The 57,671-nt window shown below is 47.4% G+C and carries 47 protein-coding genes, 2 tRNA genes and 1 pseudogene (1 of these 50 running past the window's edge); 35 read left to right on the plus strand and 15 right to left on the minus strand.

Features of this window, described 5'->3' with window-relative positions; all coding sequences use genetic code 11:
* Window positions 1-146 precede the first annotated feature (146 nt).
* On the plus strand, window positions 147-1,139 hold the full coding sequence (locus ACTQ16_RS05835) for a GDSL-type esterase/lipase family protein (protein WP_441936596.1): 993 nt from the start codon (window positions 147-149) through the stop codon (window positions 1,137-1,139).
* 794 nt (window positions 1,140-1,933) lie between these two features.
* Here the strand turns inward: ACTQ16_RS05835 and ACTQ16_RS05840 are convergent.
* The 5 genes from ACTQ16_RS05840 to ACTQ16_RS05860 all read right to left on the minus strand — a co-directional run bounded on the left by ACTQ16_RS05840 (window position 1,934) and on the right by ACTQ16_RS05860 (window position 7,613).
* A complete protein-coding gene (locus ACTQ16_RS05840; protein WP_218416366.1) occupies window positions 1,934-2,494 on the minus strand; it encodes an NADH peroxidase in 561 nt (186 codons plus the stop codon).
* 38 nt (window positions 2,495-2,532) lie between these two features.
* A complete protein-coding gene (locus tag ACTQ16_RS05845) occupies window positions 2,533-2,955 on the minus strand; it encodes a Fur family transcriptional regulator (RefSeq protein ID WP_295347311.1) in 423 nt (140 codons plus the stop codon).
* Between the two features lie 145 nt (window positions 2,956-3,100).
* Window positions 3,101-4,195, minus strand: a complete 1,095-nt coding sequence (locus ACTQ16_RS05850) for an aminoglycoside phosphotransferase family protein (RefSeq protein WP_294967509.1) — start codon at window positions 4,193-4,195, stop codon at window positions 3,101-3,103.
* 115 nt (window positions 4,196-4,310) lie between these two features.
* On the minus strand, window positions 4,311-4,910 hold the full coding sequence (locus tag ACTQ16_RS05855; RefSeq protein WP_294967511.1) for a LolA-like putative outer membrane lipoprotein chaperone: 600 nt from the start codon (window positions 4,908-4,910) through the stop codon (window positions 4,311-4,313).
* Between the two features lie 96 nt (window positions 4,911-5,006).
* A complete protein-coding gene (locus ACTQ16_RS05860; RefSeq protein ID WP_441936598.1) occupies window positions 5,007-7,613 on the minus strand; it encodes a DNA translocase FtsK 4TM domain-containing protein in 2,607 nt (868 codons plus the stop codon).
* A 112-nt stretch (window positions 7,614-7,725) separates the two neighbouring features.
* On the opposite strand from ACTQ16_RS05860, the gene ACTQ16_RS05865 reads away from it, so the two are divergent.
* The 13 genes from ACTQ16_RS05865 to ACTQ16_RS05925 all read left to right on the plus strand — a co-directional run bounded on the left by ACTQ16_RS05865 (window position 7,726) and on the right by ACTQ16_RS05925 (window position 23,811).
* Complete coding sequence (locus tag ACTQ16_RS05865; RefSeq protein WP_264949997.1) at window positions 7,726-8,337, plus strand: 3'-5' exonuclease; 612 nt, start codon at window positions 7,726-7,728, stop codon at window positions 8,335-8,337.
* A 213-nt stretch (window positions 8,338-8,550) separates the two neighbouring features.
* Entirely contained in the window at window positions 8,551-9,732 is a 1,182-nt protein-coding gene (locus ACTQ16_RS05870; RefSeq protein WP_441936600.1) for a class I SAM-dependent rRNA methyltransferase, read from the plus strand.
* Window positions 9,733-9,745: 13 nt separating this feature from the next.
* Complete coding sequence (locus ACTQ16_RS05875; protein WP_441936601.1) at window positions 9,746-10,666, plus strand: ABC transporter substrate-binding protein; 921 nt, start codon at window positions 9,746-9,748, stop codon at window positions 10,664-10,666.
* An 18-nt stretch (window positions 10,667-10,684) separates the two neighbouring features.
* Window positions 10,685-13,138 (plus strand): hypothetical protein, encoded by a 2,454-nt coding sequence (locus ACTQ16_RS05880; protein ID WP_441936603.1) that lies wholly within the window; start codon window positions 10,685-10,687, stop codon window positions 13,136-13,138.
* A complete protein-coding gene (gene dnaB / locus ACTQ16_RS05885) occupies window positions 13,128-14,639 on the plus strand; it encodes a replicative DNA helicase (protein ID WP_294967520.1) in 1,512 nt (503 codons plus the stop codon). The genes ACTQ16_RS05880 and dnaB overlap by 11 nt, the downstream gene beginning before the upstream one ends.
* A 393-nt stretch (window positions 14,640-15,032) precedes the next feature.
* Window positions 15,033-16,535, plus strand: coding sequence for a 2-isopropylmalate synthase (locus ACTQ16_RS05890; RefSeq protein ID WP_294967522.1), 1,503 nt, complete (start codon window positions 15,033-15,035; stop codon window positions 16,533-16,535).
* Between the two features lie 36 nt (window positions 16,536-16,571).
* Window positions 16,572-17,966 (plus strand): 3-isopropylmalate dehydratase large subunit, encoded by a 1,395-nt coding sequence (gene leuC / locus ACTQ16_RS05895; RefSeq protein WP_441936604.1) that lies wholly within the window; start codon window positions 16,572-16,574, stop codon window positions 17,964-17,966.
* A 50-nt stretch (window positions 17,967-18,016) separates the two neighbouring features.
* Window positions 18,017-18,607, plus strand: a complete 591-nt coding sequence (gene leuD, locus ACTQ16_RS05900) for a 3-isopropylmalate dehydratase small subunit (protein ID WP_441936605.1) — start codon at window positions 18,017-18,019, stop codon at window positions 18,605-18,607.
* A gap of 2 nt (window positions 18,608-18,609) precedes the next feature.
* Window positions 18,610-20,208, plus strand: coding sequence for an alpha-isopropylmalate synthase regulatory domain-containing protein (locus tag ACTQ16_RS05905; protein ID WP_441936606.1), 1,599 nt, complete (start codon window positions 18,610-18,612; stop codon window positions 20,206-20,208).
* 23 nt (window positions 20,209-20,231) lie between these two features.
* On the plus strand, window positions 20,232-21,293 hold the full coding sequence (gene leuB, locus ACTQ16_RS05910) for a 3-isopropylmalate dehydrogenase (RefSeq protein WP_294967530.1): 1,062 nt from the start codon (window positions 20,232-20,234) through the stop codon (window positions 21,291-21,293).
* Window positions 21,294-21,503: 210 nt separating this feature from the next.
* Window positions 21,504-22,205 carry a hypothetical protein gene (locus ACTQ16_RS05915; protein ID WP_441936607.1) on the plus strand — a complete coding sequence of 234 codons (702 nt, stop codon included), beginning with the start codon at window positions 21,504-21,506 and terminating at the stop codon, window positions 22,203-22,205.
* Window positions 22,206-22,262: 57 nt separating this feature from the next.
* On the plus strand, window positions 22,263-23,078 hold the full coding sequence (locus ACTQ16_RS05920; protein WP_294967532.1) for a metallophosphoesterase family protein: 816 nt from the start codon (window positions 22,263-22,265) through the stop codon (window positions 23,076-23,078).
* Between the two features lie 40 nt (window positions 23,079-23,118).
* Complete coding sequence (locus ACTQ16_RS05925) at window positions 23,119-23,811, plus strand: hypothetical protein (RefSeq protein WP_441936609.1); 693 nt, start codon at window positions 23,119-23,121, stop codon at window positions 23,809-23,811.
* 65 nt (window positions 23,812-23,876) lie between these two features.
* Here ACTQ16_RS05925 and ACTQ16_RS05930 read toward each other — a convergent pair whose 3' ends face one another.
* The 4 genes from ACTQ16_RS05930 to ACTQ16_RS05945 form a co-directional block, all read right to left on the minus strand.
* A complete protein-coding gene (locus ACTQ16_RS05930) occupies window positions 23,877-25,367 on the minus strand; it encodes an aminotransferase class I/II-fold pyridoxal phosphate-dependent enzyme (protein WP_441936610.1) in 1,491 nt (496 codons plus the stop codon).
* Window positions 25,368-25,804: 437 nt separating this feature from the next.
* Window positions 25,805-25,875, minus strand: a tRNA-Cys gene (locus ACTQ16_RS05935).
* Window positions 25,876-26,204: 329 nt separating this feature from the next.
* A complete protein-coding gene (locus ACTQ16_RS05940) occupies window positions 26,205-26,426 on the minus strand; it encodes a hypothetical protein (protein WP_441936611.1) in 222 nt (73 codons plus the stop codon).
* Window positions 26,427-26,500: 74 nt separating this feature from the next.
* The gene (locus tag ACTQ16_RS05945; RefSeq protein ID WP_295346725.1) at window positions 26,501-27,310 is read right to left on the minus strand and encodes a hypothetical protein; all 810 of its coding nucleotides are present in this window, start codon (window positions 27,308-27,310) and stop codon (window positions 26,501-26,503) included.
* A 124-nt stretch (window positions 27,311-27,434) separates the two neighbouring features.
* On the opposite strand from ACTQ16_RS05945, the gene ACTQ16_RS05950 reads away from it, so the two are divergent.
* The 3 genes from ACTQ16_RS05950 to ACTQ16_RS05960 all read left to right on the plus strand — a co-directional run bounded on the left by ACTQ16_RS05950 (window position 27,435) and on the right by ACTQ16_RS05960 (window position 30,985).
* Entirely contained in the window at window positions 27,435-28,709 is a 1,275-nt protein-coding gene (locus tag ACTQ16_RS05950; RefSeq protein ID WP_441936613.1) for a replication-associated recombination protein A, read from the plus strand.
* Window positions 28,710-28,800: 91 nt separating this feature from the next.
* The gene (locus ACTQ16_RS05955; protein WP_294967538.1) at window positions 28,801-29,451 is read left to right on the plus strand and encodes a trimeric intracellular cation channel family protein; all 651 of its coding nucleotides are present in this window, start codon (window positions 28,801-28,803) and stop codon (window positions 29,449-29,451) included.
* Window positions 29,452-29,476: 25 nt separating this feature from the next.
* The gene (locus tag ACTQ16_RS05960) at window positions 29,477-30,985 is read left to right on the plus strand and encodes a glycoside hydrolase family 10 protein (RefSeq protein WP_441936614.1); all 1,509 of its coding nucleotides are present in this window, start codon (window positions 29,477-29,479) and stop codon (window positions 30,983-30,985) included.
* Window positions 30,986-31,075: 90 nt separating this feature from the next.
* Here ACTQ16_RS05960 and ACTQ16_RS05965 read toward each other — a convergent pair whose 3' ends face one another.
* From ACTQ16_RS05965 to mltG, 3 genes are all read right to left on the minus strand, one after another.
* Window positions 31,076-32,440, minus strand: a complete 1,365-nt coding sequence (locus ACTQ16_RS05965) for a PFL family protein (RefSeq protein WP_295416409.1) — start codon at window positions 32,438-32,440, stop codon at window positions 31,076-31,078.
* A 44-nt stretch (window positions 32,441-32,484) separates the two neighbouring features.
* Complete coding sequence (locus ACTQ16_RS05970; protein WP_153124755.1) at window positions 32,485-32,757, minus strand: ACT domain-containing protein; 273 nt, start codon at window positions 32,755-32,757, stop codon at window positions 32,485-32,487.
* A 161-nt stretch (window positions 32,758-32,918) separates the two neighbouring features.
* On the minus strand, window positions 32,919-33,965 hold the full coding sequence (gene mltG / locus ACTQ16_RS05975) for an endolytic transglycosylase MltG (protein WP_441932018.1): 1,047 nt from the start codon (window positions 33,963-33,965) through the stop codon (window positions 32,919-32,921).
* Between the two features lie 686 nt (window positions 33,966-34,651).
* Between mltG and ACTQ16_RS05980 the strand changes: the two are divergent.
* Both ACTQ16_RS05980 and ACTQ16_RS05985 read left to right on the plus strand, forming a co-directional pair.
* Window positions 34,652-34,906 (plus strand): annotated as a pseudogene (locus tag ACTQ16_RS05980) (carbohydrate-binding module family 20 domain-containing protein); the annotation flags it as partial.
* A 66-nt stretch (window positions 34,907-34,972) separates the two neighbouring features.
* Window positions 34,973-35,644, plus strand: coding sequence for an HAD family hydrolase (locus tag ACTQ16_RS05985; RefSeq protein WP_264951783.1), 672 nt, complete (start codon window positions 34,973-34,975; stop codon window positions 35,642-35,644).
* A 37-nt stretch (window positions 35,645-35,681) separates the two neighbouring features.
* Here ACTQ16_RS05985 and ACTQ16_RS05990 read toward each other — a convergent pair whose 3' ends face one another.
* A complete protein-coding gene (locus tag ACTQ16_RS05990; protein WP_294967546.1) occupies window positions 35,682-36,389 on the minus strand; it encodes a LytR/AlgR family response regulator transcription factor in 708 nt (235 codons plus the stop codon).
* A gap of 278 nt (window positions 36,390-36,667) precedes the next feature.
* Here ACTQ16_RS05990 and ACTQ16_RS05995 point away from each other — a divergent pair, with 278 nt between their 5' ends.
* The 10 genes from ACTQ16_RS05995 to ACTQ16_RS06040 all read left to right on the plus strand — a co-directional run bounded on the left by ACTQ16_RS05995 (window position 36,668) and on the right by ACTQ16_RS06040 (window position 48,901).
* Window positions 36,668-37,771 (plus strand): phosphatidylinositol-4-phosphate 5-kinase, encoded by a 1,104-nt coding sequence (locus tag ACTQ16_RS05995; protein WP_294967630.1) that lies wholly within the window; start codon window positions 36,668-36,670, stop codon window positions 37,769-37,771.
* 181 nt (window positions 37,772-37,952) lie between these two features.
* Window positions 37,953-38,396, plus strand: a complete 444-nt coding sequence (locus ACTQ16_RS06000) for a YhcH/YjgK/YiaL family protein (RefSeq protein ID WP_217759815.1) — start codon at window positions 37,953-37,955, stop codon at window positions 38,394-38,396.
* 56 nt (window positions 38,397-38,452) lie between these two features.
* Entirely contained in the window at window positions 38,453-40,555 is a 2,103-nt protein-coding gene (locus ACTQ16_RS06005; RefSeq protein WP_294967549.1) for an alpha amylase C-terminal domain-containing protein, read from the plus strand.
* Window positions 40,556-40,569: 14 nt separating this feature from the next.
* Window positions 40,570-41,679: a DUF6057 family protein gene (locus tag ACTQ16_RS06010; RefSeq protein ID WP_441936617.1), complete on the plus strand. Its 1,110-nt coding sequence runs from the start codon at window positions 40,570-40,572 to the stop codon at window positions 41,677-41,679.
* A 113-nt stretch (window positions 41,680-41,792) separates the two neighbouring features.
* A complete protein-coding gene (locus ACTQ16_RS06015) occupies window positions 41,793-43,013 on the plus strand; it encodes a tetratricopeptide repeat protein (RefSeq protein ID WP_441932022.1) in 1,221 nt (406 codons plus the stop codon).
* Between the two features lie 32 nt (window positions 43,014-43,045).
* Window positions 43,046-44,365, plus strand: a complete 1,320-nt coding sequence (locus tag ACTQ16_RS06020) for a DEAD/DEAH box helicase (RefSeq protein WP_441936618.1) — start codon at window positions 43,046-43,048, stop codon at window positions 44,363-44,365.
* A 344-nt stretch (window positions 44,366-44,709) separates the two neighbouring features.
* Window positions 44,710-45,780, plus strand: a complete 1,071-nt coding sequence (serC, locus tag ACTQ16_RS06025) for a 3-phosphoserine/phosphohydroxythreonine transaminase (RefSeq protein ID WP_294967554.1) — start codon at window positions 44,710-44,712, stop codon at window positions 45,778-45,780.
* A 137-nt stretch (window positions 45,781-45,917) separates the two neighbouring features.
* On the plus strand, window positions 45,918-46,835 hold the full coding sequence (locus ACTQ16_RS06030; RefSeq protein ID WP_294967556.1) for an NAD(P)-dependent oxidoreductase: 918 nt from the start codon (window positions 45,918-45,920) through the stop codon (window positions 46,833-46,835).
* Between the two features lie 144 nt (window positions 46,836-46,979).
* On the plus strand, window positions 46,980-48,314 hold the full coding sequence (locus ACTQ16_RS06035) for a DUF1015 domain-containing protein (protein WP_441936619.1): 1,335 nt from the start codon (window positions 46,980-46,982) through the stop codon (window positions 48,312-48,314).
* Complete coding sequence (locus ACTQ16_RS06040; protein WP_441936620.1) at window positions 48,314-48,901, plus strand: IMPACT family protein; 588 nt, start codon at window positions 48,314-48,316, stop codon at window positions 48,899-48,901. The genes ACTQ16_RS06035 and ACTQ16_RS06040 overlap by 1 nt, the downstream gene beginning before the upstream one ends.
* 374 nt (window positions 48,902-49,275) lie before the next feature.
* Here ACTQ16_RS06040 and uvrB read toward each other — a convergent pair whose 3' ends face one another.
* Window positions 49,276-51,396, minus strand: coding sequence for an excinuclease ABC subunit UvrB (uvrB, locus tag ACTQ16_RS06045; protein WP_441936622.1), 2,121 nt, complete (start codon window positions 51,394-51,396; stop codon window positions 49,276-49,278).
* A gap of 136 nt (window positions 51,397-51,532) precedes the next feature.
* On the opposite strand from uvrB, the gene ACTQ16_RS06050 reads away from it, so the two are divergent.
* The 5 genes from ACTQ16_RS06050 (at window position 51,533) to ACTQ16_RS06070 (ending at window position 55,618) form a co-directional block, all read left to right on the plus strand.
* On the plus strand, window positions 51,533-52,393 hold the full coding sequence (locus tag ACTQ16_RS06050) for an outer membrane protein assembly factor BamD (RefSeq protein ID WP_441936624.1): 861 nt from the start codon (window positions 51,533-51,535) through the stop codon (window positions 52,391-52,393).
* Window positions 52,394-52,452: 59 nt separating this feature from the next.
* Window positions 52,453-52,803: a DNA-directed RNA polymerase subunit omega gene (locus tag ACTQ16_RS06055; RefSeq protein ID WP_294967565.1), complete on the plus strand. Its 351-nt coding sequence runs from the start codon at window positions 52,453-52,455 to the stop codon at window positions 52,801-52,803.
* Window positions 52,804-52,821: 18 nt separating this feature from the next.
* Window positions 52,822-53,292, plus strand: coding sequence for a DUF4293 domain-containing protein (locus ACTQ16_RS06060; protein WP_441936625.1), 471 nt, complete (start codon window positions 52,822-52,824; stop codon window positions 53,290-53,292).
* A gap of 159 nt (window positions 53,293-53,451) precedes the next feature.
* A complete protein-coding gene (locus ACTQ16_RS06065) occupies window positions 53,452-53,988 on the plus strand; it encodes a 30S ribosomal protein S16 (protein ID WP_441936626.1) in 537 nt (178 codons plus the stop codon).
* A gap of 136 nt (window positions 53,989-54,124) precedes the next feature.
* Complete coding sequence (locus ACTQ16_RS06070; RefSeq protein WP_441936628.1) at window positions 54,125-55,618, plus strand: oligosaccharide flippase family protein; 1,494 nt, start codon at window positions 54,125-54,127, stop codon at window positions 55,616-55,618.
* A gap of 622 nt (window positions 55,619-56,240) precedes the next feature.
* Here ACTQ16_RS06070 and ACTQ16_RS06075 read toward each other — a convergent pair.
* Window positions 56,241-56,315, minus strand: a tRNA-Arg gene (locus ACTQ16_RS06075).
* Window positions 56,316-56,698: 383 nt separating this feature from the next.
* Between ACTQ16_RS06075 and ACTQ16_RS06080 the strand changes: the two genes are divergently transcribed.
* On the plus strand, window positions 56,699-57,671 hold the 5' portion of the coding sequence (locus ACTQ16_RS06080) for a Gfo/Idh/MocA family protein (RefSeq protein ID WP_441936629.1). The gene runs 671 nt beyond the window's last position; the window shows 973 of its 1,644 coding nt (coding positions 1-973); it begins with the start codon at window positions 56,699-56,701; the stop codon falls past the right edge of the window.

Here is a 57,671-nt window from a genome sequence, read left to right on the forward strand (position 1 = left end):
TTTTTGCAACACTAAGATAAGTGAAAATTCTGACATGGCAAAATCCTGGGCAACTTTTTGTTGCTCAGGAACTTATAAATAAAGTTAAATTATAGTGTTGCGGAATTAAGGATTCTGTAATGACAAATTCTTAAACTACAAAAACAATGAAGAAAATAAAGGCTATTTTATGTGTCTTCCTGTTGGCTTTGTTGATGACATCCAGCACGAAGACCACCACCATCTTTGTGATTGGTGATTCTACCGCAGCCGAGAAGGGCAATTACAAGACGAGTCCTGAGCGTGGCTGGGGTATGGTTTTGCAGGGTTGTTTCGATGACAGGATCATCGTAGACAATCATGCCGTCAACGGTCGCTCTTCCCTGAGCTTCCTCAACGAGGGCCGCTGGCAGAAGGTATTGGACAAGATCAAGCCGGGCGATTATGTCTTCATCCAGTTCGGACATAACGACGAAAAGCCGAAGCCAGACCGTCATACCGATCCGGGTTCCACCTTTGATGCCAATCTCGCCAAGTACGTGAACGAGACCCGTTCCAAGGGCGGCATTCCGGTACTTTTCAATGCCGTAGTACGCCGTTGCTATTATTCTGAGGAACTGAAGAATGATGATGATGAGAAACTGCGCAACAAGAAGTATGACGGCAAGGAGCTCATCAACAGCGATACCCTGATAGATACGCATGGCGCCTATGTGGTAGCGCCTCGTCATGTGGCAAAGGCATTGAATGTTCCTTTCGTTGATGCTACCAAGGTTACCCACGACATCGAGACCAGCATGGGCATCGAGGGCAGCCGCAAGCTTCACATGTGGTTCTTGCCAGGCGTGAACCCGCAGGTTCCCGCTGGCAAGAAAGACAATACACATTATAATATCTATGGAGCTCGCATCGTAGCCAACGCTTTGGCTGATGAAATAGGCAAGCAGGTTCCGGCACTCAAGAAACACGTCCGTCATTTCGACCATGTGGTATCCCAGGAGGGTAGAGGTGATTTCTTTACGCTTCAGGAAGCGGTAGATGCCATTCCGGCAGGCAAGAAGACTACCATCCTCATTCTGGGTGGTGACTGGAAAAAGCCAGTCCGCATGGATGGAAAGAAGATTAAGTTCGTAAAGTATTTCGGTGCAACCATCAGATAATGGATTCCTGCGCCAGCCATGCCTTGACGTCGAAGCAAGGTATCAATATCAATGAGGCCAATACCCATGATTTCGAGACCATGTTTAACAGACTGTGCACATCCCGACCAAAAACGACCGATATGTGGAGTCTTCTTGCCAGCTTTGCTGATGTAGCTGGGATCAATGGCAATAGCCCATCTTCCCTGTTTACCGAAGAAGCGTTTGGCAAGTGAGACATTAAGTTTGAGCCAGTCAATGCTTTTCGACTTTTTTAAGCCGAATGCGTTGCGATAGGTTTGCTCAACATGCGAGCCATACCTCCTCATTTGGGTGAAATTTATCTTTCTTGGTATTACCATGAACAAAATTATCACCTCGATGAGTATTTTCTCGAAACTTTTTGTTAACTTTGCATCCGAATCTTCAACTGCATCTTTAAAGATATCCATATATTGGTCAAGTCCTGTATTCATATAATTTTGCGTTTGTCTTGATTTGCAAAGTTACTGAAAATCAGCGACTTGACCAACTTTTTATAGTTAAGTTTTCATATGCATTTCTTAATATAAGTTATTGATTTACAGACGATTAAATATTAATTTAACGCAGTATTGACTTTTTAAAGTAGATTCAGTAATGGGATAATAAAATCTGTGTAAATCTGTAAAATCAGTGGGACTTAAAAAAACAATCAGTGGGACTTAAAAAAAATAATCCGTGAGAAAAAAATAATCTGTGGGGTGATGAAAAAAAGCCCAGAGCAGAAAGAATCTGCCCTGGGCAATATTTCCCATGAAAAACGGGAGGTGCTTTTACTTGAAATATCTCTTGTAGAGACCAGCGAAGCCAGCGCAGTGGCGAGCCTCGTCCTTAGCCATTTCGTGAACTGTATCGTGGATGGCATCAGAACCCTGCTCCTTAGCGAGCTTGGCAATGCGGAACTTATCCTCGCATGCACCCTTCTCAGCAGCGATACGAGCCTCGAGATTGCTCTTTGTATCACCCAGAACCTCACCCAGCAACTCAGCAAAACGAGATGCGTGGTCAGCCTCCTCGAAAGCATAACGCTTGTAAGCCTCTGCAATCTCTGGATAACCCTCACGGTCAGCCTGGCGAGCCATGGCAAGATACATACCCACCTCGCCGCACTCACCTGCGAAGTGATCCTTCAAACCCTTGATGACCTCCTCATTGACGCCATCCTTATATGCCTGACCGAGAACGTGAACTGTAGCGAATGTCAAATCCTCATCCACTGCATCCTCCATCTCCTTGAACTTGCTGGCTGGAGCCTTGCAGATAGGGCACTTCTCTGGTGCCTCTGTTCCCTCGTAGATGTAACCGCAAACGGTGCAAATAAACTTCTTCTTCATAATGTTAATGTTTTAAATGTTATTGTATATAATATGAGTTAATTCAACTTCTTGGCACATTCAGCGCAGATGCCCTTATAGTAGAGCTGCTCTTCCTGTACGATGTTGCCATTGATCACCTTGTCGCTTTTCAGTGATGGTGCCTCCTCGTCGAAGAGGTCGATGATCTTACCACATTGCTTGCAGAAGAAATGGACATGACTGTCGGTATTGCCATCATAGCATACACGATGGTCGTCGATAGTAATCATCTGGGCAGCATGCTTCTCACTCAACATTCTTAGTGTATTATAAACTGTGGTACGACTCAACGTTGGAAGCTCCTCGCAAAGAGCCTGGAACACATCGTCGATTGTTGGGTGGGTAGGATGCTTAATCAGGTAATCCATGATGGCTAGTCTCTGTACCGAAGGACGAACGCCACTCTCCACCAACCTAGTGTAAGCTTCTTTCTTCTTCATGCTTTTTATTTATTACTGTTGTTGATTTTTCTGAGTGCAAAGGTAATATATTTATTTTTAATAACAAAATAATTCTGTAAAAAATCCAAATAATTTTAGGACTTTTTACAGAATTAATTGAATTTTCACTTTTCCGGGGTCGATTTTACTGTTTTTCCTGGAGTTTTTCGATGAAAGCCTTCATTTCAGCCTCATGTTCCTTTGCCTTGAGGAAGAGGTGCCACTGGTTCTGGGCTCTAACCAGGTTGTGCTCAGGATATTTGCACTTCCAGTAGTGGTCGCCGTTGAGGTAATCCCAGAGGAAGCGCACTGCCTGCATGTATGGGAAGAGCTCGGCTGCATGAGGCAGGAGGGAAATCTCAAGAGGGGAGAGGAAGGCTGATGCTGACTCCACGTAGCCACGGGTGAAGGATTCGAAGATGTCCATGCGGAAATCTATCTTCCCGAACTCAGGAGAATCCTCGGCGATGGTATTGGCTGCCGTACGGAGGAAATCTCCATAATCGCTCACGAAGAGGGATGGCATTACTGTATCGAGGTCGATGACGCACAATACGCGGCCCTCCTCATCAAACATCATGTTGTTCACCTTTGTATCGCAGTGGCAGACGTGCTTTTGCAGCTTTCCTTCACGGAAGAGGCGCAGGCAGAGACACATCTCGTCCATATAGCTCTCTATCTCTGCGATGAAATCCTTCACGCCCGCTGCGCGTCCGGCACGGTCTTCCTTTACAGCCTGGCGCAGCTGGTCGCGGCGCAGTTCCATGTTGTGGAAATCAGGGATGGTTTCGCCGAGGCGGTCGGTGATGTCGGTGAGCTGTGCCTCGAACTCGCCGAAGGTCTTGCCGGCGTAGTAGGAACTTTCCGGGTTGACAGCTTCCTGGGTGATGGCACGAGGGATGAAGACGGAGATGCGCCAGTACTGCTGGTCCTGGTCCTTGACATAGGTCTTGCCGTCGTGTGCCTTGACGAAGGTGAGTACCTTGCGGTCGATATCGTCAGCGCCCTTTGCTTCGAGCTGCTGCCGGATGTGGGTGGTCACTTCCTCGATGTTGCGCTGCAGGAGGTCAACATCGGTGAAGATGGCGTTGTTGATGCGCTGCAGAACGTAGTCGGGTGCATCTTCTTCCTGGGTTGTCACCTTGTAGGTGTCATTGATGAGTCCGTTACCGAGGGGTTTCACTTCACTTACAGTTCCCTTGATGTCGAACTGCTTGAGGATTGTCGAAAGATCTTTCATGTTAGTTTGGAGTTTAATTATTTATTTTAAAGCTTTTGCTCTTACAGGGCGTCGTTTCTGATTGAATTTTAAACCCAGGGCGCTGCCCTGGGCTAGGAGCTTCTGCCCTTTCAAATTATCTTAAATCGATGACCTCTGCATTAGGGAATTCCTTGCTGTTGAAGGTGAAGGCACTGTTGGCGATGTTCTTCGCCTTGAAGCCATAGATATTGATGGTGCTCCAGGTAGAGCCCTGGCGCATCTTCACCTGCGAAGGCACGTGGGTCTTCTTGTTGATGGTGATGTACATCTCTGCCACGGTGCGCTTCTGGTTGTTGGCTACGAGGTGAACCTGGTAGTTGCCGCCCACGGTCTTGAGGGTGCTCTTGTAGCCTGTCTTGTAGATATTGATGAAGGTATATGGATTCATCGACATCTGCTGTGCCTGGGTAGGGTTGGTGACGTTCACCTCGTTGGTCTTCTTCATGTACGACCACTGTGTCTTTCCGTTATACCATACGATAGCCTGCGGCGTGCGGGCGTTGAACTTATTGCCCTTGATGGCAATAGAACCGCTGGTGGAACCATATTTAGGGCTTGACAACTTGAAGCTGGCGCTGGCGCCCTTCTTGTTGCCCACGATGGCAGCTGTCTTGTTGAGTACCTGCTGGGCGGTCTGTGCCATAGTGCCCAGGCTCATCATCGCTACGAAAGCGATAGCTAGAAATTTTTTCATATCCTTACTGTTTATGATGTATGTTAATTGTATATGAAGCCGTAAAAGCGACCTTCAGATGATTAGACGCTTCTACGGCTTCAAGGTTTAATGATTTTATGAGTTTCTGAGCTGGAGCAGGAGGTTGTTGAGCTGATTCTCATCCTGTATCAGCACTTCACGCGGCTTGCTTCCCTGGGCTGCACCTACGATGCCGGCTTCCTCCATCTGGTCCATCAGGCGTCCGGCACGGTTGTAGCCGATGCTGAATCGGCGCTGGATCATGCTGGTAGAACCCTGCTGGGAGAGGACGATGGCATGGGCTGCCTCCTCGAAGAACGGATCCAGATTCTTGGTGTCCACTGTGCCGCCGGAAGGACCACCCTCGTTGTTGGCTGGCTCTGGCAGTTCCATCGGCTCAATAGGACCAGGCTGCTCCTGGATAAACTCGTTGATGCGCTCAATCTCAGGCGTATCAACAAAGGCACACTGCACACGTACCGGCTCCTGACCGTTGAGATAAAGCATATCACCACGACCTATCAGCTGGTTGGCTCCGGTGCGGTCGAGAATGGTCTTCGAGTCGATGGCAGACGTCACCTTGAAGGCTACGCGGCCAGGGAAGTTTGCCTTGATGTTACCGGTGATGATGCTGGTGGTAGGGCGCTGAGTGGCGATGATCATGTGGATGCCCACGGCACGTGCCAGCTGGGCGATGCGGGCGATAGGAAGCTCCACTTCCTTGCCGGCGGTCATGATCAGGTCACCAAACTCATCTATGATGACTACGATGTATGGCATGTACTCATGTCCATCGGTCAGTCGCAGCTTATGGTTGATATACTTCTGGTTGTATTCCTTGATGTTTCGGGCTCCCGCCTTCTTCAGCAGGTCGTAGCGGCTATCCATCAGGACACAGAGACTGTTGAGGGTGCGTACTACCTTGGTTACATCGGTGATGATCGGCTCGTCCTCGTCAGCCAGTGCCGCCATGAACTTGTTGGTGATGCGCGAGTAAACGCTGAACTCCACCTTCTTAGGGTCGATGAGCACCAGCTTGAGCTCGTTAGGGTGCTTCTTATATAATAAGGAGGTGATGATGGCATTCAGACCCACAGACTTACCCTGGCCCGTAGCACCGGCAACGAGCAGGTGAGGAATCTTGGCAAGGTCTACCATGAACACTTCGTTTGTAATCGTCTTACCCAGCGCGATAGGCAGCTCCATCTTGGTTTCCTGGAACTTCTTGGAGTTCAGTGTGCTCTCCATGCTCACAATCTTAGGGTTGGCGTTAGGCACCTCGATACCGATGGTACCCTTGCCAGGGATAGGAGCAATGATACGGATGCCGAGCGCCGCAAGACTCAGGGCGATATCATCTTCCAGGTTCTTGATCTTGGAGATGCGGACGCCCTCGGCAGGCTGAATCTCATAGAGGGTGATGGTAGGACCCACGGTGGCACGGATGGTCTTGATCTGTACGCCGAAGTTGCCGAGCACCTCGATGATTCTGTTCTTGTTGGCGCGCTGTTCCTCCTCGTCGATGGAAACGCCGTCGTCCTCATATTTCTTCAGGAGATTGAGGGTAGGGTATTTGTATCTTGTAAACGGTTCCTTCGGATTGATAGGCGTATTGAGCACCTCGGCACTGCTGACTGTATTTCCCGATGCCTTTTCGTCAGAGGCAGCCACGGAGATATCCATGTTGAGCGCCTCGCTGGCAGCAGCCTTCGTCTCCTCATCTTCCTGTTTGGCTCTTGCCGCACGCAGCTGACGCTGCTGTTCCAGGAAAGAAAGTGGTTTTCCGGCAGTCTCTGCATCGGTCTGCTCTTCAGTAGCATTCTCCTGACTGTCGGCAGCATCAGCCGTTTCAGCGGTCTGAGCCTGCCCGTTCTCCTGGCTTGCAGGCTCTGAGAAGGTCTTGTCAGGGGCTACGTCCAGGTCGATGACGGTAGGTTGCTCATCGTCCTTGTATTCTTCCTGTTCCTCAGGCTGTTCCTCGGCCTGCCCCTTGGCAGCATGCGCATAGGCCTCGTCGATGGCGTTGTTTTCTGCCTTGTTGTCGTGGTTGGTAATCTCGAACTTCACCTTATTAGATATATATCCGATAGGGTTGAGCGCCTTTCTGATGATGGTGATGGTCTCAGACGTGAGATAGGTGAGGAAGGCGATAGCCACGAAGAGGAGGATGGCGGTAAGTCCCGGAGGCCCCACTACGTTTTCCAGATTCTGTACCACGAAGAGTCCATGCTTTCCGCCGGGATTGAAGATGAGTCCACCCATGATAGGAGTGAGGAACTTGGCGAAAGTGACAGACGACCATATCATGACAATCATCAGGCAGAAGAACCATTTCCAGAGGTTCACCTTGTATGCATTCATGAGCTGCAAGCCAGCCATGATGATGTAGCAAGGCAGGAGGAATGCCGGGAAACCGAAGTTCACGGCTATGAGCCAGTAGGAGATGATGGCACCCAGGGAGCCGCAGTAGTTCTGGAACTGCTGCTCGTTGTTGGTCCATTCGCCTGCTTTCAGATTCTCCAGTATACTCTGGTCGGCATATCCCGTGTTGAGGAATGAAACCATAGCGATGATGGTGACAATAGCAATACCAATCAGCGCCAGCCCTAGGAAAAAGTCGGTGATAGTATTGTTAAAAATATATTGCAAACCTATAGCTTCGCCAAAAGATTTAGCTTTGCGTTCTGTTCTTTTTTTAGCCATTTTTTTTGTCTTTGAATATTTTATCTGCAAAATTAGCGAAAATAAATGAAAAAACCTCTCTTTTCTCAGGTTTTTTTTTTAATTTTGCAAATTGTAAAGAATAAAATGAGTAATGAGGATTATTTTCACTAAATTCGATAAGAAATCAATAAACAGTTTGCCGAGGATTCTCTTCCCAGGTAAAATCGTACTGATTGACAAGGCTGAAGACACAGAAGAAGCCGTAAATTTCCTCCTGAGCCAGCCCATTCTAGGTGTAGATACGGAGACCCGTCCTTCGTTCAGCAAGGGCAGGGGATTCCAGGTTTCGCTGCTCCAGGTGAGCACCCGTGATACCTGCTATCTCTTCCGTCTGCATCTGACGGGCATTACGCCTGCCATCATCCGGTTCCTGGAAGACAAGACGGTGCCCAAGGTGGGATTGTCATGGCATGACGACCTGCTGCAGCTGCATAAGAGGGCTGAGTTCAAGCCGGGATATTTTATAGAACTGCAGGACGAGGCGAAGAAGTTTGGACTGCAGGACATGAGTCTGCAGAAGCTTTATGCCAACCTCTTCCATCAGAAAATCAGCAAGGCACAGCGGTTGAGCAACTGGGAGGCTAGCGAGTTGAAGGACTCGCAGATGGCGTATGCTGCCACGGATGCCTGGTGCTGCATCAATCTCTATGAAGAACTGCTCCGACTGAAGCAGGAGGGAGATTATGAGCTCGACGAACTGTAGAATTCGGAAATAAATAACTCAACTTTCACATATCAGGAAGTTAAAGGAGTTAAGGAAGTTAAGGAGTTAAGACGTATGTCTTGCAGCTTAAAACCTACGCCAAAAAGACTACTGTCTTAACTCCTCAGCGACCGTAGGGAGCGATAACTCCTTTAACTTCTTTAACTCCTGAACTTGCGAAACTTGAATTGTAACTAATCAATATATATAAATATGTATAAGAGCATATATTTGAAGAAAGGTAAAGAGGAATCGCTCAAAAGATTTCATCCATGGATTTTCTCCGGTGCCATCCAGGCGATGGATGAAGGCATCGAGGAAGGAGAAATCGTTAGAGTGATTACACGTGGGGGTGATTTCATTGCCGTAGGCCATTATCAGATCGGTTCTATCGCCGTGCGCGTTCTTTCCTTCAAGGATGTAGAAATCAATGAGGAATTCTGGTGCTCACGCCTGGAGTCGGCATATAAGATGCGAGTGGCTGTGGGTATCGCCGAGAATCCTGAGAACAATACTTACCGTCTGGTGCATGGAGAAGGAGATAACCTGTCAGGACTCGTCATCGACTGCTACGGACCTACTGCCGTGATGCAGGCTCACAGCGTGGGCATGCACGTATGCCGTATGGAAATAGCCAAGGCACTGAAGAAGGTGATGGGAGACGAACTGCAGAACATCTACTACAAGAGCGAGACAACCCTGCCATACAAGGCTGACCTCAGACAGGAGAACGGATTCATCCTGGGAGGTGATGCCGACGACGTGGCGGTAGAGAACGGACTGAAGTTCCATATCGACTGGCTGCGCGGTCAGAAGACCGGTTTCTTCGTAGACCAGCGCGAGAACCGTTCGCTGCTGGAGCATTATGCCAAGGGCAAGAGCGTGCTCAACATGTTCTGCTATACCGGCGGATTCTCTGTCTATGCCATGCGTGGTGATGCCAAGGCAGTCCATTCCGTAGACAGTAGTGCCAAGGCCATCGAACTGACCAATGAGAACATCGCCCTGAACTTTCCTGGCGATGGGCGTCATCAGGCTATCTGCGAGGATGCATTCAAGTATCTCGATGACCACGACCAGCAGTATGACCTCATCATCCTGGATCCACCAGCTTTTGCCAAGCACCGTGCAGCCCTGCATAATGCCCTGAAGGGATATACCCGTCTGAACGTGAAGGGACTGCAGCGCATCAAGAAGGGCGGTATCCTGTTTACATTCAGCTGCTCGCAGGTGGTGACGAAGGACAATTTCCGCAATGCCGTCTTTACGGCAGCAGCCCAGGCTGGCAGAAAGGTGCGCATCCTGCACCAGCTGCATCAGCCTGCCGACCATCCTATCAATATCTATCACCCGGAGGGTGAGTATCTGAAGGGACTGGTACTTTATGTGGAGTAAAAAACAGAAGGTTATGAAGAGATTATTATGGATCACGTTGGTGAGTGGCTTTATTTTTGGAATGTGCAGTTGCAGCGATTCCCAGCAGGAACGCCAGCGGCTGAGCAAGCAGGAACGTGCCCGTATGGACAGTATCGACCGGGCTGCGCTCAAGGTGGGCGTGATGCCCACCCTGGACTGCCTTCCCGTATATCTAGCTTATGAAGACAGCCTCTTCTGCAAGCAGGGAGTGGATGTTCATCTGCGCTATTATACGGCACAGATGGACTGTGATACAGCCCTGATGAATGGCAGGGTAGAGGGTTCCATCACCGACCTGATCCGAGGAGCCCGAATGGTAAGGAAGGGCATTCCGCTCACTTATCCTATCGCCACAGATACCTACTGGCAGCTGATTACGAACAAAAAAGCCCGTATTGCCGACCTGAAGCAGTTGAGCGATAAGATGATAGCCATGACACGCTATTCGGCTACCGACTATCTTGCCGACCTGGCAGTAGACAGCGGCAAGCCGAAATATGACGTGTATCGTGTGCAGATAAACGATGTGAATCTTCGTCTCCAGATGCTTCTCAACAACGAGATGGATGCCATGCTCCTGCCGGAGCCTCAGGCAACCAGAGCCCGTATGGACAAGCATGTGGTATTGATGGATAGCCGCGACAAGAACCTGAACCTGGGTGCTTTTGCCTTCCGCGAGAAGGCGCTGAAGCAGCCGGGACGCAAGCAACAGCTGCAGAAATTCATCCAGGCTTACAATATAGCTGTGGACAGCATCAACTCCAAGGGAGTGAAGCATTACTCCAAGCTTATCAGTAAGTACTGTCATGTAGATGAGAAAACAATTGGCAACTTGCCTAAAATAAAATACAACCATGCATTGGAACCTCGCCGTCGTGACCTTGAGGCTGCAGCTCGTGTGGCTAAACATTAATCTATAAAATCAAGAAAAATGGAAGAAAATGACATTAAAAAGTTGAGAAAGATACCTGGTTTTGGGGACCTCAAGTCTTTCCGTTTTCTGGTAGAGAAAATGTATACGGAACTCGAAGCCCAGCCAGAGAAGGAGAAGAAGATGGTGGCTCTGCTTCTGGGAGAGTCATTGCATGAGCTGGATGTACTGGGGAAGCATGCCTTCTCGGCAACTCATCCGATAGACTTCAGTGTTGTGTACAATACCTACGAGCATTTGTATACGATTGTTCAAAAATACAATTATTTGCTCATGCTGAGTAATGATTCCACTCTTTCAGCCCTTCGTAATAGAGGTAAGAAGCTGGGAAATCTCAGCGACCTGAAGGAGAAATTGGTTTCTGCCTTGGCAGATGTGGCTATGCTCTCTCTTGACGAGGGAGGTTCGAAAAAGAAGAAGATAGATCAGATGATTGAGACACAGAAACGTCTCAACGAGTTGCGCAATGTCATCTTCTCTTATATCACAAGCTCACCTATGTGGGATGAAGACGAGGCGAAGGAGTATCAGGAACTGCTGCATTCCAGAGCCGTCGATTCCGTCACAGCCCAGCTCATGGTGAGTGCCATAACCCTTTCCTGCCTCTACTTCTTTGACCGTAAGAAGTTCAAGTTCCTTTTCAAGCTGGCTAAGGAGAGCGAAGACATGCAGGTACGTGTACGTGCATGGGTGGGCTGGGCCTTGTGTTCCAGTCAAGTTCCAGGCTTTATGGTAGAAGAGTGCGCCAAGGATATCGAGTCGCTGAAGGAGGATGAGGAAGGCAAGAAGCTGCTGCTCCTGATTTCCAAAATCCTGCTACGTTCCCAGGATATGAAGGAGGATAGCGAAGCGATGATGAAGAACATGTTCCATAATATGGCGGACAAGTTAAGTCATGAAGATATTGACTTGGAGGGGAAGTCAAGCTTCTCTTTTATCCAGAAAGATGATGATGAGGATGAGCTGGAAGACGGTCGTGATGTCGACGAGACGGTGGAATTGCTGGAGGATGGTGCTGACATCTATTTCACGCAGTTTAGAGAAACCAAGAAACTGGGCTTCTTCCATTCCATGTACAACTGGTTCATGCCGTTCTATTTCGAGTCTCCACTTTATCTCTCCGTTCAGGAGATGGCGGGTGACAAGGAACGCAACCTGCATCTGCTGCTTGTGAATGGTACCGCCTGCGACAGCGACCGCTATAGTCTGCTTCTGATGCTCGAAAAGGAGAAAAAATCCTTTACAGAGGCGCTGGAGAACATGGCTCCTGATGAGATAGCAGAAGAGTATCTGAACTCGATGGATGAAGATGAAGCCGTAGGGTTTAATGAAGAGGAGAAAAAGTATTTGGAAAAGAAAAAAATACATACTGCGGTGATCTATTACATCCAGGATCTTTCCCGTTTCTTTAACCTCGCTCCGATGCGCAAGGCGTATGGCAATAGCATCAAGATGGATGCTGAAGACGAACTGTATACTACTCTTGTGCTGCCTATCTTTAAGGATGCTGCATTCGACGAGCTGCGCTACAAGATGGCGAGATATTGCTTCAAGCGTAATTATAAGAATTTCATCTTCGACCTGATGGGTAATCATTATCCAGACACAGTGGAGAGTCATTTTCTGCTGGCATGGGCTGCTGTGAAATCCAAAGCTAAGGAGAATGTTGTTCTGGCTTATCCTCATATTGATTATCTGATGAAGAATGAGCCCGGACAGTTTCAGCTGGTAGAAATGGCTGTGGACTTTTACGAGAAGGTTGCCAGCTACGAGAACGTGAGCGCCTATCAGAAAGCTGTGGACTGCCTGACTCATCTGATGGAAATCAAGAAAGATGACGAGAAGGCGCTCTTATGGTGTAAAAAACGTCTGGCTAAGATCTATGTCTTGATGGAACGATATGAAGATGCCGTCAAGCTGTTTTACGAGATTACCTATCTCGAGCCGGACAACCTGACTGCGACTGCTAATCTGGCTGAAGCACTTCTCTATATGGACGGTGACGATCAGAAGAACCTGGAAAAGATTGAGAAAATATTGAAGTCAGGAAAGGAAAAATTGATGAATCTGAGAAGGGATAACTTTAAGTTGGACAGTTTCCCAGACGATCCAAAGGAAGGAATGGCAACTTTCTTTTCTGCCATGTCTGCTTGCTTAAATATGGACTTCATGGTAGACTTTGAACTGTATAAAGTGGACGGCATGCTTTGGTGGGCTCGTGACGATCGGCAAAAGGCTATGAAGTCTTGGCAGAGAGCCTATGAAGCTAGAAGCATGGCTCATCAGGAGGGTCCGTTATTTGACGAAAAGCAGGGAAAATGGTTGTCTGCGCATGGAATAAATGAAAATATGCGTATCTATTTGGAAGAATTGATGGCTCAAAAAATTCGTCAAGGTATGAAAAAAATGATGGATCAATTTAGACATGATGAAATGAAAGATAATGGCGAATAATAATATAGGTAACAATAAAAAGGGGCAGCAAGCTCCGATAGATAATAATTATGCGCATCTTCAGCCGCAGGCGATAGATGTGGAGAAAGTGGTGCTGGGTGCCCTCATGGTGGATTCGGACGCCTTCTCCATGGTATCCGAGGTGTTGAAACCCGATTCCTTCTATGAGCCTCGTCATCAGAAGATTTACCAGGCTATCCAGACCATGAATATGGAGGAGCGCCCGGTGGATGTCATGACACTCACAGATGAGCTGGCGAAGATGGGCGAACTGGACAGAATAGGCGGACCTGCCTATCTGATGGAGATTTCTTCCCAGGTGGCTTCGGCTGCCCATATCGAGTCGCATGCCAGAATCCTGGCGCAGAGATATCTGCAGAGACAGCTCATTCATTTTGCCGGTGGCATCGAGACCAAGGCGTTCGACATGAGCGTGGACGTGGATGAACTGATGCAGCAGGCAGAGGGTGAACTCTTCCAGATTTCGCAGAACAACATGAAGCAGGATTATACACAGATTGATCCGGTCATCAAGGATGCCGTGGATATCTTGCAGCGGGCTGCGCAGAACAAGGGAGGTTTGACTGGTATTCCTACCGGTTATCACGGTATGGACGAGATGACTTCCGGATGGCAGGATTCCGACCTCGTCATCATCGCCGGACGTCCTGCCATGGGTAAGACTTCCTTCGCACTCAGCATTGCCAAGAACGTGGCGGTGGATTATCATATTCCTATCGGATTCTTCTCCCTTGAAATGAATAACGTTCAGTTGGTGAACCGCCTTATCTCCAATGTATGTGAGATTTCTGGTAAGAAGATACTGAACGGTCAGCTCGATCCAAGCGAGTGGGAGAGACTGGATAAGAAAATCCGTGACCTGACGGGGGCACCTATTTATGTTGATGATACGCCGGGTCTTTCGGTTTTCGAACTGCGTACCAAGGCTAGAAGACTGGTAAGAGAGAAGGGAGTGAAAATGATCATGATTGACTACCTGCAGCTGATGAATGCCAACGGTATGAAGTTCGGTAGCCGTCAGGAAGAGGTTTCTACCATCTCACGTTCGCTCAAGGGACTTGCCAAGGAGCTGAATATCCCGGTCCTGGCTCTCTCACAGCTCTCACGTAACGTGGAGAACCGTGAAGGTCTCGAAGGAAAGCGACCTCAGTTGAGCGACCTCCGTGAATCCGGAGCCATCGAGCAGGATGCCGATATGGTACTCTTCGTTCACCGTCCGGAATACTATCACATCTATCAGGATGAAAAGGGAAACGACCTGCATGGCATGGCGCAGATCATCATCGCCAAGCACCGTAAGGGTGCTACGGGTGATGTGCTCCTGAACTTCCGTGGCGAGTTTACACGCTTCCAGGACCCTGAAACTTCGTTCGCTCCTATCCAGGAGGGTGGCGAAATCATGGGCTCCAAGATGAATGCCGGAGGTGACGACAGCCAGTTGCCTCCTCCTCCTGTTCCTAATGGTCCGTTGCCATTCTAGTTTTGGATTCGTAGCCATTCAGGTCTTTTTTGCTGCTTTTTACTGCATAAAGGCGCAATTTTAGCGCATTTTTGCGAGAAAAGTGCAGGAAGAATAGTAATTTGTTAGATTTTCTATTAAAAAAGTTATAAATTGTTTGCGTATATCAAAGAAATATATTACCTTTGCAAGCGATAAAAATATAACATAAAAAATAGAAAGATATGAGAGCAATAGCGTTGAATATTACAAGCATTATTATTCGACTTCGACTACAGACTGTGGGCGGAAGTGATAAGGTGTGCGTATAGTTCATCGGTTTGGATATATGAAGCCTTTCTACACTTCCGTATCGGGGAGTGAGAAAGGCTTTTTCTCATATTATAATATAGAGTATTAAAAATATAAAGAGATATGAGTGACAGATTATTTATTTTCGACACAACCCTTCGCGATGGCGAACAGGTTCCAGGATGCCAGTTGAATACAGTTGAGAAAATTCAGGTGGCTAAGGCGCTGGAGCAGTTGGGCGTTGATGTCATTGAGGCGGGCTTCCCTATTTCTAGCCCGGGCGACTTCAATTCGGTGGTGGAGATTTCCAAGGCTGTGACATGGCCTACCATCTGTGCGCTGACACGTGCAGTGGAGAAGGATATTGACTGTGCTGCCGAGGCGCTGCAGTATGCCAAGCACAAGAGAATCCATACGGGTATCGGTACCAGCGATAGCCACATCAAATATAAGTTCAATTCCAACCGCGAAGAAATCATCGAGCGTGCCGTGGCTGCTGTCAAGTATGCCAAGAAGTACGTGGAAGAGGTAGAGTTCTACGCTGAGGATGCTGGCCGTACCGACAATGAGTATTTGGCTCGCGTGGTAGAGGCTGTCATCAAGGCGGGTGCTACCGTAGTCAACATTCCTGACACTACCGGTTACTGTCTGCCTGATGAGTATGGCGACAAGATCAAGTATCTGATGGAGCATGTGGATGGCATCGAGAAGGCATGCATCTCTACCCACTGTCACAACGATCTCGGTATGGCTACTGCCAACACCCTGCAGGGTGTATTGAATGGTGCACGCCAGGTAGAGGTGACCATCAATGGTATCGGTGAGCGTGCGGGTAATACATCGCTCGAGGAAATCGCCATGATCCTGAAGTGCCACAAGAACATCGATATTGATACCAATATCAATACTACCAAGATTGTTCCGATGTCCCGAATGGTGAGCAGTCTGATGAACATGCCTGTGCAGCCTAACAAGGCTATCGTGGGCCGCAATGCCTTCGCCCATTCTTCTGGTATCCACCAGGATGGCGTGCTGAAGAATGTTCAGACTTACGAAATCATCGACCCTAAGGATGTGGGATTGGATGATAACGCTATCGTATTGACAGCCCGCTCTGGTCGAGCAGCCTTGAAGTATCGCCTCCACGTTAACGGCGTGAACATCGAAGATGAGGAGAAGCTTGACAAAATCTACAAGAAGTTCCTCCAGTTGGCTGATAAGAAGAAGGAAGTTACCGACGAGGATGTACTGATGCTCGCTGGTGCTGATTCTGCCGATAAGCATGGCGTACAGCTCGACTGGTTGCAGGTAACTACTGGCAAGGGCGTGAAGAGCGTGGCAAGCATCGGCTTGAACATCGCAGGTCAGAAGTTCGAGGCTGCATCATCTGGCAATGGTCCTGTGGATGCTGCCATCCGTGCCCTCAAGAAGGTCATCACCAAGGAGATGAATCTCAAGGAGTTCACTATCCAGGCGATTGACAAGGGTTCAGACGATGTGGGTAAGGTTCACATGCAGGTAGAATACGACGGTCATGTATATTATGGCTTCGGTGCAGATACCGATATCGTAACCGCTTCTGTTGAGGCTTACATCGACTGTATCAACAAGTTCAAGGTAAGATAAAATTAATTCAGATAAATATATAACAAACAGGATATTATGGATACATTATTCGACAAGATTTGGGACAAGCACGTTGTCCAGATTGTTCCGTACGGTCCTACACAGCTTTACATCGACCGTCTCTACTGTCACGAAGTAACATCACCTCAGGCATTCGCTGGTATGCGAGCACGCGGACTCAAGATGTTCCGTCCAGACCAGATTTTCTGTATGCCTGACCACAATACACCAACCCACGATCAGGATAAGCCAATCGAGGATCCTATCTCAAAGAAGCAGGTAGATACCTTAGCAAAGAACACCGCTGATTTCGGCGTAACTCACTTTGCCATGAACACCAAGGACAATGGTATCATCCACGTGGTTGGTCCTGAGAAGGGTCTTTCTCTTCCTGGTATGACTATCGTCTGCGGCGACTCTCATACTTCTACTCATGGTGCTATGGGTGCCGTAGCTTTCGGTATCGGTACTTCTGAGGTGGAGATGGTGATGGCTTCACAGTGTATTCTCCAGAGCAAGCCAAAGTCTATGCGCATCAGCATCAACGGCAAGCTCAGCAAGGGTGTTACAGCTAAGGATGTAGCTCTTTATCTGATGAGCCAGCTCACTACTTCAGGTGCTACCGGTTACTTCGTTGAGTACAGTGGCGATGTAGTGAAGGATATGTCTATGGAAGGTCGTCTTACCCTCTGTAACCTCTCTATCGAGATGGGTGCCCGTGGTGGTTTCGTAGCTCCTGATGAGACCACATTCGAGTACATCAAGGGTCGTGAATACGCACCTAAGGGTGAAGAGTGGGACAAGGCTGTGGCTTACTGGAAGACCTTGAAGAGTGGCGATGACGCTGTCTTCGACAAGGAGTTGACTTTCGAGGCAAAGGATATCGAACCACGCATCACCTATGGTACCAATCCTGGTATGGGTATCGGTATCACAGAGAATATCCCAACTCTCGATGAGATTCCTGAGGAAGAGCAGGCTGGTTTCAAGAAGAGCCTCAACTACATGGGCTTCCAGCCAGGCGAGAAGCTCGAGGGTCATCCTATCGATTATGTATTCCTGGGCGCATGTACCAACGGCCGTATTGAAGACTTCCGTGCCTTCGCTTCATTGGTTAAAGGAAAGAAGAAAGCAGACGGCGTAACAGCTTGGCTTGTACCAGGTTCTTGGTCGGTTGATAAACAAATACGTGAAGAGGGAATTGATAAGATTGTAGAGGCAGCCGGCTTCGAAATCCGTCAGCCTGGATGCTCTGCTTGTTTGGCAATGAACGATGATAAGATTCCTGCAGGCAAGTACTCTGTAAGTACATCCAACCGTAACTTCGAGGGTCGTCAGGGACCTGGTTCCCGCACTATCCTTGCCAGCCCATACGTAGCAGCTGCTGCCGCTATCACTGGTAAGATTACCGACCCAAGAGAGTTTATGTAATTTTAAATTAATAACGTACAATTAATAATGTACAATTGACAAGTACACTTATGAAACAGAAATTCAATGTAATTACATCAAGCTGCATTCCTCTTCCATTGGAGAATGTAGATACAGACCAGATCATCCCAGCCCGTTTCCTCAAGGCTATCGATAAAGAGGGTATGGGCGAAAACCTCTTCCGCGACTGGCGCTACAATGCCGACGGAACTCCAAAGCCAGACTTCGTGATGAATGACCCTTCTTACAGTGGTGTCATCCTCGTAGCTGGCAAGAACTTCGGTTCCGGTTCTTCCCGTGAGCACGCTGCCTGGGCTATCGCAGGTGCAGGCTTCCGTGTAGTCATCAGCTCTTTCTTTGCTGATATCCACAAGAACAACGAGTTGAACAACCTCGTATTGCCAGTAGTAGTAAGCGAGGAATTCCTGAAGGAACTCTTCGAGAGCATCGACCAGGATCACAAGACAGAGGTAAAGGTAGATCTTCCTAACCAGACAGTCACCAATCTTGCTACCGGCAAGAGCGAGCACTTCGAAATCAACGGCTATAAGAAGCACTGTCTGGAGAATGGTTTGGACGATGTGGATTTCCTCGTTCAGAACCGTGACAAGGTTGAGGCTTGGGAAGCTCAAAACAAGTAATTATGGACGTTAACGCAAAGAGAGATAATTCCCGCATCAAGGAGATTGAGATCATGGACTGCACGCTGCGTGACGGCGAGCAGACCAATGGTGTCAGTTTCCTTCCTCACGAGAAGTTGATGATAGCAAGAATGCTGTTGCACGACATCAATGTTGATCGCATTGAGGTGGCTTCAGCGCGTGTGTCGGAAGGCGAAAAGGATGCTGTCGCTCGTATTTGCCGTTATGCCAAGACCATTGGTAAGCTGGATTCCGTTGAGGTGTTGGGATTCGTGGATAACAACAAAAGCGTAGACTGGATTGCTGAATGCGGCGGTCACGTCATCAACCTCTTGACGAAGGGTAGCTACAAGCACTGCACCCAGCAGCTCAAGATGTCGCCTGAGGAGCATCTCGCTCATATCAAGCAGACCATCGACTATGCCTTGAGCAAGGATTTCACCGTAAATCTCTACCTGGAGGACTGGTCGAGCGGAATGCGCGACAGTCGTGACTATCTCTTCACGATGATGGACGAGCTGGTGAAGTTGCCTATCAAGCGCTTCCTGCTTCCTGATACTTTGGGTATCCTGAACCCATTGCAGTGTGTGGAGTACATGCGCCAGATGGTTCGCCGTTATCCGAACTCTCACTTCGACTTCCATGCCCATAATGACTACGATTTGGCGGTGAGCAACTCGCTGGCTGCCGTGTTGAGTGGCGCCAAGGGTCTTCACGTTACCGTGAATGGTTTGGGCGAACGCTGCGGCAATGCACCATTGGCGAGTGTTCAGGTGATTCTGAAGGATATGTTCGAGGCAAAGACCAATATCAAGGAAGACCGTCTGAACGATATTTCCCGATTGGTTGAAGGATACAGCGGTATTGCCGTGGCTCCAAATACACCGGTTGTTGGAGACAACGTCTTCACCCAGGTGGCTGGCGTACATGCCGATGGCGATAACAAGGACAAGCTTTATTGCAACGATCTGGTGCCTGAGCGTTTCGGAAGACATCGTGAGTATGCATTGGGTAAGAATTCCGGTAAGGCGAACATCATCCAGAACCTCAACGAGCTGGGATTGGAGTTGACTCCAGAGCAGACCAAGGCTGTGACCAAGCGAATCACCGAACTCGGCGACCGCAAGGAACTGGTAACCCAGGACGACTTGCCATACATCGTGAGCGATGTATTGAAGCATAGCACACCTGAGGATAAGGTAAAACTGGTCAGTTACATGGTGTCTACCTCCTATGGTTTGAAGCCTATCGCTAGCGTGAAGGTAGAAATAGAGGGTAAGGAGTATGAAGACAGGAGTTCAGGCGATGGTCAGTATGATGCCTTCGTAAAGGCTCTTCGCAACATTTACAAGGTGAAGCTCGGCAAGACCTTCCCTACGCTCGACAACTATCAGGTAACCATTCCACCTGGTGGCCGTACCGATGCCCTCGTTCAGACCGTCATTACCTGGCGTGAAGGCGACCGCATCTGGCGCACCCGCGGCTTGGATGCCGACCAGACGGAGGCAGCTATCAAGGCAACGCTCAAAATGCTTAATATGTATGAGGCAGATAAGAGCGATGAACAGCCGGCATCGCCTCAAAATTTAGATATGGAATAAAAACAATTAAAAAATCAGATAAGATGAAATTAAACATTGCAGTTCTCGCCGGTGATGGTATCGGACCAGAGATTATGAAGCAGGGCGTAGCAGTAATGCAGGCCATTGCAGAGAAGTTCAACCACGAGTTTACTTACAACGAGGCTATCTGCGGCGCTCACGCTATCGACGAGGTAGGTGATCCATTCCCAGAAGAGACCTTCAAGACTTGTATGGATGCTGACGCAGTGCTCTTCGCTGCCGTTGGTGACCCACGTTTCGACAACAACCCTACAGCCAAGGTTCGTCCAGAGCAGGGTTTGCTCGCTATGCGTAAGAAGTTGGGTCTCTTTGCCAATGTACGCCCAGTGGCTACATTCGATTGCCTGCTCCACAAGTCACCATTGAAGGATGAGCTCCTGAAGGGTGCTGACTTCGTAGTCATCCGCGAGTTGACTGGTGGTATGTACTTCGGTGAGAAGTATCAGGATAACGATAAGGCATACGATACAGATATCTATACCCGTCCTGAGATTGAGCGCATCCTGAAGGTAGCTTTCGAGTTTGCCATGAAGCGCAACAAGCACTTGACAGTAGTAGATAAGGCAAACGTATTGGCATCTTCTCGTCTCTGGCGTCAGATTGCCAAGGAGATGGAGCCACAGTATCCTGAGGTAAACACCGACTATATGTTCATCGACAACGCTTCTATGCGTGTGTTGACAGAGCCTACATTCTTCGATGTCATCGTTACAGAGAATACCTTCGGTGACATCCTTACCGATGAGACCTCTTGCATCACCGGTTCTATGGGCTTGCAGCCATCTAGCTCATTGGGCGAGCACACCCCATTGTTTGAGCCTGTTCATGGTTCATGGCCACAGGCAGCTGGCAAGAACCTGGCTAACCCTGTAGCTCAGATTCTTTCTGCAGCCATGTTGCTCGAACACTTCGGTTTGAACGGGGAGGGTGCCTTGATCCGCAAGGCAGTAGATGCTTCTCTCGATGCCAATGTCCGCACACCTGAAATTCAGGTTGAGGGTGGTGCTCACTATGGCACAACAGAGGTTGGCGAGTGGATTGTCAACTGGATCAAGAATGCATAAGCATAAAATGTGAATAATCATATCAAGGGCCTTATGGAGGAATGGTTTCTTCCATAAGGCTTTTTTATTTTGGTAATTGTAGTTTTTTTATATGGATAGTTGTCATATTTGCCTTTTTTTTGTTTATTTCTGGAAACCTATTTAAGTTTAATAGTTTTTTACTTGGTTGTTTGCTAAAGTATTTGTAATTTTGCAAGCATGAAAAAGAAAATGATTATATCAATGTTGTTAGGAGTTTGGGCTTTGTCTATGTCGGCTCAAAGTCAGAACGAATCTGAAAGCTTAAGCAAGGACCAGGCGAAGGCTTTGAGAGATTCTCTTGCTCAGGCTACGGAAGTTCTGGCGTATTATCCGGATAGTATCGACCTTCGTCTTAAGAAGGCTGCCTGGAATATCCAGCTCAAGCAGTGGCAATATGCCAAGGACGATCTCGATAAGGTGCTGTTTCTCAACAATACCAATATCGCAGGTCTCTTTTATCGTGCCTATGTCAACGAACAGCTGCGCAGATACAACTTCGCCCGTTTAGACTATCAGAATCTGCTGGTTCTGGTGCCTGGTAATTTCCAGGCACAGCTCGGTCTCGCTCTTCTCAATCAGAAAGACAAGCATTATACCGAGGCTTATAACGGCATTAATATGCTGATAGAGCAATATCCCGACAATGCCATCGCCTATGCTGCACGTGGAGGAATGGAGAAGGAGAAGGGACAGCTTGAAGCTGCGGAATATGATTATGCCAAGGCGATGGAGCTGGATGCAGATAATGCCGATTATGTGCTGAATCATCTGGACCTGCTCATCTTGCTGAAGCGTAGGAATGAAGCCTATGCTGATTTGCAGCGGTTGATGAAGATGGGGTATTCCAAAGGGCAGTTGCTGGAGTTCTATAACAGACTGAAGAAGAAGTAGTAGTTCCATCTGATATAATCTATAGGGAAGAATAGAACAATTAGAAGATACTTGTTTATGAAGAAAATTTTTACGCAGATTGCTGAAGCTTTTGGCTGTCTCTTCCTGGCGGGCTGCGATACCGTTTTTGATGTTCATCCATACGATGTTCATGTGGATGGAGACAAGAACGTGAATGCTGCCAATATCGCCAAGATAGAAAGTGCTATCAAGTATAAGGATACCATCCGCTTTGCAATGATCAGCGATACTCATCAGTGGCTCGACGATCTGAAAAAGGAAGTAAATGATATCAACAGGCGCAAGGACAGTATCGATTTCGTACTTCACTGCGGAGATGTCACAGACTTTGGAGCTACGCAGGAATTTCAGTGGACCCGAGACAGATTGCAGAAGCTGAAGATGCCGTTTGTGGTATTGCTCGGCAATCATGACTGTCTGGGAACCGGAAACCAAACTTACGAGGTGGTTTTCGGCAAGCCGGATTTCAGTTTTATCGCCGGCAGGGTGAAGTTCGTATGTCTCAATACCAATGCCATTGAGTACGACTATTCCCGTCCTGTACCTAACTTCGATTTTATGGAAGAACAGTGCAAGGCGGATTCTGCCGATTTCGACCGTACCGTTATCTGTATGCATGCTGCTCCTTATTCAGAGCAGTTTAATAACAATGTGGCTAAGGTATTCAACTATTATACCCATCAGTTCCCTGGTCTGATGTTCTGTCTCTATGGTCATGGACATCATACCAAGCAGACCGATATGTATGGTGATGGCACGATGTATTATGAGATATGCAATGCTCCTAAGCACCAGTATTATATATTTACCATTACTCCAAAAGGCTACCGTTATGAGATTATCGATTATTAATAGACACTTCTCCTTTTCGTCAGTGAAGAGATTTTCTTCCTTGAAGAGAAGCTTATGTCTGGCTGGATGCTTTCTGGGTGCTGTTGTCTCGGCTTCTGCTGCTGAAGGCGAGATGAAGAATGACAGTATTGTTCATGATACACTGGTTGTTAATGAGCAGGGTGAACTCTCGCGTTATGACAGGCGGGTACTCAAATACCGCAAGCAATGGGATTTGCTGATTCCTACCAACGGAGCGATACAGTTTTGTGGTAATATGGGTGTGTTTTCCCTGGGCCTCGGATGGGATTATGGCAAGCATCGCCAATGGGAGACGTTTGTGATGCTCGGATATATTCCCCGTTTTGATTCTGACGATTCGAAACTGACACTCACGATCAAGGAGAATTTCATTCCCTGGCACCGTGATATCGGTAAGGGATGGTGGTTTGAACCGTTGGAGTGCAGCATCTATTTCAATACCATCTTCGGACATGATTTCTGGACCAAGCAGCCTACCAAGTATGAAAACGGCTATTATCCGTTCTCTACCCGTATCCGTCCTAACATCGCCTTCGGTGAGCGCTTCAGATACAATATCCCGCACAATATGCGTAAGCGCATCAAGAGCATTACGTTCTTTTATGAGTTGGGAACCAATGATATCTATACCATGCGTTTCATACGTAATGGCAATGGCAAATTCTGGGACATCTTCGGTCTTTCCCTGGGCGTTAAGATGCAATATTTATAATGTTTCAGGAACTTCCCAAGGGTTCTTGAAAAACTAAAGGCTTCATCAGCCGTTTCTTCGGAGAATTAAATTCCTCTCTCTTCGAAGAAACGGTTGATGAGGTTGATGATTCTGTCCAGTTCTTCCTGCTTCAATGTAGAATTGCAGGGAAGGCTGATTTCCTGCTGCGCTATCCGTTCCGTTGCAGGGAACGAAAGATGGTTCCATTCCGGATAGCAAGGCTGCTGATGAGGCGGAATAGGGTAGTGACACACGGTCTGCACCCGATGCTCTGAAAGGTAATCGCGCAGTTCATCCCGTTTTTCTGTCAGGAAAGGGAAGACATGCACCACATTTTCTGATTCCTCCTTATATAGTTCTTGCGGAATGCAATGCTCTACTATCTTTTTGTCGAGTTTGGAAAGATAGTATTGGGCTTTCTGGAATCTGTCTTTCGCCTCTCCGTATGGATTCTTCAGCTTGACGCAGAGCACGGCAGCCTGGAGCTCTTCCATTCTCGAATTGAGTCCCTGATAATTGTATTCGTATTTGCTCACCCTGCCATAGTCGCGGAGGGAAGTGATGACCTCTGCCAGCTTCCTGTCGTTGGTGGTGATGGCTCCTGCATCGCCCAATGCGCCCAGGTTCTTGCCCGGATAGAAGCTGTGAGCGGCTGCATCACCGATATTGCCCGTATGAATGCTTTCCCCGTTGACTTCGTTTTTCTCTCCCAGCATCTGGCAGGCAAAAGCCTGCGCATTGTCTTCAAACAGCAATAAGTGATGTTTCCGGCAGAGTTCCTGCATCAGGGGCGTTACAGACAGCTTGCCGTATAGATGGACCGTCAGTAGCGCCTTGGTCTGGGGTGTGATGTGCTGTTCGATGAGTCGCTCATCTATCTGCAGGGTGTCCAGCCGTGCATCAATGAGCACAGGCTTCAGTCCTACGCTTGTGATGGCAAGGATGGTGGCATAGTAGGTATTGGCAGGCACGAGAATCTCGTCGCCCTTCTGCAGTCTGCCCAGTTCCATTTCGCCTACGAGAATGAGTTTTAGGGCATCCAGTCCGCATCCGCATCCTATGCTGTATTCTGAGCCGATGAATGCTGCGTATTCTTCTTCAAACTGCTTCAGGGCTTTGCCGTGCAGATACCAGCCGCTGTCTAATACCTGGGCAATGGCATTGTTGATTTCCGGCTGATATTGGTCATTGATGGCTTTCAGGTCTAGATACTTGATTTCCTTTTCTGCTGCCGTCAGTCGCAATACTACGGTTTCTTCTGTGAAATCTGTCAGCTGATACGGACAGTCTGCCGTAATCAGGGCTCCCTCGTTTGGATTATCAAGCAAGGTTTCTGCTCCGGTTCCGTCCTGTTCTATTACCCGAAGGGTAAAGTGACCGGCGAGTGCAACCAGCATGGTTTCTCTCTGATGCAGGGTGATGACGGTGCATTTCGGTGAAAACCATTCCGTATTTCCTATTTCAAAAGGCACATGAGTATTTTCCTCAGCGACGACAAGTGTGCCGCGAGGGTCATATATCTTTTGTAACTTGATGATGTCTATTTTCTTATTCATATATAATATAACGTCTGAAAAGGGAGTATATTATATGGGAGGGTTATAAAAAACTAAGAGCAGCTACCTTCGCAGGCAACTGCTCACATTCAATAGGTATTAGTTTTCTTTAAGGTAAAAAGATTGTATTCAGGATAACGTTTGCAAAGGTACATATTTTTTTTTTAATAAAAGAATAAAACTTAAAGTATTTTTTGATTACTCATCATTTTTTTTTAAATGTAGTAAGTTCAGATACTTTATTAGAAATTATTTTATTTATTCATCATATGCCCCTTGTAATATTGTTTTGTTGCCACACGCCCTGTTGGGTCATTTTGTTGCCACACGCTCTTTCAGGGCGAGTTGAGCAAACTGGATTTGTTGGTTCAGAGGTGAGTGGGATATAAACGAAAAAAAAGGAAATTCAAATGAATGAATTTCCTTTTTTTCTGAAGAGGTGTCTAGCGGAGTCGAACCGCTCTACACGGTTTTGCAGACCGTTACCTAACCGCTCGGTTAAGACACCATTTATAAGCGAAGCAACCATTTCTGAATTGCGAGTGCAAAGGTACTATTTTTATTTGGTTCCACCAAATTTTTCATCTACTTTTTTCAAAAAACTTTCATTTTTTATTGTTTTCCCCTTGTTTTCTCTGTTTTTACTTCAGATTTTCTCTTTTTCTGTTCACATTTTTCCAGAAAAGGGCAGTTGGCGCATTTGAAGTCCTTACACGTCTTGGCTTTCCGGTAAGTTTTATAAATGCGATTGGCGGTATACATCACGCATACCGCCAATATCAATAGAATTAACACGTTTTGTGTCATTTATAAAATGTATGAATTGATGATTCTACTTTAACCTACGGCATTGTAGCCGTTGGTAGAGTTCTTGCGCATGATGTCACGGATGTTCTTCTCCTTGAAACCATTCTCGCGCTGGATCTCTTCCAGTTCCTTCTCCTCTTCCAGATCCTTTTCAGAACGGGTAAAGGTGAAAGCCTTATACTTAAACTCTGCGATAGCCCATCCTACGATGGCTACCACAACTAATGCGATAAATCCTACTAAAGCGTTCATTTCCTTATCTATTATTTAATAATGTGTAAATTCCTTTTTTTATTCTCACTACTTCCAGTTTTGGGAATCCTCTGTTAGTAGTCGTCGTCAGCAACATCTTCTGCATCGTCAAGACCGAGATTCTCCGGGTCTTCGAATGTAGTGCGATAACTCTCTTCGGTCAACTTGTCGTCGTCGAAGGCATCATCGTCCTCGTCAGGATCGTTGTAGTGATCCTCAATCTCTGGTGCATCCTCATCGTCGTCATCGATGTCCTCGATATCGTCCTCACGGTCCAGCTCGTCTTCATCCATGAATTTCATGCGGATCTTCTCAACCTTTGGCTTCTCCTTAGCGAAGATTGCTTCCACCCATGTACCCTTTGGTACAACGAGTACTTCATAATCATCGGCAAGTTTCTTCTCGTACAAGCCACCTGGTTTCTTCAGGCGGTCCTTAGGAAGGGTAGTGGTACTGATATCAAAGTTGCTCTCGATGATGTCCTGGATGCTCTGTGGCAAGCTTTCCCATCCGCCACCGAAGTTGCGCTCCAGCAGCTCGATGAGCTTGCTGGCTGTAATATGGCCTACGTTCTCGTATGTCAGGTCGGTAACGCGCATGATAGGACGCTTCTTGATGGCATACTTCACGTTCTGGTCATCGATACGGAAGGTACCGATCTTGAAGCCACGTTCTGTTAACTTATCCAGTACCTCTGGGCGATCGACGGTAATCTTCTCCATTTCGAATGCGCTGCGGATAGTGTCTAGATACTTACGCTGGTTGTCCTTCAGGTCGTTGTCTTTCTCGGCAGCTTCCCAAAGGCGGAAAACATCGTTCTCCTGCACTTCCCATACACTACTCTTTGTGAGAGTCTTGAGTGTTATAACTTTGTCTTTTTTCATTGTCTACTATATTTTGATTGCAAAATTAAGTACTTCTTTTTATATATCCAAATTTTCCAGCCTATTTTTTTATTTTTCATTGTATTTTTTGTGTCGGTTTCGTTTTTTTTATTACCTTTGCAGTATGAGTGAACCATTAGCTGAAAGAATGAGGCCTCACACGCTTGCTGATTATGTCGGTCAGAAGCATCTCGTTGGTGAGGGAGCCGTCCTGCGCATGATGATAGATGCAGGGCGTATATCTTCTTTTATCCTATGGGGACCACCGGGAGTGGGAAAGACTACCTTGGCGCAGATTGTGGCGCAGACCTTGAAGGTGCCTTTCTATACACTCTCTGCGGTGACCAGTGGCGTAAAGGATGTGCGTGAAGTGATAGAAAGGGCAAAGAACGGAAGATTCTTCAATTCCGCTTCACCTATTTTATTTATAGATGAGATTCACCGATTCTCCAAGAGTCAGCAGGACTCTCTCCTGGGAGCGGTAGAAAAAGGAATCGTTACCCTGATTGGTGCTACTACGGAGAATCCTTCGTTCGAAGTCATCAGACCGTTGCTCTCCAGATGTCAGCTCTATGTCCTGAAACCTTTGGAAAAGGAAGATCTAGAAGGACTGCTGAATCGTGCCATTACGGAGGATGTGGAACTGAGGGAAAAGCATATTGAACTGAAGGAGAAGGGTGCCTTGCTGAGATATAGTGGTGGTGATGCCCGCAAGCTGCTCAATATCCTTGAACTCGTGGTTGAATCGGCAGGGTCGGATGATGTGGTCATTACCGACCAGATGGTGGTACACCAGTTGCAGCAGAATCCGCTGGCTTACGACAAGCAGGGAGAGATGCATTATGACATCATCTCCGCTTTTATCAAGAGTATCCGTGGCAGTGATCCTGATGCGGCTCTCTATTGGATGGCACGTATGATAGAGGGTGGAGAAGACCCGCAGTTCATCGCCCGAAGGGTGGTTATCAGTGCCAGCGAGGATGTGGGACTGGCTAATCCGAACGCCCTGCTGCTGGCGAATGCCGCCTTTGATACGGTGATGAAGATTGGCTGGCCTGAGGCTCGTATCGCACTTGCCGAGGCTGTAGTTTATCTAGCCACCAGTCCTAAGAGCAATAGTGCCTATCTGGGCATCAATGATGCCATTGCTACCGTTAAGCAGACGGGCAATCTGCCTGTGCCTCTGCATCTCAGGAATGCGCCTACCAAGCTGATGAAGGACCTTGGCTATCATGATGGCTACAAGTATCCTCACGATTATCCGGGGCATTTCACCGAGCAGCAGTATCTGCCGGATGAACTCAGAAATTCGCGATTCTGGTATCCGCAACATTCTCCTTCTGAGGAACGACTCTATAACTGGATGGTAACCTGCTGGGGAGAGCGGTTTAAGGATTAACAATTTATAATTGATAATTTACAATTTATAATTGATATTTTTAATTGATAGAAAATCATATAATTGAAAACAACTAACTGTTACGAGAAAAATGACTATTCATAATGACCCGGAACTGGTGATGACGCTTCAGAGTGTCATTGAGTTCATAGGAACCTTTGCGTTTGCCCTTTCGGGCATCCGACTTGCCGCCACCAAGCATTACGACTGGCTGGGCGGATTTGTGTGTGGTGTGGCTGTTGCCATCGGTGGCGGAACCATCCGTGATGTGATGTTGGGTCTGACTCCTTTCTGGATGTCGAGTCCAATCTATCTTCTGTTTACGCTGCTGGCTCAGCTAGTAGTCATCGTCTGCCATCATTACCTGAAGCGTCTCGACAATACCTGGTTTCTTTTCGATACGCTCGGTCTGGCGCTTTTCAATATTGCAGGAATCCAAAAGACCCTTGATTGCGGCTTCCCGTTCTGGGTGGCAATCATCATGGGTTGTATTACGGGTTCTTTCGGTGGAGTAATCCGTGATGTGCTTCTCAATGAGGAGCCGGTTATCTTCCGCAAGGAGATTTATGCGATGGCTTGCGTCATCGGTGGTCTCGTCTACTGGGGATTCAGTTGTCTGGATGTGAGTCTCTACGTAACGGTGGTTGCTTCCTTCGTTACTGTATGTGCCATCCGTCTGCTTGCAGTGAAATACCACATCTCGCTGCCTACATTGCGGGATGAGGATGAGAAGGATAATTAAATAATTAAACATTAAACAATACTACATGAGAAGAGAGAAAATCTTTGGATTGCTGATTCTGGCGATGATGCTGATGTTTCAGACTTCGCTGATGGCACAAAACAAGCGAGAGTTTCGTGGCGCATGGATACAGTGTGTCAACGGACAGTATTTAGGTAAGAGTACGCAGCAGATTCAGGCTATGCTCACCAGACAGCTGGATGAATTGCAGAAGGATGGTGTGAATGCCATCATCTTCCAGGTGCGTGCTGAGTGTGATGCGCTCTATGCCAGTGAGTATGAACCATGGAGCCGTTATCTGACGGGTGTGCAGGGAAAAGCTCCTTCTCCTTACTGGGATCCGCTGCAGTGGATGATTGAGCAGTGCCACAACCGTGGTATGGAACTTCATGCATGGATCAATCCGTTCCGTGCCAAGCACAGTTCTACTCCTTATGCCACTCTCTCACCAAAGAGTGTTGTCAAGCAGCAGCCTGAACTTTGCTTCAAGTATGACAACCTGGTGCTTCTCAATCCGGCTTTGCGAGAGGCTACTGAGTATACTTGCCGTATTGCAGCTGATATTGTAGGAAGATATGATATCGATGGATTCCATATTGATGATTATTTCTATCCTTATCCTGTAGCAGGCAAGCAGATTCCGGATCAGGCGCTCTACAGACAGCATCCTAGAGGATTCCGCAATATCGGTGATTGGCGCCGTGACAATGTAAGCCGATTTGTTCAGGAATTGGGTGAAACCATTCATACCATCAAGCCTTGGGTGAAGTTTGGTGTTTCTCCTTTCGGTATTTATCGCAACAAGCGTACCGATCCTAACGGTTCTGAGACCTACGGCTTGCAGAACTATGATGATCTCTATGCTGATGTGTTGCTCTGGGTGAACAATGGATTTGTTGACTATACCGTGCCTCAGCTGTATTGGGAAATTGGCAACAAGGCGGCAGACTATAAGACGCTCATCACCTGGTGGAACAAGCATGCCGGCAACCGTCCTCTCTATATTGGTGAAGACATTGAGCGTACTGCCAAGCATGCTGATCCTGGAAATCCTCGCAGTCATCAGTTGCCTGCCAAGCACCGTCTGCACCAGCAGATGAGCAATGTGCAGGGTACTGTGTTATGGTATGCTAAGACTGCCGCTGATAATGTGGGCAATATTGGCCATACGCTCCGCAACAATTATTGGAAGTATCCGGCTCTTCCTCCATTGATGCCTTTCCTGGATGATAAGGCTCCTAAGGGAGTGAAGGGAATGAAGTTGCACTGGACTGAATTTGGTCCGCTGCTTGTATGGAAAGCTCCAAAATGGAAAAAGAAGAAATGGGGTGATGAAGCGAATCGTTTTGCTGTCTACCGTTTCGGAATGGGAGAGAAGATAGATCTCCGTAATGTGAAGGCTTTGCAGAAGATAACCTACGATCCTTTCTATAAGGTGAAGTACGAGAAGGGAAAACAGTATGTTTATGTAGTGACAGCTCTTGACAGAGTAGGTAATGAGAGCAAGGGAAAGAAAGTCAAGGTTTCATTCTAGCTTCATTCGGTTAATCCGATGATATGATTAAAAAGCCCCGGAAGTCTGATAATGACTTCCAGGGCTTTTACTATATATAGAAACTAAATGTTAGTTCTTGAAACTGTGGATAGGAGCTGGGATGCGACCTAAACGGTTGATAAATGCCTCGCAGCTGAACTTGTTCACTGGCATGATAGGAGCGTGACCCAGCAAGCCACCGAAGTCTACATTGTCACCAACCTTCATTCCTACAACAGGGATGACGCGGACGGCTGTGGTCTTCTGGTTGACCATACCGATAGCAGCCTCGTCGGCAATGATGCCGGAAACTGTTGTGGCAGGAGTATCTCCCGGAATGGCAATCATATCGAGACCTACAGAACATACGCAGGTCATAGCCTCCAACTTTTCGATGGTCAGTGCACCCGCCTCAACGGCATTGATCATACCCTGGTCTTCACTGACAGGAATGAAAGCACCGCTCAAACCGCCAACGTATGATGACGCCATGATACCGCCCTTCTTTACCTGATCGTTCAGGAGAGCAAGAGCTGCTGTAGTTCCAGGAGCGCCTGCATGCTCAAGACCGATGAGTTCGAGGATATCAGCAACACTGTCACCGATGGCTGGAGTAGGAGCCAGAGAGAGGTCGATGATGCCGAATGGTACGTTGAGACGGCGTGAAGCCTCCTTAGCAACCAACTGACCTACACGGGTAATCTTGAAGGCTGTGCGCTTGATGGTTTCGCAGAGAACCTCGAAGCTTTCGCCCTTCACCTTCTCCAATGCATACTTTACTACACCCGGACCGCTGACACCAACGCTTACTACAGCATCAGCCTCTGAAACACCGTGAAAGGCACCAGCCATGAATGGGTTGTCATCAGGAGCATTGCAGAGAACGACAAGCTTGGCGCAGCCCAAAGAACCCTTTTCCTTGGTAGCTTCAGCCGTATCCTTGATGATTTCTCCCATCAGACGGACAGCATCCATGTTGATTCCGGTCTTAGTAGAACCCACGTTGACAGAGCTGCAGACGAAATCTGTCTGAGCCATTGCCTGTGGGATAGACCGGATAAGGAGTTCATCGCTCTTGCTCATACCCTTGCTTACGATGGCAGAGTAACCACCGAGGAAGTTGACACCGAGTTCCTTGGCACACTTGTCGAGGGTCTTGGCAATCTTCACGTAGTCGTCTGTAGTCTTGCATGCAGAGCCTCCTACCAGAGAGATAGGAGTGATGGAGATACGCTTGTTGACGATAGGCACTCCAAATTCCTTGGAAATATCTTCGCCCGTCTTCACCAGGTTCTTAGCGAGTCGTGTAATCTTATTATGTATATTCTGACAGAGTTCCTCCACATCGGTAGAAGCGCAGTCCAGGAGATTGATACCCATGGTGATGGTGCGCACATCGAAGTTTTCCTGCTCTATCATCTTATTGGTTTCGATAACCTCAGATATATTGATCATACTTTCAAAATTTAGCTATTGATTATAAACTTTTGGATTCTTGCTTAGATTCTGTGCATCATGTTAAAGATTTCCTCGCGCTGGCATTTCACCTGCACGCCGAGTTCCTTACCCACGTTGGCAAGTTCATCAGCAACCTCTTCAAACGATTTTGTCATCTTGCCCATATCTACAATCATCATCATGTTAAAATACTCCTGTACGATAGTCTGAGAGATATCAAGAATGTTGATGCTGTTCTCTGCCAAATAAGTACAAACTTTGGCGATGATACCAACGGTATCCTTTCCCACTACTGTAATAATCGTTCTGTTCATGATTATAGCTTTTTATTGTTATACTTTTGTTCTTAATATGTTTTATGCCACAAAAGTACAACTATTTTGTCAGACTGCCAAATAAAAAAAAGAAAACTTGCAAAATAACAGATATTTTGCAAGTTTTCTCTGCTTGTATTCTAAATAATTGATACTTCTAATTATTTGATACCTCTTTCATTCAATGCCTTTGAATATTTAGCAGCATTCTGCAGGTGCTCCTGATAAGTGCGTGCAAAATTATGGGTGCCGCTGAAATCCTCCTTGGCGCACATGTAGAGATAATCGTGCTTGACGAGGTTGAGAACAGCGTCAATGCCAGCTACTGAAGGGATGCGGATAGGTCCTGGTGGCAATCCCGGATTCACATAGGTATTGTATGGACTCTTGATGCGCAGCAGATTGTTGTAAATGCGCTTCAGGTCGAATCGCTTCCAGGCGTATTTGATGGTTGGATCTGCCTGCAGCGGCATTCCTTCCGGATATTCTGCATTGCGCAGCTTGAAGCGGTTGTAGTACATTCCGGCAATCATCGGCTTCTCGCCGTTGTTGGCAGTTTCTTCGTCCACGATGCTTGCGATGGTGATGACTTCTATCGGAGTCAGCTGCAGAGCCTTTGCCTTCTGCGTACGGTCTTCATTCCAGAACTTCTCGCTTTCCTTCTTCATTCGGTCGAGCAGTTTTTCTACGGATGAGTTCCAGTAGATGTCGTAGGTGTTCGGGATGAACATGCAGGCGATGGTGGTGGTGTCGTAACCATACTTCTCGCAGGTAGCCTCATCGGTCAGCGCCTGGAGAATGGAGGTGCTGTCTATCATCAGCTTCTTGCTGAGTTCTACCGACAGCTTGTCTAGTGTACGTACGGAAGGCAGTGTGAGGTTGATTGGTTCCTGCAGTCCGTTCTTCATGTGTCGCCACACCTTCAGTGCGCCTTCTCCCGGATGGATGGCGTAGCGTCCGGTATGGATATGCTCCGCATATCCGAAGTGATGGGTCAGGGTCTTGAATGCCTGATACGGGAAACTGTTGGCTATCGGTTCCACCTTTTTATATACAGAGTCTATATTGTCGTCTGTGTCAATATAGACATACTGCGTATTGCTGCTCTTCGAGAAAGAGGAGAAGCAGTAGAGGTAACCAACAATGGCAACTATCACGATGCATGCGATGGCACCGTAGAGATAGAGCTTAGAAACTGATTTTTTCATTTTCTTTGTATTCATTTTTGTTTTGCTTCACTTTTTTCTGTTCAATCCTATCATAAACATGATATTGCGTTCTTATCTGCAAAAGTACTGCAAAAATGGGAAATGGCAAAGTATCGTCAATTAAATTAGGTTAAAAAGCCTCTCTCGTTGTCAATTTCTTATGTTTCTCTTTTTCTCTTTCAAAAAAAATATTTACTTTTGCGGTCGACATACGGAATTTCTGTGCGATGGGGATACTGATGGTTTCCAGCACAGTGATTTGTTGAATCAATAAGAATAACTAGGAGAAAGAAAGCATGAAGATAAATTTTTCTTTACCATATAAGGCTCATTGGGGCGAGATGCTATGTGTGAATCTCACCTTTTATTCTTCAAGGGGAGCCGGTCTGGAGGTGAAACTCCTGATGAATACCCAGGATGGTTATCACTGGATGGTGGAAACTTCTACCCGTGAAAACCGCCAGCATCCCTTTGATCTGATTTACTATTATTATACGGTGGTTGATGAAGATGGCAAGGTGCTCCGTACGGAATCGGTTGATTCGCCGAGAGTATACGTATATGATTCTTCCAAGAGTTATATCTTTGACGATTTCTGGCTGGAGGAGAAGTTGGCAGCCCGCATGGCTACAGCTATCGGCAGAACTCCCAAAGTGGATGTGGAATCGTATGAGCGCATGGAATGTATGCCGCTCTTCGGCGAGACAATCATCTTCAAGGTTCATGCTCCCCGTCTGCACGAAGGTGAAGCGATTGCCTTATTGGGCAATCATCCTACGCTGGGCAACTGGAACATCGATCATTTCCTGCAGATGAAGTCTCTGGGCAAGCATGAATGGGTATTGTCGGTCAATGTGGCTCCGATTGATGCTCCGATAGAATTCAAGTACATCATTGTGAATACGGACACCCAGCGATTCAAGCGCTGGGAGTATGGTGGAAACCGTACGCTTGACGAGCGTATCTATCAGGGCGAGGTTCATGTGCTTCATGGCGGTGATTTCCGCATCAAGAAGTTCCCGCCACATGCTCAGTTTGACTTTGAAACATACGTCTTCGACCTTGACGGCACCCTGATTTCTTCTCTTGAAGATCTGGCTTCCAGTTGCAATTATGCCCTGCGGACGAATCAGTTGCCTGAGCGTTCCATTGAAGAAGTGAGAATGATGGTGGGCAACGGTGTGAAGTTGCTGATGGAGCGTGCGATAGGAAAGGAACGGCTGGAGTCGGGCGAGGTGGATTTCGACCGCGTGTTCCAGGACTTCCGAAATCATTATATGGTTCATAATCTGGACGAGACTGCTCCTTATCCTGGAATCATGGACATGCTGAAAGAGCTGAAGGCGCGCGGCAAGAACATCGCCGTGGTCAGCAACAAGTTCTATGCTGCTACGGAGGAACTCTGCCGCCATTTCTTCGGAGACCTTGTAGACGTAGCCATCGGTGAACGGGAGGGCATTGAGAAGAAGCCGGCTCCGGACACCGTGAACGAAGCACTCAGACTGTTGCATGCGGACAGGGAGACAGCCGTATATATCGGTGACAGTGATGTGGACGTGATGACGGCACGCAACAGTCACATGCCTTGCATCAGCGTGCTCTGGGGCTTCCGCGACTGCGATTTCCTGTCAGAGCATGGGGCAACCATCTATGTCAGTGCTCCTGACCAGCTGCTCTGATGATTGTCGGATATTATATAAAAAGTATTGATGAGCATCATACAGAATGCTCATCAATATAGGTTTTTACAACATCGCTGAAGGTGTCAGAGATAGGAATGCCCAGCGATCCGTATATCAGCTTGCCCCGTTCGATGACGTCGAACTTGGTCATGTTGGCAAGATAGGAACGGTGTATTCTTCTGAATTTCTCTTTCGGAAGTCGTTCTTCCAGATGCTTGAGGTTGCCCAGGGTGGATACGTTCTCCATTCCTTCCAGATGGAAGAGAATGTAATCTTTCAGGCTTTCTACGAAGAGAATCTTATCGAACGGAATGCGTACATATTTATAATCGCTCTTCACGATCAGGAACTTGTCGCGTTTGATAGGATTGTATTTGTCGTCCTGCATGTAGGAGTCGAAAACCTTCTTGCAGGAGTCCATGAAATCAGGATAGCTGATAGGCTTCAGCAGATAGTCGAAAGCGTGCACCTTGTAGGCTTCGATGGCATACTCCTTGAAGGCTGTAGTGAAGATGATCTTGACGTTCTTAGGTACCACCTTGGCGAATTCCAGTCCACTGATTTGCTGCATGTGGATGGCCAGGAACAGGATGTCGAGATGACAGTGGCGTATGCCGTCTACTGCATCAATGGCAGAAGGGTAGGCGCCGATAAGATTCAGCGTAGGTGTTTCGTCTACGTATTTCTTCAACTGCTCCAGGGCAGTAGGATCTTCATCTATAATTGCACAGTTTAAAATCATAAGCGTTTGTTGTGGTTTAAAATATATTTTTCGGTATAAACGCATTTCTTATTTATATATTGTATTGTGTTTCGATTTTTTTGCGTTAATAATTATTTTTCTTCTTATAAACTTAAATTTGTTTAATCTATTTGGTCATTTGACGAAAAACTTATAACTTTGGGGATTGAAACATGAGATTACTGTATATGAAAAAGAAATATAATAAGAAATCTATAGCAGACAACGTCAATCAGTCATCTTCGGCGTGTAGATTTTTCTGGCAGAACGGAAAGCAGATGCTTCTGGCGTTGGCTCTCTGTCTCAGTCCGTTGTCTACCTTCGCCCAGAAGATTTCGCTGGGTTCCTGCATCACCCGTGACGGTGGTCAGTACAAGGGCGAAATGGTAAGCGGAAAGCCTCAGGGCAAAGGTGCTGCCGTCTATCCGAACGGCGATACTTACGAAGGCGCTTACCAGAAAGGAAAGCGTGAAGGATATGGCGTATATACTTTCTCTGACGGTGAAAAGTATGAAGGTCAGTGGATGCAGGACCAGCAGCATGGCAAGGGTACTTTCTATTTTCAGAATAATAACAAGTATGTAGGACTCTGGTTCAGAGACTTCCAGCACGGTCATGGAGTCATGTATTATTATAATGGTGACAGATACGACGGCGACTGGTATAAGGACAAGCGACAGGGTAGAGGAACCTATACCTATTCCAATGGTGCCCAGTATAAGGGCCAGTGGATGAACGACATGAAGAATGGCAACGGTTTCTTCAATTGGGGTGACGGTACTACCTACGACGGTCAGTGGGTGAACAACCAGCGTTCCGGAAAAGGCGTATTCAAGTATGCTGACGGTGATGTCTACAATGGCGACTGGAAGGATGATATCCAGGACGGCAAGGGAATCTACAAATTCCACAACGGTGATGTCTATGAAGGCGATTATGTTCAGGGCGAACGTACCGGTGAAGGCATTTTCCGTTCGATGAACGGCTCCAAGTATACAGGACAGTTTCTCGACGGTCAGCGTTCCGGTCAGGGTACTTTCGTATGGAAGAACGGAGACATCTATGTTGGTTCCTGGAAGGATGACCTGCAGAACGGAAGGGGCAAGCTGACCAAGAAGAACGGTGATATTTACGAGGGTGAATTCCGCAACGGTCATGTAGAGGGCAATGTGGTGATTCACTATGCCGACGGTCGCCGCTTCAAGGGAAACTACCGCAAGGGCAAGCGCGAAGGAGCCTGCATTGAGGAAGATAAGAACGGCAAGCGTTTCGAGGGCAACTATCGCAACGACATGCGTGACGGCAGATTCGTAGAGAAAGACCGCAATGGTCAGGTTACAGCCAAGGGAACCTACGAAAACGGCAAGCGTTTCGAAGATTAATCGAATTAAATAGAACTAATAAAGAAGATTAATCGGAAAAATAGGAATAATAAAGAAATAATAAATAGGAATAATATGAATTAATAACGAGATACTGAACAGTGAACATATCATAAAGTTCAATGTTCAATGTTCCGAGTTCAAAGTTCCATGTTCAAATCTCAAAATTCAAAGTAAGACTATGATAGTTGATACATTAGACAATTTGGAGAGATATATTTCTCTCAATCCACTCTTCCCGGAAGTGGTGAAGTTTATTAAGGAGAACGATCTCACTCAGCTTGAGGCAGGTAAGCATCCTATTCAGGGCGCCGACCTTTTTCTGAATATTGCTGAGGCTCAGGGTAAGAACGAGGAGGATGCTGTTATCGAGACTCATCGCAAGATGATCGATATCCAGATTCCACTTGATAATGAGGAAACCTACGGATATACTCCTTTGAAGGACCTTCCAGAGGTAGAGTACAACGAGGCAAAGGATATTACCAAGTATCCTGGCGTGAAGGCGCAGACGCTCGTTACCTGCAAGCCGGGTCAGTTTGCCATCTTCTGGCCAGAGGACGGTCATCAGCCATGTATCGGCAAGGGCGCCATCCACAAGGCTATCTTCAAGATCAAGGCTTAATCTGGGCAAGTTCACAATCGAATACACATAAATATAAATATTTAAATCTATAATCCATGGCAACAGAAAAGAAGACTACAGCTAAGAAGACAACAGCCAAGAAGGCAGCCTGCAAGAAGACTGCCTGCAAGAAAACAACCAAGGCTGCTACTGTTAAACATATAGGACTTGTAAAGAACGATCCTTACCTGGCAGACTACGAGGATGCTATCCGTGGCCGCCACGACCACGTGCTCTGGAAGATGGGCCAGCTTACCAACAACGGCAAGACCACCCTGAGCGATTTTGCCAATGGCTTCGAATACTTCGGCCTTCACAAGACAGAGAAGGGATGGGTGTTCCGTGAGTGGGCGCCTAACGCTACAGATATCTATCTCATCGGCGATTTCAACGACTGGAAGGAGACAGAGAAGTATCGTGCCAAGAGACAGAAGAACTCAGGCAACTGGGAGCTGAAGCTTCCTGAGAAGGCATTGAAGCACGGTGACCTCTATAAGATGAAGGTGCACTGGGAAGGTGGCGAAGGCGAGCGAATCCCTGCATGGGCTCAGCGCGTAGTACAGGATGAGCAGACCAAGATTTTCTCTGCGCAGGTTTGGAATCCAGAGCCTTACAAGTGGAAGAAGAAGACTTTCAAGGCTAAGACCACTCCGCTCTTGATTTATGAGTGCCATATCGGTATGAGCCAGGATGCAGAGAAGGTTGGAACCTATACTGAGTTCAAGGAGAATGTATTGCCTCGCATCATCGAGGACGGTTACAACTGCATCCAGATCATGGCTATCCAGGAACATCCATATTATGGTTCTTTCGGTTATCATGTGAGCAGCTTCTTTGCAGCCAGCAGCCGTTTCGGTACTCCAGAAGAGTTGAAGGATCTCATTGATACAGCCCATCAGAACGGTATTGCCGTCATCATGGACATCGTCCACTCTCATGCAGTGAAGAACGAGTTGGAAGGCCTTGGTAATCTTGCCGGCGATCCTAACCAGTATTTCTATCCTGGCGACCGTCATGAGCATCCTGCCTGGGACAGCCTCTGCTTCGACTACGGCAAGAACGAGGTAATCCACTTCCTGCTGAGCAACTGCAAGTACTGGCTTACAGAGTTCCATTTCGACGGCTTCCGCTTCGATGGTGTAACTTCTATGCTGTATTACAGCCATGGATTGGGTGAGGCATTCTGCAACTACGGCGATTACTTCAACGGTCATGAGGACGATAACGCCATCTGTTATCTTACCCTTGCCAACAGTCTGATTCATGAGGTGAACAAGAATGCGATTACTATTGCCGAGGAGGTGAGCGGAATGCCAGGACTGGCAGCCAAGTTTGAAGACGGCGGCTATGGCTTCGACTACCGCATGGCGATGAACATTCCTGACTACTGGATCAAGACCATCAAGGAATTGAAGGATGAAGACTGGAAGCCATCCAGCATCTTCTGGGAAATCAAGAACCGCCGTGCCGACGAGAAGACCATCTCTTACTGCGAGAGTCATGACCAGGCACTGGTAGGCGACAAGACCATCATCTTCCGTCTCATTGATGCTGATATGTACTGGCATTTCAAGAAGGGAGATGAGAACTATGTTGCCCACCGCGGTATTGCCCTTCACAAGATGATCCGTCTGGCTACAGCATCCACCATCAATGGCGGTTACCTGAACTTCATGGGTAATGAGTTCGGTCATCCGGAATGGATTGACTTCCCTCGCGAGGGTAATGGCTGGAGCTATAAGTATGCCCGTCGCCAGTGGAACCTGGTAGACAATAAGGAATTGTGCTACCACTACTTAGGCGATTTCGATAAAGCAATGCTCAAGACGATTACGAGCGAAAAGAATTTTAACAAGACACCAGTTGTAGAGATCTGGCACAATGATGGAGATCAGGTTCTAGCCTACATGCGAGGCGACTTGCTCTTCGTGTTCAACTTCTCGCCAACCCGTTCGTTTACCGATTACGGTTTCCTGGTTCCTACAGGCGCCTACAGCGTAGTGCTTGATACGGACAACAAGGCATTCGGCGGCAACGGCTTGAATGATGATGAGCTGACCCATCTCACGACTTACGATCCACTTTACGTGAACGACCGCAAGGAGTGGCTGAAGCTCTATCTGCCAGCCCGTACAGCATTGGTGCTGAAGAAAAATTAATGTAGATAAATTTTATGGGAAATAAAAAGAATAGCACAGCGAAGATGCACTTCGCTTGTGCTATTGTCTTTATCATTTTTGTTTATTGCTACCTGGCTTTTTACCAGGCAGATGTATTAGCCGTTGCTCAGCATGTGCTGAGTGATGGTAAAACCGACTATAGCTATACAGTCGCCCCGCTGCTGATTACGTTGGTACTTTATGTCTTGCAGTTGGGCGTCTATGCGTTAACTCAGGTAAAGCGCCGCTTTCATGCTCTTACGTATTTTCCTTCCTTCCTGATTCTCACCATCATCACCGACATTCCTACGGATGTGGATATTCATCATTCCCTCGGTGCCTGGTGGATTGTGGCTCCCTTGTGCCTTCTGGCTTTCGGCGGAGCGGTATGGGTCATCAGGCAACTGGAACCTTTGGAGCAGGAGCCTCATAGCAGCGGCTGGCTTTCCAAGTATATGTGGATCAACCTCTTCCAGATGGTGGTGATGATTGTCGTGATGAGCTTTGTGGCAAGCAACGACCATCTGTTCCATGAACGTATGAAGATGGAGCGGTTGATGAAGCAGAAGAATTATGCTGAGGCGCTGAAGGTGGGCAGAAAGTCCTTGCAGACCGATTCCTCGCTGACCATGCTGCGCATAGCTTGTCTGCATCATACGGGTGAACTTGCTGACAAGCTGTTTTCCTATCCGCTGGTTGGTGGCAGCAAGGCAATGTTGCCCGACAGCGTTACCGTGAAGTCATTGATGTGGAAATCTCACCGCTGGATGCAGGAGCCTACCGATTCGATGAAGATGCAGCATCTGGTTTATCGCAAGCCGGACGATTACAAGCTCTGTGCGCTGCTGCTCGACAAGAAGCTGGATCAGTTTGTCGTGGCTCTGTGCAAGCATTATGATGTGAAGACCGCCAAGCTCCCTACCCATTACAAGGAGGCTCTGACGCTCTACATCCATCGTCGCAGCAAGCCTGTCATCGAGTATCACGACAATGTGGTTGATACTGATTTCCAGGACTATCAGCAGATGGAACACAAGTATACGAACAGGCAGGAAATGCAGACTGCCATCCGTGACACCTACGGCAACACGTACTGGTATTATTTCGACTACTGCAGTAAGTAAGGAGAATATCTCTGAGAGATAAAATAATATCTCTGTAAGATAAAAAAATATCTCTGAGAGATAAAATCATATTGCAGTAAGAGATTGGGATTTTATTATATAGAGATTAGAAAATGACAAGATTGAAATACATATGGATGTTTACAATAGTCTTTTTCTTCGGGCTTCCATCTGTGATGCAGGCTCAGAAGAAGGAGATTGCGGCTGCCCGTGATCAGGTCAAGGAGGGCAAGGACCTGAACAAGGCACAGGCTAGCATGGAGAAACTCTTGAAGGATTCGGCTAACCTGGGCAACAAGAAGATTTGGGTTACGCTCTTTGATGCTGTCAGAAAGCAGTATGAACAGGGCAATGAAAAGCTCTATCTCAAGCAGAAGTATGATACTGCCCAGCTTTTCAATCTTGGCAGGCAGATGTTTCTCATTGCCCAGGGGCTGGACTCGGTAGAGATGGTTCCTAACCGGAAGGGCAAGGTGGATATTGAGTATCGCAAGGCGCATGCTGAATATCTCAAGCGCATCCGTCCCAATATCTACAACGGTGGAGTCTGGTTTCTGCAGAAGAAGAAATATCCGGAGGCTTATCAGTTCTTCGACCTCTACATCGACTGTGCCAACAAGCCGCTCTTCAAGGGCAATGATTTCCAGAGCAAGAATCCACCGCTCCATACTGCTGCCTACTGGGCTGTGTATTCCGGCTATAAGATGAAGAACAGCAAGGCTACCCTGCATCATTCCTACGAAGCGTTGAAGGATACGGTTCACTACAACTATATGTTGCAGTATCTGGCTGAGACCTACAAGCTGGATAAGGATACTGCCCGCTATGTGGCTACGCTGAAGGAAGGCTTCTCACGCGCTCCGAAGTTCCCGTTCTTCTTCCCGCGTCTGGTGGAATACTATTCGGACAGGAACCAGCTCGATTCTGCAATGGATGTGGTCAATCAGGCGCTGGCTGTAGATTCGGTGAATGATATTTATCTCTTCACCAAGAGCACCCTGCTGCTCAATCTCTGCCAATACAAGGATTGCATCAAGGTGTGCGACCGGATCATTGCGCAGAACGATACTATGCCGGGAACCTATCTGAATGCTGGATTGGCTTACTTCAACATGGCTGTGGAGCAGGACAAGAACCTGAAACAGTCCAACAAGCAGCGTTTGCAGATTCAGAGCGATTACAAGAAGGCTCTGCCGTATCTGGAGAAATACAGAAAGATGATGCCCGACAAGAAGGACCAGTGGGCCTTGCCGCTTTATACCATCTATCTGAACCTGAACATGGGTAAGGAATTTGATGAGATTGACAAGCTGCTGAACCAGGGCAGAAAATAAGGATTAGAAAATTGATAATGAAGAAAATAAATATGATAGATAGAATATTGAATAAACTGGGAATCTCGCTGAACGAGATGCAACAGGAGGCTTTTCAGTCTATTGCACATGGCAATAAGGATGTGGTTGTTCTTTCGCCTACGGGCAGTGGAAAGACGCTGGCTTATCTCTTGCCGCTTTCCCAGCTGGTGGATGCGGGCGATGATGAGCCGCAGGCAATCGTGGTTACTCCCGGCCGTGAGCTGGCTTTGCAGTCGTCTACCGTATTGAAGGATATGGGTTCGGGGCTTCGTGCCATGGCTTGCTACGGCGGTCGTGCTGCGATGGATGAGCATCGGATGCTGAAGCAGGTTCGTCCGCAGATTATCTTCGGAACTCCAGGTAGACTGAACGACCATCTCAGCAAGGGCAACTTCTCGCCTTATCATATCAAGTATCTCGTCATCGACGAGTTTGACAAGTGTCTGGAGATGGGCTTCCAGGACGAGATGAGCCGCCTCATCCAGTCTTTGCCAGGCTTGCGCCGCCACTTCCTGCTTTCTGCTACCGAGGCAGAGGAGATTCCTCGCTTCGTCCACATGGGCAGGGTAGAGAAGATAGATTATCGCATGGACGAGGAGCAGGTGCCTGAGCGAGTACATATATATAAGGTGGAAAGTCCGGTGAAGGATAAACTGGAGAGTCTGGGTCGATTGCTTCGCAGTCTGGGCGAAACCAGCACCATCGTTTTCCTGAACTACCGTGACAGCGTGGAGCGCACCAACAACTATCTGGTTGAGCAGGGTTTCTCCACTTCATTCTTCCATGGCGGATTGGAGCAGAAGGAGCGTGAAGCTTCCCTTTACCGATTCAGCAATGGCAGCGCTAATATTCTGGTGAGCACCGACCTGGCTTCCCGTGGTCTTGATATTCCTGATATTGACAACATCATCCATTACCACATTCCTGAGAGCGAGGACGGCTACATCCATCGTGTGGGTCGTACAGCCCGTTGGGAAGCGCAGGGTAGAGCCTTTTTCCTGCTGGGTCCTGAGGAGCATATTCCTGAATATGTGGATGCAGAGGTTGAGGATTACGAGATTCCTGCCGTTGAGGAGTTGCCGGCACCAGCCAAGCCAAAGATGGCTACCTTATATATAGGTAAGGGAAAGAAGGACAAGATCAGCAAGGGCGATATTCTCGGCTTCCTCTGCAAGAAGGGAGGTCTGAATTCTTCTGAAATCGGAAAGATTGATGTCAACGACCGGTACGCCTATGCAGCCATCGCCCGTCCTAAGCTGAAGAGCGTGCTCAACAATGTGAAGGGCGAAAAGATTAAAGGTGTCAAGACGATTGTCGAAGAAGTGAGATGAAACTTCAGGTTTTGGATAAAAAAACTGCAAAGTGAGTTAAATTTATAGCTAGTAAAAGCCTCATCTTGGAATCTGTTTCCAGATGAGGCTTTTTAGGTTATAAATTGTAATTTAGGGCATAAATATGCAGATAATATGTTAAAACTGGTGACAAAAAGAAAGATTTATGCCCAAAATGCTAAAAATGTGCAGAAAAATTTGGTAGTTTGAAATAAAAAATGTAATTTCGCAGTCGTAAGTCCTATCATATGGTTTACAGCTAAGCCTATATGGGTGGATTGCGCATGTATGTCTCCTGCTAACAGGAGGGTTATACGATTAATTACTTAAATAATTATATAAAGATGAAGAAGTACAATTTTAACGCAGGTCCATCAATGCTTCCACGCGAAGTGATTGAGAACACAGCAAAGCAGATTTTGGATTTTAATGGTTCAGGTCTTTCATTGATGGAAATCAGCCACCGTGCTAAGGATTTCCAGCCAGTTGTTGACGAGGCTGTCTCCCTTTTCAAGGAGCTTCTTGACATTCCTGAGGGTTACTCCGTAATCTTCCTTGGTGGTGGTGCGTCATTGCAGTTTATGCAGATTCCTGCTAACTTCCTCATCAAGAAGGCTGCCTACATTAATTCTGGTACTTGGGCCAAGAAAGCAATGAAAGAGGCGAAGCATTTTGGTGAGGTCGTGGAGATCGCATCATCGTCCGATGCCAACTACACTTTCTATCCTCAGGTTCCTAACAATGTGCCAGCCGATTGTGATTACTTGCATTTGACAAGCAACAATACTATATATGGTACTGAACTCCGTGTAGATCCAGACGTGAACGTTCCATTGATTTCTGATATGTCTTCAGACATCATGAGCCGTCCTGTAGATGTTTCCAAGTACACCGCTATCTATGCAGGTGCTCAGAAGAACCTCTCTATGGCTGGTGTTACCGTCATCGTCGTGAAGGATGAGATGCTCGGCAAGGCTCCTCGCGAGATTCCTACCATGCTCGATTATCGCACTCACGTAGAGAAGGGCAGTATGTTCAATACTCCTCCTGTAGTTCCTATCTACACCTTGATGGAGAATCTCCGCTGGTTGAAGGCCAACGGTGGTGTCGAGGCTGCTGACAAGCGTGCTCACGAGCGTGCTGAGGTTCTCTATACAGAGATTGACCGCAACAAGCTCTTCAAGGGTACTGTAGAAGAGGCTTCCCGTTCATTGATGAACATCTGTTTCGTAATGAACGATGAGTACAAGGAGTTGGAGAAACCATTCCTCGATTTCGCTACAGAGCGTGGTATGGTTGGTATCAAGGGTCACCGTTCAGTAGGTGGTTTCCGTGCCAGCTGCTACAATGCACAGACCATGGAGGGTGTTCAGGCACTCGTCAAGGCAATGCAGGAATTTGAAGCTAAGTATTAACATTGAACTTTGAACATTGAACTTTGAACTTTATGATTACTCCAAAGATTATATATCTATGTATAATCTGGAAATATTGAAAAAGCAAATCATAAAGTTCAAAGTTCAAAGCTCAAAGTTCCAAGTAAAATCGCAATATGAAAGTATTAGTTGCAACAGAAAAGCCATTCGCAGCAGCTGCTGTCGAGGGCATTAAGAAAGAAATAGAGGGAGCAGGCAACGAATTGGTGCTGCTCGAAAAATATACAGAGAAGGCTCAGCTTCTCGATGCTGTGAAGGATGTGGATGCGATGATTATCCGTTCTGACAAGGCTGATGCCGAGGTGCTCGACGCAGCCAAGAACCTGAAGATCATTGTTCGTGCTGGTGCCGGTTATGATAATATCGACCTGCCTGCTGCTACTGCTCACAACGTGGTGGCTGAGAATACTCCTGGTCAGAACTCCAACGCCGTTGCCGAGTTGGTTTTCGGTCTGCTGGTTTTCACCGTTCGTAATTTCTACAACGGCAAGGCAGGCTCTGAGTTGAAGGGCAAGAAGTTGGGTATCCTGGCTTTCGGTAACGTGGGTCGCAACGTGGCTCGCATCGCCAAGGGCTTCGGTATGGAGGTAGCTGCCTACGATGCATTCTGCCCAGCTGATGTCATTGAGGCTGCCGGTGTTCACGCCGTGAAGTCTCAGGATGAGTTGTTCCAGACTTGCGACATCGTTTCTCTTCATATCCCTGCTACTCCAGAGACCATCAAGAGCATCGATTACAAGACCGTGAACCAGTTGCCAAAGGGTGGTATCCTTATCAACACTGCCCGCAAGGAAGTAATCAATGAGCCAGAGCTCCTGAAGCTTCTCGCTGAGCGTGAGGACTTGAAGTTCATTACCGACATCAAGCCAGATGCTGATGCAGACTTCGCCAAGTTCGAGGGTCGCTACTTCTCAACACCTAAGAAGATGGGTGCTCAGACTGCCGAGGCTAACATCAATGCCGGTATTGCTGCCGCCAAGCAGATCAATGCGTTCTTTGCAGATGGCTGCACAAAATATCAAGTAAACAAATAATTTTAGGATATAAGAGAGCTCATAAAGGGTGCTTTGTATAAGTACTCTTTATGGGCTTTTTGTCTTTTAATTATGGGATTCCTTGTAATCTTAGCGTTATATTACTTTAGAAACATTCAAATATTAATTATAAAATAAAACATTATGGCAATAATAAAACCTTTTAAGGGAGTAAGACCTCCTAAAAGTATTGTTGAGCAAGTTGAGTCTCGCCCATACGATGTCCTCGATTCAGAGGAAGCTCGTGCCGAGGCTGGCGATAACGAGAAAAGCCTTTATCATATTATTAAACCTGAAATCAACTTCGAACCAGGTACATCAGAGTATGATCCTCGCGTCTATGAAAGTGCTGCAGAGAACTTCAGGAAGTTCCAGGAGAACGGCTGGTTGAAGCAGGATGATAAAGAACAGTATTATATCTATGCACAGACCATGAATGGCAAGACTCAGTATGGTCTTGTTGTGGGTGCATACGTTAATGATTATATGACGGGTGTCATCAAGAAGCATGAGCTCACCCGCCGTGATAAGGAAGAGGACCGCATGAAGCACGTTCGTGTCTGCAATGCCAACATCGAACCTGTCTTCTTCGCTTACCCTGATAATTCCGTACTCAATGAGATTCTGATGCGCTATGCTGCTTCAGAACCTGAGTATGATTTCATCGCTCCGATTGATGGCTTCCGCCACCAGTTCTGGATTGTCAGCGATGATAAGGACATTGAGACCATCACCGCAGAATTTGCCAAGATGCCTAGTCTCTATATAGCTGACGGTCATCACCGTTCGGCAGCCGCTGCTTTGGTAGGCGCAGAGAAGGCTAAGCAGAATCCTAACCATACTGGTAAGGAGGAATACAACTATTTCATGGCTGTCTGCTTCCAGGCTAGCCAGTTGACCATCCTCGACTACAACCGAGTAGTGAAGGACCTGAATGGCTTGACATCAGAGCAGTTCCTCGACGCATTGACCAAGAACTTCGAGGTGATAGAGATTGATGCGATTAATGTGAACGTATCTGGCGATGAGGAGGGAATCCCTTGCTACGAGAAGTTTGCCATTGATGCAGCTATCGAGCAGTTCGGTTTGGATATTCTGAAGCCAGCCGCTCTCCATTCCTTCCTCCTTTATCTGGACGGCAAATGGTACGGTCTGTTTGCCAAGCCGGGAACATACGATGATGAGGACCCAATCGGCGTGCTCGATGTAGACATTTCATCCCGTTTGATTCTCGATGAAATTCTGGGCATCAAGGACTTGCGTTCAGATAAGCGCATCGATTTCGTGGGTGGACTTCGCGGTCTCGGAGAGTTGAAGCGTCGTGTAGATAGTGGTGAGATGAAGATGGCATTAGCCTTGCATCCAGTCACCATGCAGCAGATTATGGACATTGCAGACAGTGGCAAGATTATGCCTCCTAAGGCTACCTGGTTTGAGCCTAAGTTGCGTAGCGGATTGATTATTCACAAGTTGGATTAATGATTGACGAATTTAAGACTATATCAGATACAGTAGGCGAGGGATATTACACCGAGAAAAGGAGTAAGTTTCTCGCCTTTGCTCACCACGTGACGACCGTTGACGAGGTGAAGGAGATTGTTGCCGGGTACCGTAAGAAATATTACGATGCCCGACATTGTTGTTATGCCTATATGCTGGGTCCGGAGCGCACCGAGTTCCGTGCCAATGATGATGGTGAACCATCTTCTACGGCTGGCAAGCCTATCCTTGGACAAATCACGAAGGCGGAATTGACGGATATTCTCATTGTCGTCATCCGCTATTTCGGAGGTGTGAAGTTGGGTACCAGTGGATTGATTGTTGCTTATCGTGAAGCAGCAATAGATGCTTTGGCGCATTGTGAGGAAGTGACGCAGCAGGTGGAGGAAATCGTTATCTACGATTTCACTTATCCGATGATGAATGATGTGATGAGGATTGTCAAGGAGATGAAACCCCGTATTGTGGATCAGACTTTCGACAATACCTGTACCATCAAGTTATCCATCAGAAAGAGCGAAGCCGAGCAGTTGCGTACTCGCCTGAAGAAGCTTTCCTTCGAATAACGGAAAATCACTGAGTTCCCGCACGCCCTAAAAGAGGGTGTGTCATAAGTCCACAACGCACCCTTTTTTAGTTTTTTAAGAACGTAAGTCCCCCAGGCGTCCCGCCGGATTTGCAATCCGGCGTTAAAAAATGTCCTAATCTATTTAGGCTCTGAGGATTTGCAATCCGCAGCAAAGGAGTATGCTTTTCCTTTTGTTGGGGGATTACAAATCCCCCGGTGTTATAGGTCGAACTTTTTTACGGCGGATTTCAAATCCGCCGGGACGCCTGGCGGGTTTACGCTCTTGAAGACACCTAGGTACTTTGGGGCTTTTAGCCGTCCTCGGTAGAACTTCGCAAATTAGCGCCACGCGCCCTGAAAGGGCAGAAGCTCCTATCCTTTTTCTTCCAATTCCTTTTGCAGTCGGATGATTTCGTCGCGATATTGTGCGGCTTGCATGAAGTCGAGGTCCTTGGCTGCCAGCTTCATCAGGGCGGTGGTATTGGCGATGCTCTTCTCCAATTCCTCCCTGCTCATGCTGCGGACGATAGGGTCGGCAACCATCGTGGTGCTGTCAGGTTCGATGTAAACTCGCTGTTTCGATCCATCAGCTCCCTGAATAGTGCGGAATGATGCAGAATTGATACCAGAACCTGCTCCAGAAGCTTTTCCGGAACTGCTTCCATAACCACTTCCCAATCCATTTTCTGCCTCCTCCTTGCTGGTTGGCAGGGCAGATGTAATCGCCTTTTGAATCTGCTTCGGCGTAATGCCGTGGTCGGCATTGTACTGCAGCTGGATGCTTCTTCGGCGGGCGGTTTCGTCAATGGTCTTCTGCATGCTATCTGTAATATTATCTGCATACATGATTACCTTGCCGTTCACGTTTCTTGCAGCACGACCCGCAGTCTGCGTCAACGAACGGTGACTGCGCAGGAAACCCTCTTTATCAGCATCCAGGATGGCTACAAGCGAAACTTCCGGAAGGTCGAGGCCCTCACGGAGCAGGTTCACACCCACCAGTACATCATAAACGCCAGCTCGCAAATCGTTCATAATCTTTACTCGGTCCAGCGTAGCTACATCACTATGGATATATGCTGCCTTCACTTCATGGTTCAGCAGGAATTCCGTCAGTTCCTCTGCCATGCGCTTGGTAAGCGTAGTGATGAGCACTCGCTCATTGCGGTGCGTGCGGGTCAGGATTTCATCCAGCAGGTCATCTATCTGGTTCTCGCTCGGGCGCACTTCAATCTCCGGATCCAGCAAGCCCGTAGGACGGATGAGCTGTTCTACCACTACGCCCTCAGCCTCTCTCAATTCATAATCGGCAGGGGTGGCACTGACGTAGATAGCCTGATGAATCAGACTGTGGAACTCCTCGAACGTCAGCGGACGGTTGTCGAAGGCGGCAGGCAATCGGAAACCATATTCCACGAGATTCTTCTTTCTCGCCCTGTCGCCACCATACATGGCGCCAATCTGCGGAATGCTCACGTGGCTCTCGTCCACCACCAGCAGGAAGTCTTTCGGGAAGAAATCCAGCAGACAGTATGGCCGTTCGCCCGCCTTTCTGCCGTCGAAATATCTCGAATAGTTCTCTATTCCCGAACAGTGACCCAGCTCCTTGATCATCTCCATGTCGTATTCCACACGCTCCTTGATGCGCTGCGCCTTGATTCCGTCGCCTATACTCTTGAAGAACTCCTCCTGCTTCACCATATCGTCTTGAATCATACGGATGGCACTTTCCTGCTGTTCCTTCGTGGTTACGAAGAGGTTAGCCGGATAAATCTCGTAGGTTTCGAACGAAGCCAGACGGTGATAGGTCATCGAATCTACCTCCTCGATGCTGTCTATCTCATCGTCCCACCAGGTTACTCTCAGCACGTTGTCGCTGTAAGCCATGAAGATGTCCACGGTTTCTCCCTTCACACGGAAGTTGCCGCGTTGCAGTTCGATGTCGTTTCTTACGTAGAGGGCATCCACCAGCTTGCGCAGGAATTCGTTGCGGTCCAGCGTCTGTCCCTTCTTGATTTTGATGATGTTTTCCTGCATCGCCACAGGTCCGCCCATACCGTAGATGCATGATACGGATGAAACTACGATGACGTCTTTCCTTCCGGAGAGTAGGGCAGAGACGGCTCCCAGTCGCAGCTTGTCTATCTCGTCGTTGATGGCGAGGTCTTTCTCGATGTATGTATCGGTGGTTGGCAGGTAGGCTTCCGGCTGATAGTAGTCGTAGTAGGATACGTAGTATTCTACGGCGTTCTCAGGGAAGAATCCCTTCATCTCCTGATAGAGCTGTGCGGCGAGCGTCTTGTTGTGGCTCAGGATAAGGGTAGGCTTGCCGATGTTTGCGATGACATTGGCAACCGTAAAGGTCTTTCCCGAACCGGTAACGCCCAGCAGTACCTGCGCCGGCTCACCCTGCTCTATGCCTTCGGTAAGCTGTCGGATAGCCTGTGGCTGGTCGCCCGTCGGTTTGTATTCTGATGTAATTTTAAAGTCCATAATCACTGAATTTAGGTGCAAAAATACAAAAAAATCGCCATTAATCGTTATAAAGATTAATATTTTGCGAAAAAATGTATTTTTTCTTTTGATAATAAGTAAATTATGAGTAACTTTGCATCTCAAAATGAGAATTATGAAGAAATTGACTCTTATCGCAACATGCGTAGCACTGCTGATGACCAGCTGTGTGAACGAATATAACCAGATCACCAAATCGGGTGATTATACATTGAAGTACGAGTATGCCAAGCAGTGTTATGCTCAGGGCAAGTATTCCCGTGCCGTACCTCTCCTGCAGGAAGTCGTTACCATGAAGAAGGGTTCTACCGAGGGCGAGGAATGTCTCTACATGCTTGCCATGGCTGAGTTCGGTATGAAGGATTACGAGACCGCATCCGAATACTTCAAGAAGTATTTCTCTTCCTATCCGAAGGGTCGCTACGCTGAGAATGCCAAGTATTACGTGGGCGAGAGTCTCTTCCAGAATGCTCCGGAGCCTCGATTGGACCAGAGCACTACGATGACTGCCATCGCTGCCTTCCAGGAGTATCTCGACATCTTCCCTGATGCTCATCTCAAGTCTCAGGCCACCAGCCGTCTCTATGCCCTGCAGGATTTGCTCGTGGAGAAGGAATACAAGAGCGCCCGTCTCTACTTCGATTTGGGAACCTACTTCGGCAACTGCACCAACGGCGGCAACAACTATGAGGCTTGCATCGTCACAGCGCAGAATGCCCTGAAGGACTATCCTTACAGTAACCGTCGTGAGGAGTTTGCTTCGCTCGTAATGAAGAGCAAGTACGAACTTGCCAAGATGAGTGTGGAGAGCAAGCAGCTGGAGCGTTATCAGGACGCTGAGGATGAGTGCTACGGCTTCATCAATGAATATCCTGATTCAAAGGAGCGCTCGCTTGCCGAGAAGTATATCGAGAAATGCAAGGAGTATGAGAAGGCTCATCCTGAGGGTTCGCTCGAAAAGCTTGCCGAGAACTAGAGCGCATATATATAATCAAGGTAATAATCGTAAAAAAGAATAATAATAGTACTATAATTATGGATTACAAGAAATCAAATGCACCAGTAAACACAGTTACTCGTAACATCATGGACCTCTGTGATGAAACTCAAAACATTTATGAAAGCGTAGCTATCATTGCTAAGCGTGCCAACCAGATTTCGGTTGAAATCAAGCAGGACCTGAGCAAGAAGCTCCAGGAGTTTGCTTCTTACAACGATTCTTTGGAGGAGGTATTCGAGAACCGTGAGCAGATTGAAATCTCTCGCTACTACGAGAAGTTGCCAAAGCCAACATTGATAGCTACTCAGGAGTTTATCGAGAACAGCATCTTCTGGCGCGACCCTTCTAAAGAGTATCGTCCTGCTACTACAGTCAATGAGTTGTAATAAAGGGAAAGAAAAGATATGATACAGCGCAAACAGACTCTGTTTCTGCTTTTGGCAGTCATCGTATGTGCGCTCTGCCTGTTCCTGCCAGTAGGCAGCGTTGAGCCGAAGGGAATGGGTGCCGACAGTCTGATTTACAATCTGGGAGTGGTGATGGGTGATGGCGGTCTCGCTATCTCTACCACCTGCATCCCGTTGTTTGTCCTGCTCAGCGTAACAGCGATACTATCGTTGGTAACGATATTCCTTTATAAGAATCGCAAGGTCCAGATGTCAATCTGCAAGAATGCCATGCTGCTCAATGCGCTCTGGGTTCTCGACTATGCCCTGATTCTCTTCGGCATCATTCCGGTTCCTGAGGTAGAGGGCAAGGTGAACATCGAGTTTGCAGCCTGCCTGCCTATCGTCAGCATCATCCTTCAGGCAATGGCCTATAAGGGCGTCAATGACGACGAAAAGCTGGTAAAAGCGGCAGATCGCATCCGATAAGGGGCTGATTCTTAAAAGAAATGCTAAAAAAGCCTATAAAAATAGGATAAAATTTGTGGGTACCAAATAAAAGTTGTACCTTTGCACCCGCTGTCACGAGATGGCAGCATAAAATTCAAACCTCATATATATTAATTAAATTAAAATTAAGTTTTAAAAATGGCAACAAAGATCAGATTGCAGCGCGGCGGTCGTAAGAACTATGCTTTCTACAGCATCGTAATCGCTGACGTTAGAGCACCACGTGATGGTAAATTTACTGAGAAGATTGGTACATTCAATCCTAACACCAATCCTGCTACTGTAGATTTGAATTTCGAGCGCGCTCTCTACTGGGTAGAGACAGGTGCACAGCCAACAGACACAGTTCGCAACATCCTCAAGGGCGAGGGCGTTTACTTGATGAAGCACCTCAAGGGTGGCGTTAAGAAGGGCGCATTCGACGATGCTGAGGCTCAGAAGCGTTTCGACGCTTGGAAGAACGGTAAGGACGCTAAGAATACTGCTGTTCGTGAGGGCGATGCTAAGGCTAAGAAGGAAGCTGCTGCTAAGGAGCTCGAGGCTGAGAAGAAGATGAACGAGGCAATCGCTAAGAAGGTAGCTGAGAAGAAGGCTGCTGAGGCTGCTGCTAAGGCAGAGGCAGAAGCTGCTAAGGCTTCTGAGGAGGCTTCTGAGGAGGCTCCAGCTGAGGCTTAATCTTCTGAATGAATCTTCTTTGAAGATTGAAAAGTATAAGGTCGATTACTCTTTTTTAAAGGGTGTCGGCCTTTTTTGGTTGTTTTTATTCCTGCAAATACCTGCAATAAACCGCCGAGAATTCCGTTTAGATAATATGGAAAAGACAAAGGAAACCAATCATGAGATGGAGGCTGAAAAGAACAGCTACTCTCATATACTGAAATATACCGGATTGCTGGGAGGCGTACAGGGACTCAACATGCTCGTGGGTATTGTGAGGAATAAGTTTACCGCCATGTTCCTGGGACCATCCGGCATGGGATTGCTGTCTCTTTTCAATGCAACTTCCGGTTTTCTTACCTCCGCCACTAATCTCGGCATTCCTACCAGTGGCGTCAGGGTGGTTTCCGAGGCTGAAGCCCGGAATGGGGTAGAGCAGGCGATTTCTCAAGTCCGCACGCTCAGTCTGCTTTCTGCCCTTCTGGGTGCGCTGGTCTGCGCCCTTCTCGGTCCTCTCCTCAATCTCTTCACCTTTTCCTGGGGCAATCATACCTACCATTTCGTGCTGCTGGCTCCTACCATTTTCTTCACGATTCTTGCCGGTGGCGAAACGGCTATCCTCAAGGGTTTGGGCAAGCTGAAGTCCCTGGCTGCGCAGGCATTTGCCCTGTCTCTCCTTTCCCTGCTCGTTTCCGTACCCGTTTACGGCTTCTTTGGCGAGAGCGGCATTCTTGCTGTTCTCTTTCTGCTGGCTCTTGCTCAGTGGCTCCTCGCCTTTTCGTTTTCGCGAAAGGAGCATCCCTTCCGCCTGTGCCTTTCCCGAATCCAGCTGCTCAAGGCTTTCCCGATGATCCGTTTCGGACTCTCCTTTGTGCTGGCTGGGATGATGAGCAGCGGGGCTGAGTTTCTGGTCAGAGCCTTTCTCAACCACCAGGGCAACCTGGCTGAGGTAGGACTTTTCAATTCAGGCATTACCCTGGTGCTGGTCTATGGCGGCATGGTTTTCTCGGTGATGGAGACCGATTATTATCCTCGTCTTTCTGCCGTAAGGGGAGAAGGAAGCGCAACATCAGAGGCAGAAAACCGCAATCTGATCGTCAACCGTCAGTTGGAGATGAATCTTCTGCTGATGGGGCCCATCATCAGCTCCATCATCCTGCTGCTGCCCATTGCCATTCCGCTGCTCTACAACTGGGAGTTTCTGGGTGTGGTGGGGATGACTCAGATTGCAGCTGCTGGCTTGCTGTTCAAGGCATTCTACATGCCTCTGGAGTACATTCCGCTGTCCAGGGGCGAGGCTCGTGTGTTCCTGGTGCAGGAGAGCTGTTGCGTGGTGTTGCTCATCGTCTGCGAAATCATCGGCTATCTGCTTCACGGACTGGACGGTTTGGGAGCGGGCATTGTTGTAGCCTACGCTGTAGAGTCGATAGGAGTTTATGTCTTCTGCCGCATCCATTATGCCTATTGCCTGAGTTTTCCGTCGGTCCAGCATCTGTTGGTTCATGTATTGAATCTGCTCTTGTTGGGTTGTGTAGTATGGTTATCTGAGGTAGATTCATGGTGCTATTGGCTGTTGGGTCTTTTTCTTTGTGCGGCTTCCCTTCTGTACAGTTTCTCCCGTATCAGGCGTTCGCTGAAGGGAAAATGATGACTGGCGCCTGTCATCGTTTATCCCCCGCCTGGGTCATCATAGATAACCGTTTGAAGGCACATAAGGCGTTTCCTTCGATTGCCGGTGCAAAGATACGAAGTTTTTCGGTATCTACCAAAATTTGGCATGTGATAAGGAGCGATTTTCAGCAGCTTACGATTTGAAACTTAGTTAAAAATCCTAACTCTATGTTTTATGGGGCGCATCTCTATGTTTTTCGGTATGGAAAACTATGTTTTGTCATATAAATCAGCATATTACAAAGTAATAACCGTTTTCTGCAAACGTACTCAGTACTCAGTATTCAGTTTTTTTCGCTCTTGTTTCCATCCTCACTAAAGATAGTATATTATATATTATTATATTATAATAATATATAATATAAAATAATTACTTACAGTTTATAACTGCATAAAGGATAACTATCGCGAAAAAAACTGAATACTGAGTACTGAGTACCCTCTTAGGCACCATACGTCCTTTCCCTTCGGCCGTTGAGTGCGAGTAAATGGTCCAGACAGTTGTTTATAAAAAAAATACAGCCGCAAGTAATTAAACTTGCGGCTGTAAATAACAATCATGACTCTTCAGAGAGTCTCCTAAAAAAACTAAAACTGAGTGATTCCGTTGGGGTTCGAACCCAAGACCCACAGCTTAGAAGGCTGTTGCTCTAATCCAACTGAGCTACGGAACCATTTTCCTTAGTCCTTTTTCTTGTTTGCGGCTGCAAAGGTAATACTTTTTCTTGGAACTACCAAATTTTTTTTCAACTATTTCTTAAAAACTCGTTTTTTATAAAGCTTTTGCCCTTCCATCTTCGACCGGTTGGTCTGCTTTATAAATGCCTACATTTTTAAAATAATTGCTTTATCACCTATTAATTCATAAAAAATCTATAAAAAAAGTTTGTGGTTTCAGAAATTATTTGTAATTTTGTACTGTCATTCAGATTTTTGCCTTGTCTCTTAATGCGACACAAAGACAGACGGAACATCTGAGATGATAAACTGGGGCTTTTCAGATGCTCTGAACCTAATATAATAATATTGCTAACTAACTGTGTCGCAGAATTTAGGGATGAAAATTAAGAGTTTTTTGATTGCGTCTTTGGCTGCATTTTCTCTGACAGCTGGCGCACAGTCTTTGTCACCAAGTACTAAATGGCATTGGGACAAGGGTACTATCGTAGTTGACACACCTGAGCGTCCTGCCGGACAGGAGAACGTATTGGGTTTGAAGGCTCCAAAGTTGCAGACAGTACGTGTGGGCTTTGTGGGTCTGGGAATGCGTGGTCCATGGGCTGTGATGCGTTTCTGCCACATTCCTGGTGTAGAAATCGTTGCCCTTTGTGATTATGAAGAGGCTAGAGCCGAGAAATCTCAGGAGTATCTCCGCAAGCAGGGATTGAAGCCTGCCGACATCTACAGCGGAGCCAAGGGCTACGAGGAGTTGTGCAAGCGCAAGGACATCGACCTGGTTTACATCGCTGCCGACTGGAATCACCATTTCCCAGTGGCTAAGATGGCGATGGAGAACGGCAAGCATACTGCCATCGAGGTGCCTAGTGCAATGAACCTGGAACAGTGCTGGAGCCTGATTGACCTCAGCGAGAAGACACGTCAGCATTGCTTCATTCTGGAGAACTGCTGCTATGACTATTATGAGATGAACGCCCTGGCTATGGCGCAGGACGGTGTTTTCGGAAACATCATCCGTGCTGAGGGTGCTTACATCCACTGCCTGGAGGACTTCTGGAATGCTTACTGGCAGGATCCTAATGACAATGACAAGGACAATCTGCACTGGCGCATGAAGTACAACATGGAGAACCGTGGTGACGTTTATCCTACTCACGGCTTGGGTCCTGTGGCTCAGTGTCTGAACATCCACCGTGGCGACCGCTTCACAACATTGGTTGCAATGGATACGGAATCATTCGTAGGCAAGGACTGGGTTTCAAAGAAGAGCGGCAAGGAGTGCAAGGAGTTCCGCAATGGCGACCACACTACTACCTTGATGCGTACAGCCAAGGGTAAGGTAGTGGAGATTC

Source organism: Prevotella sp. LCP21S3_D2, from assembly GCF_052118345.1.
GTDB lineage: Bacteria > Bacteroidota > Bacteroidia > Bacteroidales > Bacteroidaceae > Prevotella.

Excerpts from the sequence above, each read along its gene's own strand:
- ACTQ16_RS05835 (WP_441936596.1), top strand. The coding sequence starts at position 147 with ATGAAGAAAATAAAGGCTATTTTATGTGTCTTCCTGTTGGCTTTGTTG.
- ACTQ16_RS05840 (WP_218416366.1), bottom strand. The coding sequence starts at position 2,494 with ATGAAGAAGAAGTTTATTTGCACCGTTTGCGGTTACATCTACGAGGGA.
- ACTQ16_RS05845 (WP_295347311.1), bottom strand. The coding sequence starts at position 2,955 with ATGAAGAAGAAAGAAGCTTACACTAGGTTGGTGGAGAGTGGCGTTCGT.
- ACTQ16_RS05850 (WP_294967509.1), bottom strand. The coding sequence starts at position 4,195 with ATGAAAGATCTTTCGACAATCCTCAAGCAGTTCGACATCAAGGGAACT.
- ACTQ16_RS05855 (WP_294967511.1), bottom strand. The coding sequence starts at position 4,910 with ATGAAAAAATTTCTAGCTATCGCTTTCGTAGCGATGATGAGCCTGGGC.
- ACTQ16_RS05860 (WP_441936598.1), bottom strand. The coding sequence starts at position 7,613 with ATGGCTAAAAAAAGAACAGAACGCAAAGCTAAATCTTTTGGCGAAGCT.
- ACTQ16_RS05865 (WP_264949997.1), top strand. The coding sequence starts at position 7,726 with ATGAGGATTATTTTCACTAAATTCGATAAGAAATCAATAAACAGTTTG.
- ACTQ16_RS05870 (WP_441936600.1), top strand. The coding sequence starts at position 8,551 with ATGTATAAGAGCATATATTTGAAGAAAGGTAAAGAGGAATCGCTCAAA.
- ACTQ16_RS05875 (WP_441936601.1), top strand. The coding sequence starts at position 9,746 with ATGAAGAGATTATTATGGATCACGTTGGTGAGTGGCTTTATTTTTGGA.
- ACTQ16_RS05880 (WP_441936603.1), top strand. The coding sequence starts at position 10,685 with ATGGAAGAAAATGACATTAAAAAGTTGAGAAAGATACCTGGTTTTGGG.
- dnaB (WP_294967520.1), top strand. The coding sequence starts at position 13,128 with ATGGCGAATAATAATATAGGTAACAATAAAAAGGGGCAGCAAGCTCCG.
- ACTQ16_RS05890 (WP_294967522.1), top strand. The coding sequence starts at position 15,033 with ATGAGTGACAGATTATTTATTTTCGACACAACCCTTCGCGATGGCGAA.
- leuC (WP_441936604.1), top strand. The coding sequence starts at position 16,572 with ATGGATACATTATTCGACAAGATTTGGGACAAGCACGTTGTCCAGATT.
- leuD (WP_441936605.1), top strand. The coding sequence starts at position 18,017 with ATGAAACAGAAATTCAATGTAATTACATCAAGCTGCATTCCTCTTCCA.
- ACTQ16_RS05905 (WP_441936606.1), top strand. The coding sequence starts at position 18,610 with ATGGACGTTAACGCAAAGAGAGATAATTCCCGCATCAAGGAGATTGAG.
- leuB (WP_294967530.1), top strand. The coding sequence starts at position 20,232 with ATGAAATTAAACATTGCAGTTCTCGCCGGTGATGGTATCGGACCAGAG.
- ACTQ16_RS05915 (WP_441936607.1), top strand. The coding sequence starts at position 21,504 with ATGATTATATCAATGTTGTTAGGAGTTTGGGCTTTGTCTATGTCGGCT.
- ACTQ16_RS05920 (WP_294967532.1), top strand. The coding sequence starts at position 22,263 with ATGAAGAAAATTTTTACGCAGATTGCTGAAGCTTTTGGCTGTCTCTTC.
- ACTQ16_RS05930 (WP_441936610.1), bottom strand. The coding sequence starts at position 25,367 with ATGAATAAGAAAATAGACATCATCAAGTTACAAAAGATATATGACCCT.
- ACTQ16_RS05940 (WP_441936611.1), bottom strand. The coding sequence starts at position 26,426 with ATGAACGCTTTAGTAGGATTTATCGCATTAGTTGTGGTAGCCATCGTA.
- ACTQ16_RS05945 (WP_295346725.1), bottom strand. The coding sequence starts at position 27,310 with ATGAAAAAAGACAAAGTTATAACACTCAAGACTCTCACAAAGAGTAGT.
- ACTQ16_RS05950 (WP_441936613.1), top strand. The coding sequence starts at position 27,435 with ATGAGTGAACCATTAGCTGAAAGAATGAGGCCTCACACGCTTGCTGAT.
- ACTQ16_RS05955 (WP_294967538.1), top strand. The coding sequence starts at position 28,801 with ATGACTATTCATAATGACCCGGAACTGGTGATGACGCTTCAGAGTGTC.
- ACTQ16_RS05960 (WP_441936614.1), top strand. The coding sequence starts at position 29,477 with ATGAGAAGAGAGAAAATCTTTGGATTGCTGATTCTGGCGATGATGCTG.
- ACTQ16_RS05965 (WP_295416409.1), bottom strand. The coding sequence starts at position 32,440 with ATGATCAATATATCTGAGGTTATCGAAACCAATAAGATGATAGAGCAG.
- ACTQ16_RS05970 (WP_153124755.1), bottom strand. The coding sequence starts at position 32,757 with ATGAACAGAACGATTATTACAGTAGTGGGAAAGGATACCGTTGGTATC.
- mltG (WP_441932018.1), bottom strand. The coding sequence starts at position 33,965 with ATGAAAAAATCAGTTTCTAAGCTCTATCTCTACGGTGCCATCGCATGC.
- ACTQ16_RS05990 (WP_294967546.1), bottom strand. The coding sequence starts at position 36,389 with ATGATTTTAAACTGTGCAATTATAGATGAAGATCCTACTGCCCTGGAG.
- ACTQ16_RS05995 (WP_294967630.1), top strand. The coding sequence starts at position 36,668 with ATGCTTCTGGCGTTGGCTCTCTGTCTCAGTCCGTTGTCTACCTTCGCC.
- ACTQ16_RS06000 (WP_217759815.1), top strand. The coding sequence starts at position 37,953 with ATGATAGTTGATACATTAGACAATTTGGAGAGATATATTTCTCTCAAT.
- ACTQ16_RS06005 (WP_294967549.1), top strand. The coding sequence starts at position 38,453 with ATGGCAACAGAAAAGAAGACTACAGCTAAGAAGACAACAGCCAAGAAG.
- ACTQ16_RS06010 (WP_441936617.1), top strand. The coding sequence starts at position 40,570 with ATGGGAAATAAAAAGAATAGCACAGCGAAGATGCACTTCGCTTGTGCT.
- ACTQ16_RS06015 (WP_441932022.1), top strand. The coding sequence starts at position 41,793 with ATGACAAGATTGAAATACATATGGATGTTTACAATAGTCTTTTTCTTC.
- ACTQ16_RS06020 (WP_441936618.1), top strand. The coding sequence starts at position 43,046 with ATGATAGATAGAATATTGAATAAACTGGGAATCTCGCTGAACGAGATG.
- serC (WP_294967554.1), top strand. The coding sequence starts at position 44,710 with ATGAAGAAGTACAATTTTAACGCAGGTCCATCAATGCTTCCACGCGAA.
- ACTQ16_RS06030 (WP_294967556.1), top strand. The coding sequence starts at position 45,918 with ATGAAAGTATTAGTTGCAACAGAAAAGCCATTCGCAGCAGCTGCTGTC.
- ACTQ16_RS06035 (WP_441936619.1), top strand. The coding sequence starts at position 46,980 with ATGGCAATAATAAAACCTTTTAAGGGAGTAAGACCTCCTAAAAGTATT.
- ACTQ16_RS06040 (WP_441936620.1), top strand. The coding sequence starts at position 48,314 with ATGATTGACGAATTTAAGACTATATCAGATACAGTAGGCGAGGGATAT.
- uvrB (WP_441936622.1), bottom strand. The coding sequence starts at position 51,396 with ATGGACTTTAAAATTACATCAGAATACAAACCGACGGGCGACCAGCCA.
- ACTQ16_RS06050 (WP_441936624.1), top strand. The coding sequence starts at position 51,533 with ATGAAGAAATTGACTCTTATCGCAACATGCGTAGCACTGCTGATGACC.
- ACTQ16_RS06055 (WP_294967565.1), top strand. The coding sequence starts at position 52,453 with ATGGATTACAAGAAATCAAATGCACCAGTAAACACAGTTACTCGTAAC.
- ACTQ16_RS06060 (WP_441936625.1), top strand. The coding sequence starts at position 52,822 with ATGATACAGCGCAAACAGACTCTGTTTCTGCTTTTGGCAGTCATCGTA.
- ACTQ16_RS06065 (WP_441936626.1), top strand. The coding sequence starts at position 53,452 with ATGGCAACAAAGATCAGATTGCAGCGCGGCGGTCGTAAGAACTATGCT.
- ACTQ16_RS06070 (WP_441936628.1), top strand. The coding sequence starts at position 54,125 with ATGGAAAAGACAAAGGAAACCAATCATGAGATGGAGGCTGAAAAGAAC.